The organism is Cryobacterium sp. TMB3-10 (assembly GCF_004402305.1).
In the GTDB taxonomy this organism is placed as follows: Bacteria; Actinomycetota; Actinomycetes; order Actinomycetales; family Microbacteriaceae; genus Cryobacterium; species Cryobacterium zongtaii.
In genome coordinates this window covers 1-57,083 of sequence record NZ_SOGH01000013.1, presented here as the reverse complement: position 1 = coordinate 57,083, position 57,083 = coordinate 1, and the positions used below count along the sequence as shown (strand labels likewise).

Annotated in this window: 53 protein-coding genes and 1 pseudogene (1 of these 54 running past the window's edge); 37 read left to right on the top strand and 17 right to left on the bottom strand. The window is 69.1% G+C overall.

Going from position 1 to position 57,083, the window contains the following annotated elements; genetic code table 11:
* The 4 genes in view from E3T22_RS05810 to narI are tightly spaced (each overlapping or abutting the next) and all read left to right on the top strand, a layout consistent with a single transcriptional unit that may run on beyond the window.
* On the top strand, positions 1–1,378 hold the end of the coding sequence (locus E3T22_RS05810; RefSeq protein WP_241983605.1) for a nitrate reductase subunit alpha. It extends 2,339 nt beyond the left edge of the window; only the last 1,378 of its 3,717 coding nucleotides appear in the window; its start codon lies off the left edge, out of view; it ends in the stop codon at positions 1,376–1,378.
* The gene (gene narH / locus E3T22_RS05805; protein ID WP_088457467.1) at positions 1,379–3,043 is read left to right on the top strand and encodes a nitrate reductase subunit beta; all 1,665 of its coding nucleotides are present in this window, start codon (positions 1,379–1,381) and stop codon (positions 3,041–3,043) included.
* Positions 3,040–3,732 (top strand): nitrate reductase molybdenum cofactor assembly chaperone, encoded by a 693-nt coding sequence (gene narJ / locus E3T22_RS05800; protein ID WP_240632283.1) that lies wholly within the window; start codon positions 3,040–3,042, stop codon positions 3,730–3,732. The genes narH and narJ overlap by 4 nt, the downstream gene beginning before the upstream one ends.
* Positions 3,729–4,538, top strand: a complete 810-nt coding sequence (gene narI, locus E3T22_RS05795; RefSeq protein ID WP_134480768.1) for a respiratory nitrate reductase subunit gamma — start codon at positions 3,729–3,731, stop codon at positions 4,536–4,538. Before narJ ends, narI begins: the two co-directional genes overlap by 4 nt.
* A 140-nt stretch (positions 4,539–4,678) precedes the next feature.
* Here the strand turns inward: narI and E3T22_RS05790 are convergent, their stop codons facing one another.
* Both E3T22_RS05790 and E3T22_RS05785 read right to left on the bottom strand, forming a co-directional pair.
* Positions 4,679–6,334: an HNH endonuclease signature motif containing protein gene (locus tag E3T22_RS05790; RefSeq protein ID WP_134493530.1), complete on the bottom strand. Its 1,656-nt coding sequence runs from the start codon at positions 6,332–6,334 to the stop codon at positions 4,679–4,681.
* Between the two features lie 165 nt (positions 6,335–6,499).
* Entirely contained in the window at positions 6,500–7,825 is a 1,326-nt protein-coding gene (locus tag E3T22_RS05785; protein ID WP_088457463.1) for an MFS transporter, read from the bottom strand.
* Positions 7,826–8,005: 180 nt separating this feature from the next.
* On the opposite strand from E3T22_RS05785, the gene moaA reads away from it, so the two are divergent.
* The gene (gene moaA / locus E3T22_RS05780; protein WP_088457462.1) at positions 8,006–9,118 is read left to right on the top strand and encodes a GTP 3',8-cyclase MoaA; all 1,113 of its coding nucleotides are present in this window, start codon (positions 8,006–8,008) and stop codon (positions 9,116–9,118) included.
* Between the two features lie 44 nt (positions 9,119–9,162).
* A complete protein-coding gene (locus tag E3T22_RS05775) occupies positions 9,163–9,870 on the top strand; it encodes a metalloregulator ArsR/SmtB family transcription factor (RefSeq protein WP_166788986.1) in 708 nt (235 codons plus the stop codon).
* Positions 9,871–9,926: 56 nt separating this feature from the next.
* On the opposite strand, the gene E3T22_RS05770 is transcribed toward E3T22_RS05775, so the two are convergent.
* Positions 9,927–10,265, bottom strand: a complete 339-nt coding sequence (locus E3T22_RS05770) for a non-heme iron oxygenase ferredoxin subunit (RefSeq protein WP_103459341.1) — start codon at positions 10,263–10,265, stop codon at positions 9,927–9,929.
* A gap of 125 nt (positions 10,266–10,390) precedes the next feature.
* Between E3T22_RS05770 and E3T22_RS05765 the strand changes: the two genes are divergently transcribed.
* The 6 genes from E3T22_RS05765 to E3T22_RS05740 all read left to right on the top strand — a co-directional run bounded on the left by E3T22_RS05765 (position 10,391) and on the right by E3T22_RS05740 (position 17,645).
* Positions 10,391–10,717, top strand: coding sequence for a DUF2249 domain-containing protein (locus E3T22_RS05765; RefSeq protein ID WP_240632282.1), 327 nt, complete (start codon positions 10,391–10,393; stop codon positions 10,715–10,717).
* A gap of 27 nt (positions 10,718–10,744) precedes the next feature.
* Positions 10,745–11,953, top strand: a complete 1,209-nt coding sequence (locus tag E3T22_RS05760; protein ID WP_194087748.1) for a hypothetical protein — start codon at positions 10,745–10,747, stop codon at positions 11,951–11,953.
* A complete protein-coding gene (locus tag E3T22_RS05755; protein WP_134480771.1) occupies positions 11,950–14,589 on the top strand; it encodes a multicopper oxidase domain-containing protein in 2,640 nt (879 codons plus the stop codon). Before E3T22_RS05760 ends, E3T22_RS05755 begins: the two co-directional genes overlap by 4 nt.
* Positions 14,586–15,350 carry a Crp/Fnr family transcriptional regulator gene (locus tag E3T22_RS05750; RefSeq protein ID WP_240632280.1) on the top strand — a complete coding sequence of 255 codons (765 nt, stop codon included), beginning with the start codon at positions 14,586–14,588 and terminating at the stop codon, positions 15,348–15,350. Before E3T22_RS05755 ends, E3T22_RS05750 begins: the two co-directional genes overlap by 4 nt.
* An 89-nt stretch (positions 15,351–15,439) precedes the next feature.
* Complete coding sequence (locus E3T22_RS05745; protein WP_103478522.1) at positions 15,440–15,679, top strand: heavy-metal-associated domain-containing protein; 240 nt, start codon at positions 15,440–15,442, stop codon at positions 15,677–15,679.
* A gap of 22 nt (positions 15,680–15,701) precedes the next feature.
* A complete protein-coding gene (locus E3T22_RS05740; RefSeq protein ID WP_134480772.1) occupies positions 15,702–17,645 on the top strand; it encodes a cation-translocating P-type ATPase in 1,944 nt (647 codons plus the stop codon).
* Here E3T22_RS05740 and E3T22_RS05735 read toward each other — a convergent pair.
* The 9 genes from E3T22_RS05735 to E3T22_RS05695 form a co-directional block, all read right to left on the bottom strand.
* A complete protein-coding gene (locus E3T22_RS05735) occupies positions 17,607–18,275 on the bottom strand; it encodes a lysoplasmalogenase (protein WP_134480773.1) in 669 nt (222 codons plus the stop codon). The genes E3T22_RS05740 and E3T22_RS05735 overlap by 39 nt on opposite strands.
* 74 nt (positions 18,276–18,349) lie before the next feature.
* Positions 18,350–19,228 carry an alpha/beta fold hydrolase gene (locus tag E3T22_RS05730; RefSeq protein ID WP_198415047.1) on the bottom strand — a complete coding sequence of 293 codons (879 nt, stop codon included), beginning with the start codon at positions 19,226–19,228 and terminating at the stop codon, positions 18,350–18,352.
* 37 nt (positions 19,229–19,265) lie between these two features.
* Entirely contained in the window at positions 19,266–19,742 is a 477-nt protein-coding gene (locus tag E3T22_RS05725; RefSeq protein WP_134480774.1) for a hypothetical protein, read from the bottom strand.
* Positions 19,743–19,823: 81 nt separating this feature from the next.
* Complete coding sequence (cofD, locus tag E3T22_RS05720) at positions 19,824–21,326, bottom strand: 2-phospho-L-lactate transferase (RefSeq protein ID WP_103478524.1); 1,503 nt, start codon at positions 21,324–21,326, stop codon at positions 19,824–19,826.
* Positions 21,323–22,342, bottom strand: a complete 1,020-nt coding sequence (locus tag E3T22_RS05715; protein ID WP_134480775.1) for an ABC transporter ATP-binding protein — start codon at positions 22,340–22,342, stop codon at positions 21,323–21,325. The genes cofD and E3T22_RS05715 overlap by 4 nt, the downstream gene beginning before the upstream one ends.
* 125 nt (positions 22,343–22,467) lie before the next feature.
* Positions 22,468–23,619 carry a putative F420-0 ABC transporter permease subunit gene (locus tag E3T22_RS05710; RefSeq protein ID WP_134480776.1) on the bottom strand — a complete coding sequence of 384 codons (1,152 nt, stop codon included), beginning with the start codon at positions 23,617–23,619 and terminating at the stop codon, positions 22,468–22,470.
* Between the two features lie 51 nt (positions 23,620–23,670).
* Positions 23,671–24,663, bottom strand: coding sequence for a putative F420-0 ABC transporter substrate-binding protein (locus E3T22_RS05705; RefSeq protein WP_103478527.1), 993 nt, complete (start codon positions 24,661–24,663; stop codon positions 23,671–23,673).
* A 372-nt stretch (positions 24,664–25,035) separates the two neighbouring features.
* Positions 25,036–26,427 carry an FAD-binding oxidoreductase gene (locus E3T22_RS05700; RefSeq protein WP_134480777.1) on the bottom strand — a complete coding sequence of 464 codons (1,392 nt, stop codon included), beginning with the start codon at positions 26,425–26,427 and terminating at the stop codon, positions 25,036–25,038.
* Between the two features lie 60 nt (positions 26,428–26,487).
* Positions 26,488–27,816 carry an aminotransferase class I/II-fold pyridoxal phosphate-dependent enzyme gene (locus E3T22_RS05695; protein ID WP_174776261.1) on the bottom strand — a complete coding sequence of 443 codons (1,329 nt, stop codon included), beginning with the start codon at positions 27,814–27,816 and terminating at the stop codon, positions 26,488–26,490.
* Between the two features lie 241 nt (positions 27,817–28,057).
* Between E3T22_RS05695 and E3T22_RS05690 the strand changes: the two genes are divergently transcribed.
* The 10 genes from E3T22_RS05690 (at position 28,058) to E3T22_RS05645 (ending at position 39,137) form a co-directional block, all read left to right on the top strand.
* The gene (locus E3T22_RS05690) at positions 28,058–28,936 is read left to right on the top strand and encodes a nitrilase-related carbon-nitrogen hydrolase (protein WP_103478530.1); all 879 of its coding nucleotides are present in this window, start codon (positions 28,058–28,060) and stop codon (positions 28,934–28,936) included.
* Positions 28,937–29,097: 161 nt separating this feature from the next.
* Positions 29,098–30,549, top strand: coding sequence for a dihydropyrimidinase (hydA, locus tag E3T22_RS05685; RefSeq protein WP_134480779.1), 1,452 nt, complete (start codon positions 29,098–29,100; stop codon positions 30,547–30,549).
* Positions 30,550–30,560: 11 nt separating this feature from the next.
* Positions 30,561–31,577, top strand: coding sequence for a TIGR03842 family LLM class F420-dependent oxidoreductase (locus tag E3T22_RS05680; protein ID WP_134480780.1), 1,017 nt, complete (start codon positions 30,561–30,563; stop codon positions 31,575–31,577).
* A complete protein-coding gene (locus E3T22_RS05675; RefSeq protein WP_134480781.1) occupies positions 31,574–32,518 on the top strand; it encodes an ABC transporter permease in 945 nt (314 codons plus the stop codon). Before E3T22_RS05680 ends, E3T22_RS05675 begins: the two co-directional genes overlap by 4 nt.
* Positions 32,515–33,342, top strand: a complete 828-nt coding sequence (locus E3T22_RS05670) for an ABC transporter ATP-binding protein (protein WP_134480782.1) — start codon at positions 32,515–32,517, stop codon at positions 33,340–33,342. Before E3T22_RS05675 ends, E3T22_RS05670 begins: the two co-directional genes overlap by 4 nt.
* Positions 33,339–34,163: an ABC transporter permease gene (locus E3T22_RS05665; protein WP_088457442.1), complete on the top strand. Its 825-nt coding sequence runs from the start codon at positions 33,339–33,341 to the stop codon at positions 34,161–34,163. The genes E3T22_RS05670 and E3T22_RS05665 overlap by 4 nt, the downstream gene beginning before the upstream one ends.
* Positions 34,164–34,223: 60 nt before the next feature.
* Positions 34,224–35,375 carry an ABC transporter substrate-binding protein gene (locus E3T22_RS05660; protein ID WP_134480783.1) on the top strand — a complete coding sequence of 384 codons (1,152 nt, stop codon included), beginning with the start codon at positions 34,224–34,226 and terminating at the stop codon, positions 35,373–35,375.
* A 101-nt stretch (positions 35,376–35,476) separates the two neighbouring features.
* Positions 35,477–36,808: an aspartate aminotransferase family protein gene (locus E3T22_RS05655; RefSeq protein WP_088458144.1), complete on the top strand. Its 1,332-nt coding sequence runs from the start codon at positions 35,477–35,479 to the stop codon at positions 36,806–36,808.
* A gap of 116 nt (positions 36,809–36,924) precedes the next feature.
* Entirely contained in the window at positions 36,925–38,424 is a 1,500-nt protein-coding gene (locus tag E3T22_RS05650) for a CoA-acylating methylmalonate-semialdehyde dehydrogenase (RefSeq protein WP_134480784.1), read from the top strand.
* 116 nt (positions 38,425–38,540) lie between these two features.
* Complete coding sequence (locus tag E3T22_RS05645; protein ID WP_103478537.1) at positions 38,541–39,137, top strand: putative glycolipid-binding domain-containing protein; 597 nt, start codon at positions 38,541–38,543, stop codon at positions 39,135–39,137.
* Between the two features lie 88 nt (positions 39,138–39,225).
* On the opposite strand, the gene E3T22_RS05640 is transcribed toward E3T22_RS05645, so the two are convergent.
* On the bottom strand, positions 39,226–39,504 hold the full coding sequence (locus E3T22_RS05640; RefSeq protein WP_088457438.1) for a GlsB/YeaQ/YmgE family stress response membrane protein: 279 nt from the start codon (positions 39,502–39,504) through the stop codon (positions 39,226–39,228).
* A gap of 145 nt (positions 39,505–39,649) precedes the next feature.
* Between E3T22_RS05640 and E3T22_RS05635 the strand changes: the two genes are divergently transcribed.
* From E3T22_RS05635 to E3T22_RS05595, 10 genes are all read left to right on the top strand, one after another.
* Positions 39,650–40,312: a response regulator transcription factor gene (locus tag E3T22_RS05635; protein ID WP_088457437.1), complete on the top strand. Its 663-nt coding sequence runs from the start codon at positions 39,650–39,652 to the stop codon at positions 40,310–40,312.
* A gap of 125 nt (positions 40,313–40,437) precedes the next feature.
* Complete coding sequence (locus tag E3T22_RS05630; protein ID WP_198414960.1) at positions 40,438–40,848, top strand: hypothetical protein; 411 nt, start codon at positions 40,438–40,440, stop codon at positions 40,846–40,848.
* 110 nt (positions 40,849–40,958) lie between these two features.
* Positions 40,959–42,575 (top strand): xylulokinase, encoded by a 1,617-nt coding sequence (locus E3T22_RS05625; RefSeq protein ID WP_103460942.1) that lies wholly within the window; start codon positions 40,959–40,961, stop codon positions 42,573–42,575.
* A 101-nt stretch (positions 42,576–42,676) separates the two neighbouring features.
* A complete protein-coding gene (locus E3T22_RS05620) occupies positions 42,677–43,138 on the top strand; it encodes a hypothetical protein (protein WP_103478540.1) in 462 nt (153 codons plus the stop codon).
* Positions 43,117–43,485, top strand: a complete 369-nt coding sequence (locus E3T22_RS19635) for a hypothetical protein (protein WP_370449236.1) — start codon at positions 43,117–43,119, stop codon at positions 43,483–43,485. Before E3T22_RS05620 ends, E3T22_RS19635 begins: the two co-directional genes overlap by 22 nt.
* Positions 43,482–43,733, top strand: a complete 252-nt coding sequence (locus tag E3T22_RS19630) for a hypothetical protein (protein WP_341476107.1) — start codon at positions 43,482–43,484, stop codon at positions 43,731–43,733. The genes E3T22_RS19635 and E3T22_RS19630 overlap by 4 nt, the downstream gene beginning before the upstream one ends.
* A 284-nt stretch (positions 43,734–44,017) precedes the next feature.
* A complete protein-coding gene (locus tag E3T22_RS05610) occupies positions 44,018–45,307 on the top strand; it encodes an ROK family transcriptional regulator (protein ID WP_088457434.1) in 1,290 nt (429 codons plus the stop codon).
* An 80-nt stretch (positions 45,308–45,387) separates the two neighbouring features.
* Positions 45,388–46,470, top strand: coding sequence for a sugar ABC transporter substrate-binding protein (locus E3T22_RS05605; RefSeq protein WP_103478541.1), 1,083 nt, complete (start codon positions 45,388–45,390; stop codon positions 46,468–46,470).
* 99 nt (positions 46,471–46,569) lie between these two features.
* Positions 46,570–47,454: an ATP-binding cassette domain-containing protein gene (locus E3T22_RS05600; protein ID WP_088457432.1), complete on the top strand. Its 885-nt coding sequence runs from the start codon at positions 46,570–46,572 to the stop codon at positions 47,452–47,454.
* The gene (locus E3T22_RS05595) at positions 47,451–48,755 is read left to right on the top strand and encodes a sugar ABC transporter permease (RefSeq protein WP_103478542.1); all 1,305 of its coding nucleotides are present in this window, start codon (positions 47,451–47,453) and stop codon (positions 48,753–48,755) included. Before E3T22_RS05600 ends, E3T22_RS05595 begins: the two co-directional genes overlap by 4 nt.
* 248 nt (positions 48,756–49,003) lie before the next feature.
* On the opposite strand, the gene cobA is transcribed toward E3T22_RS05595, so the two are convergent.
* The gene (cobA, locus tag E3T22_RS05590; protein ID WP_088457430.1) at positions 49,004–50,098 is read right to left on the bottom strand and encodes a uroporphyrinogen-III C-methyltransferase; all 1,095 of its coding nucleotides are present in this window, start codon (positions 50,096–50,098) and stop codon (positions 49,004–49,006) included.
* A 3-nt stretch (positions 50,099–50,101) separates the two neighbouring features.
* A complete protein-coding gene (gene nirB, locus E3T22_RS05585) occupies positions 50,102–52,774 on the bottom strand; it encodes a nitrite reductase large subunit NirB (protein WP_134480785.1) in 2,673 nt (890 codons plus the stop codon).
* A gap of 202 nt (positions 52,775–52,976) precedes the next feature.
* Here nirB and nirD point away from each other — a divergent pair, with 202 nt between their 5' ends.
* Positions 52,977–53,375: a nitrite reductase small subunit NirD gene (gene nirD, locus E3T22_RS05580; RefSeq protein WP_088457428.1), complete on the top strand. Its 399-nt coding sequence runs from the start codon at positions 52,977–52,979 to the stop codon at positions 53,373–53,375.
* On the top strand, positions 53,375–54,118 hold the full coding sequence (locus tag E3T22_RS05575) for a sirohydrochlorin chelatase (RefSeq protein WP_134480786.1): 744 nt from the start codon (positions 53,375–53,377) through the stop codon (positions 54,116–54,118). Before nirD ends, E3T22_RS05575 begins: the two co-directional genes overlap by 1 nt.
* Positions 54,119–54,145: 27 nt before the next feature.
* Here the strand turns inward: E3T22_RS05575 and E3T22_RS05570 are convergent, their stop codons facing one another.
* Together E3T22_RS05570 and E3T22_RS05565 are read right to left on the bottom strand one after the other, a co-directional pair.
* Entirely contained in the window at positions 54,146–54,700 is a 555-nt protein-coding gene (locus E3T22_RS05570) for a GNAT family N-acetyltransferase (RefSeq protein ID WP_134480787.1), read from the bottom strand.
* Between the two features lie 77 nt (positions 54,701–54,777).
* On the bottom strand, positions 54,778–55,704 hold the full coding sequence (locus E3T22_RS05565) for a LysR family transcriptional regulator (RefSeq protein ID WP_088457425.1): 927 nt from the start codon (positions 55,702–55,704) through the stop codon (positions 54,778–54,780).
* A gap of 132 nt (positions 55,705–55,836) precedes the next feature.
* Between E3T22_RS05565 and E3T22_RS19465 the strand changes: the two genes are divergently transcribed.
* The 3 genes and pseudogenes from E3T22_RS19465 to E3T22_RS18995 form a co-directional block, all read left to right on the top strand.
* Complete coding sequence (locus tag E3T22_RS19465) at positions 55,837–55,959, top strand: hypothetical protein (RefSeq protein ID WP_255453135.1); 123 nt, start codon at positions 55,837–55,839, stop codon at positions 55,957–55,959.
* Between the two features lie 72 nt (positions 55,960–56,031).
* Positions 56,032–56,577, top strand: a complete 546-nt coding sequence (gene pyrE, locus E3T22_RS05560; RefSeq protein WP_165787853.1) for an orotate phosphoribosyltransferase — start codon at positions 56,032–56,034, stop codon at positions 56,575–56,577.
* A pseudogene (locus E3T22_RS18995) lies at positions 56,577–57,083 on the top strand (hypothetical protein); the annotation flags it as partial. The gene pyrE and the pseudogene E3T22_RS18995, both read left to right, overlap by 1 nt.

The window sequence follows — 57,083 nt, the reverse complement described above, 5'->3', positions numbered from 1 at the left end:
CAGCGACGTGGTGTTGCCGCCGGCCACCTGGTACGAGAAGCACGACCTGTCCACCACCGACATGCACCCGTTCATCCACTCGTTCAACCCGGCTATCGACCCGCCGTTCCAGTCCAAGACCGACTTCGACATCTTCCACCTGCTGGCCCAGAAAGTGTCCGAGTTCTCCGAGACACACCTCGGTGTGCGCCGCGACCTCGTTGCCACGCCGCTGATGCACGACACCCCCGACGCCATGGCCACCCCGCACGGCATCGTGGTGGAGAACCCCGACCTGATTCCCGGCATCACCATGCCGCGGCTGGTCGTGGTGGAACGTGACTACCCGGCCTTCGCCGCGCAGCTCGGCTCCCTCGGCCCGCTCACCGCCAAGCTCGGCATGACCATCAAGGGCGTCAAATACGACCCCGACAAGGAAATCGAGTACCTCGGCACCAAGAACGGTCTCGTCGAGTCCGGACCGGCGGCCGGCCGGCCGAAGCTGGCCACCGACATCCACGCCTGCGAGATGGTGCTCGCCTTCTCCGGAACCACCAACGGGCGCCTCGGCACCCAGGGTTTCCGGCAGCTCGAGAAGCGCACCGGGCAGAAGCTCGCCCACCTGGCCAGCGACAACGAGGGGCGCCGGTTCACCTTCAAGGATGTGCAGGGCGCTCCGGTTCCCGTGCTCACCTCGCCGGAATGGTCGGGCAGCGAGCACGGCGGACGCCGCTACAGCGCCTTCACTATCAATGTCGAACACCTCAAACCGTGGCACACCCTCACCGGGCGGCAACATTTCTACCTCGATCATGACTGGATGATCGAGCTCGGCGAGCAGCTGCCGATCTACCGGCCGCCGTTGGACATGCACAGACTGTTCGACGACTCGGTCGTCGGCTCAACGAAGTCCACGGGCGCACCCGGCTCGAAGGGTCGCGCCGAGGTGGCCGTGCGCTACCTCACCCCGCACTCCAAGTGGTCGATCCACTCCGAGTACCAGGACAACCTGCTGATGCTCTCGCTCTCCCGGGGCGGACCGACCATCTGGATGTCGCCGCAGGACGCCGACAAGATCGGCGTGCGCGACAACGAGTGGATCGAGTCGTACAACCGCAACGGCGTTGTCGTGGCCCGGGCGATCGTCTCGCACCGGATGCCGGAGGGCACCGTGTACATGTACCACGCCAAAGACCGCACCATCAACGTGCCCGTCGCCGAGACCAGCGGACTGCGCGGTGGCACCAACAACTCGCTCACCCGCATCCTGCTCAAGCCCTCGCACCTGATCGGCGGCTACGCCCAACTTTCATTCGCTTTCAACTACCTCGGCCCGACCGGGAACCAACGCGACGAGGTCACCGTGATCCGTCGACGCAGCCAGGAGGTTGAGTACTAAATGCGCGTTATGGCTCAAATGTCGATGATCATGAATCTCGACAAATGCATCGGCTGTCACACCTGCTCGGTGACCTGCAAGCAGGTCTGGACCAACCGCACCGGCGTGGAGTACGCCTGGTTCAACAACGTGGAGACCAAACCCGGCGTGGGCTACCCGCGCCAGTACGAAGACCAGGAGAAGTGGAAGGGCGGCTGGGTGCGCACCAAGCGCGGCCGGCTGAAGCTCCGCGCCGGCGGTCGGCTGAGCAAGCTGCTGCACATCTTCGACAACCCCGACCTGCCCGTGATCGACGACTATTACGAGCCGTGGACCTACGACTACGACATGCTTACCACCGCGCCGGCCGGCACCCAGAGCCCGGTCGCGCGGCCGAAGTCGCTGCTGACCGGCAAGAACATGGACATCAAGTGGTCGGGCAACTGGGACGACAACCTCGGCGGCTCGCAGGAGACCGCCGCCGACGATCCCATCCTCGCCACCATGAGCGAGCACGTGAAGATGGAGTTCGAGAACACCTTCATGTTCTACCTGCCGCGTATCTGCGAGCACTGCCTCAACCCCGCCTGCGTCGCGGCGTGCCCCTCCGGCGCCATGTACAAGCGCGAGGAAGACGGCATCGTGCTTGTCGACGAGGACGGCTGCCGTGGGTGGCGCATGTGCGTCTCCGCCTGCCCCTACAAGAAGGTGTACTTCAATCACAAGACCGGTAAAGCCGAGAAGTGCACGCTCTGTTACCCGCTGATCGAACAGGGCAAGCCCACCATCTGCTCGGAGACCTGCGTGGGGCGGCTGCGCTACCTCGGCCTGATGCTCTACGACGCCGACGCTGTGCTCGCCGCCGCGTCGATCGAGAACGACCAGGATCTGCTGGATGCCCAGCGCGGGGTCTTCCTCGACCCGTTCGACCCCGAGGTCATCGCCGCGGCCAAGGCCGAGGGCATGGAAGACGACTGGATCCTCGCCGCGCAGAACAGCCCGATCTACAAGCTCATCGCCGAGTACAAGATCGCGCTGCCGCTGCACCCCGAGTACCGCACCATGCCCATGGTCTGGTACATCCCGCCGCTGTCCCCGGTGGTCGACGTGGTCTCCACCACACAAGCCGACAGTGAGGATGCCCGCACCCTGTTCGCCGCGATCGACCGGTTGCGCATCCCGGTGCAGTACCTGGCCGGCCTGTTCTCGGCCGGTGACGTGCGGCCCGTGGAGGCGTCGCTGAAGAAGCTCGCCGCCATGCGCTCCTACATGCGCGACATCAACCTGGGCCGGCCGGCGGACGAGCGCATCGCCCGCGCCGTCAACATGACCGGCGAGACCATGCAGGCCATGTACCGGCTGCTCGCCATCGCCAAGTACGAGGACCGTTACGTGATCCCCAAAGCTCACGTGGAGACCGCCCGCGAACTCGACGAGCTGGCCTGCTCGCTCGACACCGACGGGGGACCCGGCATGGGTGGACCGGGCCAGAACGCCGGACCGTTCGGCCAGGAGCCCGGCATGCCGCTGGCCGGCACCGTATCCAACTACAACGAGATGACCGGCAAGGGCGGCGAGAAGACCAAGCCCACCACCCCGGGCCGGGTCAACCTGCTCAACTGGACCGGCGGCACGGTGCCGCCGGGCATGTTCCCGCCCAAGCCGAGCCCGGAGGCCACCGCATGAGAATGCCCAAGCTCGCCCCCCGGCGGGTGGCCGCTCTCGCGCTCGACGATCAGGACCGGCGCATCGCGCACATGGCGGCGTCCCTGTTGCTGGACTACCCGGACGAGGAGCGCCGCGCCAAATTCGCGGTCGTCGCCGCGTCGCTGGGCGACCTGCCGGATGCGTTGCGCGCCGCGTTCGCCGCGTTCCTCGCCGCCGCCGACGAGCTGAGCCAGCAGCAGCTCGAGGTGCACTTCACGGCCACCTTCGACCTCAAGCGCAAGTGTTGCCCATACCTGAGCTACTACGCCGCCGGCGACACCCGCCGGCGCGGCATGGCGCTGGTGCGGTTCGTCGAGGCGTACCGGGCCGCCGGCTGGGAGGTCGACGCCGACGAGCTGCCCGATTACCTGCCGATGGTGCTCGAATTCTCCGCGCTCTCCGATTCGCCGATCGCCGGTCAGCTGCTTTCCTCGCACCGGGACGGTATCGAGGTGCTGCGTGCGGCGCTCGAGAAAGTCAACAGTCCCTACGCGCACCTCGTCGAAGCGGTCTGTCTGTCGCTGCCGCCCATCGACGATGAGACTCGCAAGCGTTACCTGGACCTGGTCAACGAGGGCCCGCCCACCGAGACCGTCGGCATGACCTACCTCGGCAATCTCAAACCGTTTTCCGCGCATGGCGCGTCCAGTGAGGAAGTACGCCGATGACCCCGCTCGATTACCTGTTGTGGGTGGCGTTCCCCTACATCGCCGCCGCCACCTTCGTGGTCGGCCACATCCTGCGCTACCGGTTCGACCAGTTCGGCTGGACCTCCCGCTCCAGCCAGACCTACGAGAACCGGCTGCTGCGCTGGGGTTCGCCGATGTTCCACTACGGCATGATCATGGTGATCGGTGGCCACGTGGTGGGCCTGTTCATCCCCAAGCCATGGCTGGAGTTCTTCGGCGTCACCGAGCACATCTACCACCTCGGGGCCACCTGGATGGGCAGCGTCGCGGCGGTGCTGACCATCGCCGGGCTGATCATCCTGATCATCCGCCGGCGCCTGGTCACCCGGGTGCACCTGGCCACCACGGTGATGGACAAGGTGATGTACATCTTCCTCGGCGGCACCATCGTGTTCGGCACCGTCGCCACCGTGCTGCACCAGGTGCTCGGTGCTGGCTACGACTACCGCGGCTCGATCTCGCCGTGGATCCGCAGCCTGTGGGGCCTGCAGCCCGACCCGTCGCTGATGAGCGACGTGCCGTTCTTCTTCCAACTGCACGTGCTCACCGCCACCGCGTTGTTCCTGCTCTGGCCGTTCACCAGACTGGTGCACGTGTTCTCCGCCCCGATCGGCTACATCTGGCGGCCCTACGTGATCTACCGCTCTCGCGACACGCACAAGGGCTCCGGCGCCCGCCCGGTGCAGCGCGGCTGGGAGAAGGCCGAGCTCCCGAACGTGCGGGTCTCTCCGCGCGCCGACGAGCCCGCCCGTCCCTCCCGCTCGCGCACCAACATCCGCCGCTAACACCCCTCGTCGTCGGCCGAGCTCCTCGAGGCCTGGCGAGGTGTGTGCGGGGCGGTTCCCGCCGCGTTGGTCGAGTGTGTCGAGACCTGGTGAGGTGAGTCGCGAACGCGCCCCGGGTCGGGGGATCTCAGCGAGCTCGATCAGCGGCTGGGGCTTAGGTGCGTCGTGGCTGGGTTGCGGCCGGGCATCTCGATGAGTGTTTGGCCGGGGTCGATGGTTGTGGGTGGGCGGAGCCAGTAGCGGCCGGTGTTTTCGAAGATCTGCCAGTGCTGGTTGTGGAGCAGCAGGTGGTGGGCGGGGCAGAGCAGGATGCCCTGGTTGATGTCGGTTCTGCCGTGGTCTCTGAGCCAGTGTTCGATGTGGTGGGCTTCGGTGAACGCCGGTGGGCGGTCGCAGCCGGGCCACCGGCAGCCGCCGTCGCGGGCGGCGAGGGCCCGGCGTTGGGCCCGGTTGAACAGGCGTTGTTCGTGGCCCAGGTCCAGGGGCCGGTTGAACTCGTCGACGGTGATCTCAACACTTCCCGAGTCGCAGATGAGGCGTTCGATGGTTTCGGGGGAGACCGGGGCGTTGTTGCCCTCGATGTAGCCGTGCCCGGTTTGGCCGGTAAGGGAGATCAGGATGTTGTCGGCGGCGGGTTCGCCGGCGTTGGCCGGTTCTGCCGGTTCTGCCGGTCCTGCCGGTTTCGCGGGCGCTGCGGGCCGGGCCGTCGGGGTGGCGGTGGTGAGGATCTGCACGGCGGGGCGGCGGCCGCCGAGCATCTCGTTGGGGTTGATGGTGGTGCCGGCTTTGAGGAGGTCGAGGAAGCCGTCGCAGGTGATTTGGCTGGTGTTGCGGGGGTCGTTCTTGACGCGTTTGGCCCAGGCGGCGCGTTCGGTGTCGACGAAGCGCACGCCGCCGCGGCGGGGGCTGGTGAGACTGTCGAAGGTGGCTTTGATGAACTCGGCCTGTTCCGCCGGGAAGAGCCCGTCGATGCGGACCTGGCCGGTGTTCAGGGTCCAGATGCGCAGGTAGCGGTCGTCCCAGGCTTTCTGTTCCCGTNCGTCCCAGGCTTTCTGTTCCCGTACCCTAATGCCGGCCTCGTCGAGGCTGTCGCGCGTCTGCCGGGCCCGTTTGAGGAGCTGGTCCACGTCCATCGCCGCGGCGTCGGCGAGCAGCCCGGCGAGGGCGTCGGCGAGGACCGGGCCGGTGACGACGGTATCGATGTCGCCCAGGCCGGTGCGCAGGGCGTGCGCGGCATCGATCGAGAGGGTGCCGCCGGTCACGGCGTGCGAGATCGGTGCGTGCCACGGTGCCGGGGCCGGCGGCGACAGCGGAACCGCAAAGTCCAAGGCGTCGGGGGAGTCCGGGTCCAGCGCGCCATCAAGCGCCCCGTCGAGCAACCGGCGGGCTGCCTCGTCCTCGGCGGCCAGGAACGCGGCCGCCTGCGCTTGGGCATCTTCGGCCTCGGCGAGCATCCGGCCCACCCCCACGAGCTTCCTCGACTCAACCTTGCTCGTGCCGGTCAGCTCCTGGATCAAGGCCTCGGGGTTGAGGAAACCCTGCTGCGCAGCCAGACCGGACTGGCCCAGCTCCCATCGGGAACGCTGGGCCAGGGTCTTCGCCAGCCACGCCTTGCGGGTGTCGAGCTCGCGCTGGGCCTGCGCGAGAGTGCGCTGACCGGCCAGGACAGCGGCATCCGACAACGCGTCGTAGTCAACGCTGCACGACCCTAACCGGGCCACATTCTCCGCGGCTTCCACCAGCGCATCACCGCGATGAGTGGCGAACGTAGCTGCGATACTCGACTGGTTTGTCATGCCCCGAATCTAGCCCGAATACGAAGCTTTGTGTGAGCAAATATCAAATTGTGGATAACCTCTTCGCCCGTCGGCCGTCGGGCCAGGCCCGCCACGAAACACCGCCCCCACCAGCCCCGCCGGGCATCCCGCCGGGGACATGGCGGGGGTGAGGGGGCGGAGGGGCTAGCCGGGGTAGGGGGCGTTGGGACGGGCGTAGAAGATCCAGGCCAGGACCGTGCAGAAGACGCAGAACACGGCGCAGCCGATGAAGAACGCTGTCGGGCTGATCGCCGTGAGCGCGATGCCCACGATGAACGGGCCGAACGCCGCGATCGCGGAGGTCCAGGCGATGGCGCCGCCGGCCTGGCGTTTGGGGAATATCATCGGCATCTGCTTGAAGGTGCCGCCGTTGGCCAGACCCGCGAAAAAGAAGATGATCAGCATCCCGGTGAGGAAGCCCCAGAACTCGCCGACACTCGACGGGGTGAGGAAGAACGCGGTCAGAACCGTGCCCACCACCATGCCGGCACCGCCGACGAAGGTGAAGACCGCGCCGCCGAACTTGTCGCAGAACGGGCCGCTGGCCGCTCGCACGGCGGCTCCCACGACAGGGCCGATGAACGCGAATGCCAACGGGTTGGGTGCATCCGGGAAGTCGCCGTAGACGTTGAGGATGATCAGGCCCATCTGGGCGGCCAGGCCGCTGTATGCGCCGAAGCTCATCAGGTAGATGGCGGTCATGATCCAGGTGTGCTTGATCTTGAAGATGTCCACCTGCTGCGCGAAGTTGGCCGTGATGGGCACCCGGCGCAGATACAGGATCGAGAGCACCATCGCGAGCAGAGCCCAGGGGATGAGCACCAGTCCACCATTGTGCAGCCAGACCAGTTCGCCGTTCGCGCTGGACTGCGGGGTGAGGGCCGCCGTGCCGAGCAGACCGAAACCGACAACCCAGGGCAGCAGAAGCTGGATGAGGCCGATACCGAAGTTACCCAGTCCCGCCTGTAGCCCGAGCGCGGTGCCGGCCAGGCGCTTGGGGAAGAAGTAGCTGGTGGAGGCCATCAGGCCGGAGAACGCGCCGCCGCCGATGCCGGCCGAGAACGACAGGCAGAGCAGCACCCAGAACGGGGTGGAGGTGTCGCGTACGGCGAGGGTCCAGCCGAGCATCGGCAGGATCAGTAGCCCGGACGACATCGCCACCAGGTTGCGGGTGCCCATGATCGGCGGCAGGAACATGAAGACCAGCCGCAGGATGCCGGCGGCCAAGCCGGGCAGGGCCACCAGCCAGTACAGCTGGCCGGGCGTCAGCGAGTAGCCGATGTCGTTCAGTCGCGGCGCGATCGCGCTCACCAGGTACCAGGAGGCGAACGCGAGCGTCAGGCTGAAGGTGGTGATCCAGAGCGTGCGCCAAGCGAGCTTGGAGTCCCACGTCTCTTCGTTTTCCGGGTCCCAGTTGGACAGGTCCGGTTCGAGGCGGCTGCTGACGGCGGTGGAAGCGGCGGCTGACATGAAAGCTCCTGGTTTCCGGTCGGATGAGAGCGCACCTGCTGGTGCGCTCAAGGTCAGCCTGACCGTCGCCGAAGGCCCCGACAACGAGCGAACACCGTGAAAAATGATCCGTGCCCGCCGCGGCCGCTGCGACCGGACACGATGCGGCGAACCCGAACCGTTCGGGGTTAGGGTCGGTGTATGTCCGGCGTACCGATTCCCGTGCGCGTCATCGAGCCGCTGGCCGGTGATGTGCCGCTCGGGCCTGCCCCGGCCCCGGATACCCAGCTCGTCGACACCCTCGGTCGCCCGCTGCACGACCTGCGCCTCTCGGTCACCGACCGGTGCAACTTCCGCTGCGTGTACTGCATGCCCAAGGAGATCTTCGGCAAGGACTTCGCCTTCATGCCCCGCGACGAGATGCTCTCGTTCGAGGAGATGACCCGGCTGGCGCGTATCTCGGTGGCGCACGGGGTGGAGAAGATCCGGCTCACCGGCGGCGAACCGCTGCTGCGCAAGGGCCTCGAAGAGCTCATCGCAATGCTCGCCGCCCTCCGCACCCCGGCGGGCCGGCCCGTGGACATCGCCCTCACCACCAACGGTTCCGCCCTGGCGATGAAGGCGCAGGCGCTCAAGGATGCCGGCCTCAAGCGCGTGACTGTCTCCCTCGACTCCCTCGACGACACCACCTTCCGCACGATGAACGACGTCAACTTCCCGGTCGCCCGCATCCTGGCCGGCCTCGACGCCGCCCACGCCGTCGGCCTGGGTCCCATCAAGATCAACATGGTCGTCAAGCGCGGCCAGAACGACCACGACATCGTCAACATGGCCCGGCATTTCAAGGGCACCCCCTACATCCTGCGATTCATCGAGTTCATGGACGTGGGCACGAGCAACGGCTGGGACATGGCCGCCGTGCTGCCGTCCAGTGAGGTGCGTGACCGCATCCACGCCGAACTGCCGTTGCAGGAAGTGGCGCCCAACTACACCGGCGAGACCAGCCGTCGTTGGCGGTACGTCGACGGCGAGGGCGAGATCGGCCTGATCTCCAGCGTCACCCAGTCGTTCTGCCACACCTGCTCCCGCGCTCGGGTCTCCACCGACGGCAAGCTGTTCACGTGCCTGTTCGCCAGCGGCGGCCATGACCTGCGCGCGCTGCTTCGCGATGGCAGCAGCGACGAGCAGCTCTCGGCCGCGATGGGTTCCATCTGGCGGCAGCGCACCGACCGGGCCTCCGCATTGCGCAGCGCCCAGACCGGAGCGGTGCGCTCCTCCGGCACGAAGATCGAGATGTCCTACATCGGCGGATGATCGCCGCCCGGTCCGGTTTAACCGCACGCTGCTACTCTAAAATCATGGTTTCGACCGATCAGAGTGACGCCAGGCACGCGGCCCTGGCCAGTGAGCCGCGCCGCCGGGTGCTGGGCCTGCTCACCGCTGCCGCCGAGCCGCTGGACGCCGTCACCGTCGCCGCGGGCATCGGCCTGCATGTCACCACCGCCCGGTTCCACCTGGAGCAGCTCGAGGCCGCGGGACTGGTCGAGCGCCAGGTGGCCAGGGCCGGCCAGCGTGGCCGCCCGCACGTGCTGTTCAGCCCGGTGGCGGCGCCGCTACCCGTCGAAGACGCCCAACTGCAGCTCACCCAGGCCCTCGCCTCGGTGATCGGCGAGGACGCCGACGGCGGTCGCGCCCGCTCGGTGCGCGCCGGCGAGCGCTGGTCGGCGCAGTACGCGGCCGGGGCGGATGCCGCCGATCCGGTCGACCTGGTGGGCACCCCGTCCGCCGCCTCGGCCGGAACCGACATGGTGCCTCCGTTGCTGCGGGTGCTCACCGAGATCGGCTTCGAGCCTCAGCTGCGCGCAGACGAGAACACCATCGCGCTGCCGGCCTGCCCGTTCCGGGCCGAGGCGCGCGCCAACCCCAATGTGGTCTGCTCGGTGCACCTGGGCCTGATCCAGGGCCTGGTGCGGGAGCGAGGGCACGACGCGTCCGCCATCCGCCTGCTCCCGTTCGTGCAGCCCGACCTCTGCCTCGTGGAGTTGCCTCCGGGTCTCGCGGACTGAGGGAAATGCCCCCAGTGCGGGCCGAAGTCGGTGCTTTTCTCACAGTTCGCGAACTGTCACCCCACGTAGGAGGACACGTCGACCTGCGCGGTTACGTCCACGTAGACGTCGCCGTCAACGATGGTGAGCGGGTAGACCGGCACCGGCTCTGAGGCCGGCAGGGTGCGGGCCCGCCCGGTGGACAGCTCGAACCGGCCGCCGTGCGCCCAGCACTCCAGGTCGTCGCCCTCGACGAAGCCGTCGGAGAGGGAGATGTCTGCGTGCGAGCACATGTCGCCGAGCGCGAAGCAGTTTCCGGCGCTGTCTTTCACCAGGGCGACCGCCACACCGTCGACCATCACCTTGATCGCCTCGCCGAGCTCGAGCTCGGATTCCGCGCACACCCTGGTTGCCATCTGTTTCTCGTTCCTGCCCATTCTTCTTGCGGCCTGGGCCGATGGGACGAACGTCCCGATTGAAAGGATAGACATCCTCTAAAGTGACTCACTAGGGTCATTCGACCCGGCGAAGGAGAATTTCTGTGACTGCCGAACCGATCAACCTCTCATCCAGCCGCCCCGGTGCCGTGGATGTCGAAGCCCCCGCCGGGCATGCCTGCGCCTGTGGACACGAGGACACCGAGAAGATCGTCCTCGACTCCCGCACCATCCCGCACGCCATCCGCCACGCCACGATCTTCGGAGCCCTCGGCGCCATCCAGCCCGGCTTCGCCCTCGACCTGATCGCCTCGCACAACCCGCTGCCGCTGCTCGGCCAGCTCGAGAGCAGCCGCCCCGGCGACTTCGTCGTCTCGTACCTCGAGAACGGCCCCGAAACCTGGACCATCCGCCTCACCCGCGCCAACTAGCCGGCACCTGCCCGCCTGCCGCCGCCGATGACCACGCTCAGCCCCCTCCGCCGCACCGGCAGCGCCCTGCGCGGCACCGGCCCGGCGGCACGGCCGAAGGTCACCGGCCGGTTGGTCTTCCTGCTCCTCGGCGGCATCGCCCTGCTCGCCGGCCTCGACGGCGCCCTGCTGCTGCTCGGCCTGGCGGCCCCGGTCGACAGCGCGCGGCTCGGTGCGGTGCACGGGCCGCTGATGGTGTTCGGCTTCGTCGGCACCGTCGTCGTGCTCGAGCGGGCCGTGGCCGTGCGCCGCGGCTGGGCGTACCTCGCCCCTGGCCTGCTCGGCGCCGGCGGCCTGGCCCTCATCTCGCCGCTGCCGGTGGTCGTGGGCCAGGTCGCCCTCGTCGCCGGTTGCGCCGTGCTGCTGGCCATCTACGCCGAGATCTGGCGCCGGCAGGGGTCGGTGTCCACCGCTGTGCAGGTGCTCGGCGCCGTCGCCGGGCTGATGGCCACGGTGTTGTGGCTGCGCGGTATCGGCATCCCGCAGCTCGCGCCGCTGCTCATCCTCTACCTCGTGCTCACCATCGCCGGCGAGCGCCTCGAGCTGTCCCGCATCTCGCCCACCGTGAACCGTCGAGCCGAACAGTGGATGCTCGGCATCAGCCTCTCCCTCAGCTTCGGCTCGGTCATCGCCCTGGTCTGGCCGATCGCCGGCTACCCCCTCCTGGGCGCCGGGATGCTGGCGCTGGTGGCCTGGCTGTTCCGCCACGACATCGCCACCCGCATGGTGCGCTCGGTCGGGCTGCCCCGCTACATGGCCTGGTGCCTCCTGGCCGGCTACGGCTGGCTCGTCGTGGTGGGCGGCATCTGGCTTCTGAAGGGCCCGGTCTACTCCGGTCCCGGCTACGACGCGATGATGCACGCCGTCTTCCTCGGTTTTGTGATGTCGATGATCATGGCCCACGCCCCCACCATCCTTCCTGCCGTGCTGCGCCGACCGCTGCCCTACCGACCGATCATGTACCTGCCGGCCGGGCTGCTGCACGCCTCGCTGCTGGCCCGGGTCCTGTTCGGTGACGCCTACGGTGTGCCGGCCCTGGTGCAGTGGGGCGGCGTCTTCAACATCGTCGCGGTGCTGCTGTTTGTACTGATCGCAGTGGTCTCGGTGCTGCGCGGCAGCACCGTGTTGCCCGCGCGAGCAGCAGCGCGCAGTACCGCCGTGCCGCCGGCACCCTCCCCGCGAGGCTCGCTCTTATGAAGGACAAGCTCTGGCACATCGTCTCGGGCATCCTGGTGCCGGCCTGGCTGGTCGCCGCGGTGGTCTTCACCTTTTTGCACCGCCTGGTGCCGTCATCGGGGTGGTTGCTCGTGCACCTGCTGCTGCTCGGCGCGGTGAGCACCGCCATCCTGATCTGGAGCCAGCACTTCGCCGACACCCTGTTGCGACGCAAGGCCCTCGGCCACCGGGTTTCGCTGGGGCTGCGGCTGAGCGTCCACACCGTGGGCGCGACCCTGGTGATGACGGGCATGGTCATCGACGGGTACCCGCTGGTGCTGGTCGGCGGCATCCTGGTGGGCCTGAACGCGATCATTCACGCCATCGTGATCGTCGGCCAGTCCCGCGGCGCGATGCCGGGCCGGTTCGCCCCGCTGGTGCGCTACTACGTAGCCAGTGCGCTGATGCTGGCCGCCGGCGTGGTCCTGGGCATCCTGATGGCCAGGCTCGACGGTGGCGGTGAGGACTACGAACGTCTCTTCATCGGGCACCTCGGCCTCAACCTACTGGGCTGGGTGGGCCTGACCGTGATCGGCACCATCGCCCTGCTTTGGCCCACGGTGCTGCACACCCGCGTGGAGGGCGCCACGCTCGCCGGCGGGCACACCCTGATGGTGCTCGTGGGCGCCCTCGGTCTGCTCGCCCTCGGTTGCCTGGCCGACCTGCGCCTGATCGTGGCCCTGGGCGTGCTGGTCTACCTGGCCGGGCTGGGCCGGGTGCTCTGGGAGGCCGTCGGCCACCTGCGCCGCGCGCCCGCGGTCACCTTCGCGGCGTGGAGCCTCGGCGCCGCGATGGTCTGGTTCGCGCTCTGCACCCTCGGTTTCGGCCTGCAGCTGGTACTCGCCCCGAGCTGGACCGCGACCGCCGCCGGCGTGGAAACCCTGGTGCCCTACTTTGCGGTCGGATTCGCCGCCCAGATCCTGCTCGGCGCCCTGAGTCACCTGGTGCCCGTGGTGCTCGGCGGCGGCCCGCCCGCCCTCAAGGCCACCGCGGCCGAACTCGACCGCGGCGGCCTGGTCAGGGTCGTCCTCGTCAACGGTGCCCTCGTCCTCTCGCTCCTGCCGGTTTCCAGCACCATTACCGTGCTGCTGTCGGTGCTGACCGTGGGCACCCTGGCCAGTTTCCTGGTGCTGTTCACCCTGGCCCTTCGCACCAACCGTCGGGTACGCGCCCTCCCGCTGGTGCGGATCGCGCCGGGCGAACGCACCGCGCCGACCGAGCGACCCCGCAGCACCGGACGGATGCTCGCGGCCGCGACCGTGCTGCTGCTCACGGTGACCGCGGGCATCGTGGCCGACCCGGCCTCAATCGGCCTGTCGACCATGGCCGCCCCGGCCGCCGGCACGGCCGCCGCCGCGACCGGGCACACCACCACGGTGGCGGTGAACATGGTGGACACCCGCTTCGTACCCGACCGCATCGAGGTGCCGGTCGGTGACGAACTGGTGATCGAACTCACCAATAGCGATGACATGGTGCACAACCTGGTGCTCGAGTCCGGGCTGGTCTCCTCGTCGCTCGACCCTGGCGCCACCGAGACCGTGGCAGTGGGCGTGATCGGCGCGAGTGTGGACGGCTGGTGCTCGATCGCCGGACACCGGCTGCTGGGCATGGAGATCAGCATCATCGCGGTGGGCGGCGGCAGCGCCACTGACGACATGACCGCGGATGACATGGCCGCGGCTGACTCCGGCCACGCCGGCCACGGCGCGGCCGCGACTGGGGCATCCGCCGCCGACGACCTCGACCCGATGGCTGAACCCGACGCCGATTTCCAGGCGAGGGACGCCGCACTGCCGCCCGCCGCATCCGCCACCGTGCACCGGCAGACCCTGACCGTGCGCAATGTGGAGACCGAGGTGGCCCCGGGGGTCACCCAGATGCTGTGGACCTTCAACGGCACCGCGCCCGGCCCCACTCTGCGCGGCACTGTGGGCGACGTGTTCGAGATCACCCTGGTGAACGAGGGCACGATGGGGCACTCCATCGACTTCCATGCCGGCGACGTCGCCCCGGATGAGGTGATGCGCACCATCCAACCCGGCGAGAGCCTGGTCTATACGTTCACCGCCACCCGGTCCGGCATCTGGCTGTACCACTGCTCCACCATGCCCATGTCGGTGCACATTGCCAACGGCATGTTCGGTGCCGTCATCATCGACCCGCCCGGGCTGGCCGAGGTGGATCGGGAGTACCTCGTCGTGCAGTCCGAGCTCTACCTCGGCACGCAGGGCGGCGAGGTCGACGACCTCAAGGTCGAGGCGCAGACCCCAGACCTGGTCGTCTTCAACGGCTACGCCAACCAGTATGCCGCCCGCCCTCTCGCGGCCCGGGTGGGTGAGACCGTTCGCGTCTGGGTGCTGGCTGCCGGACCCAACGTGGGCAGCGCCTTCCACGTCGTCGGCGGCCAGTTCGATACCGTCTATAAGGAGGGCGATTACACGCTCAAAGACGGCGGCAGCACCGGAACCGGCGGCTCCCAGGTGCTCGACCTCGCCGCGGCGCAGGGCGGGTTCGTGGAGCTCACCTTCGGCCAGGCCGGTCACTACCCGTTCGTGAGCCACGTCATGTCGGATGCCGAGAAGGGCGCCCGCGGCATCCTCGAGGTGCTCCCGTGAGTGAGGCCCGGCGGTCGGTGCCGCTGCGCTCGGTACCGCTGCGCAGTACCTGCGGTCGCCCGCACCCGTGCCCGCCCTCGATGCAACTGCGGATCCTCGAGCAGATCGGCCTCTTCCACGGCCTGTCCGGCACTGAGCTGGCCTCGATCGGCGCACGGATCCAGTCGCTGGGCTGGTCGGCCGGCGAGGCCGTGTTCACCGCGGGCGACCCCGCCGAGCACGTCTACCTGCTCGCGGCCGGCCAGGCGAAGGCCTTCCGCACCACCCCGACGGGCCAGCGCACCAGCCTCGACTTCTTCGGGCCCGGCGACGTGCTCGGCGGCCTCACCTGGGCGGGCCGCAGCGGATACACCGAGACGGCCGTCGCCCTGGTCACCACCTGCGCCCTCCGCATCGACGCGGGCGCCTTCCGCGAGGTGATGCTCGCGCATCCGTCGGTGGCTCTCGGCGTGCTCGACGTGGTCTCGGACCGTCTCGCCCGCGCCCGCTCCACCGAGCAGCAGCAGGCCTCCAACACCGTCACCGAACGGGTGGCGGCCGGCCTGCTCCGCCTGGCCGACACCTTCGGTGTGCCGGGTGACGAGCCCGGCGCGACCCTCATCCAGCTGCCCCTGACCCGGGCCGACCTGGCCGCCATGGCCGGCACCAGCGCCGAGTCGGTGTCCCGCACGATGAGCCGGCTCCGCCGCGACGGGCTGATCGACTCGGGTCGGCGTTGGACCGCTGTGCTCGACCGGACCGGTCTGCTCGCGGCAAAGTGACGGCCGTCATGGTCGCCGCCCGGCAGCCTCCGTAACGTCGTTAATGCCCCGGTCAACCGGGGTGCACGGCACACCGAAAGGCACCCATCATGACCACCCTCACCTCACCCAGCACCCACACCATCCTGCGGGCCGACGGCTTCTCCTGCCCCTCCTGCGTCGCCAAGATCGAGAAGCTGATCGGTCGACTGGCCGGCGTCACCGGCGTCGCGGTGTTCTTCTCCTCCGCCCGCATCGAAATCGACCACGACCCGGCCGTCGTGAGCACGGATGCCCTCATCGCCGCGGTCGGCAAGGCCGGCTACCCCGCCCGCCTGGCCGCGTTCTGACCGGCCAGGCTGGGGGAGTGACATGCGCACCGCGGCCGGGATCGGCCGCCGCCTGAACACCCGGTGGACGATTCCGGTGGTATCAGGGACGCTGATCGCGGCGGCCTGGCTGGCCGGCCGGGTGCCCGCGCTGAGCCTGGCCTCGGACGCGGCGATGGTGGCGGCCGCCGTTGTGGCCGGCGCCCCGATCGCCCGGGCGGCCCTGCGCGGCCTGTCCGGGCGGGTGGTCGGCATCGACCTGCTCGTCACCGTGGCCACGGTGGGCGCGATCGTGCTCGGCGAATACTGGGAGGCCGCAGCGGTGACCGTCCTGTTCGCCATCGGCCACGCCCTCGAGACGGCCACCCTGAACCGCACCCGGTCCGCCCTGACCGCCCTTGTGGCGCTGGCCCCCGACGTGGCCCTGGTGCTCCGCGATGGTGCGCAGACCGAGGTGCCGGCCGCCGACGTGCTCACCGGGGAGACCGTGCTGGTCAAGTCCGGCGCGCGGGTTCCGGTGGACGGCACCGTGCGGCACGGCACCGGCACCCTCGACGAAGCCTCGATCACGGGCGAATCCCTCCCGGTGGCCAAGGCTCCCGGCGACAGGGTCTTTGCCGGCACGATGTCCACCGGCGGGTTGTTGCAGGTCGAGGCCACCGAGGTCGGTGCGGCCACCACCCTGGCCCGCATCGTGCACAGGGTCGAGGAGGCGCAGGATGCCACCGCCCCGACCCAGGTCTTCATGGACAGGTTCTCCGCCTGGTACACCCCAGGCATCCTGGTGCTCGCCGTGGTCGTCGGGTTGCTTTCCGGCGACCTGTTCCTCGCGCTGACGCTGCTGGTCATCGGCTGCCCAGGCGCCCTGGTCATCTCGATTCCCGTCGCGATCGTCGCCGGCATCGGCCGCGCCGCCCGGTCCGGAATCCTGATCAAGGGCGGCGAGTTCCTCGAGAGCGCATCGAAGGTCACCGTCGTCGCCGTCGACAAGACCGGAACCCTCACCCGGGGTCGCCCGCGGCTGACCGACGTCGTGGTGCTGAACCCCGAGCTGACCCGCGCCGACGTGCTCGGCTGGGCCGCTCGGGCCGAGGCCGGCTCCGAGCATCCGCTGGCCGGAGCGATCGTGCTGGCCGGAGCGATCGTGCTGGCCGCAGCGGAGCACGCCCTGGAGACGGTCGGTGCGGCAGATCGCGGTGCCGGTGGAACCCTCCTGCCCGACACCATCACGTCGATCCCCGGCCAGGGCATCACCGCCACCGTGGCCGGGCGTTCCGTGCTGATCGGCAACCCGGCGCTGCTGGCCGCTCACGCCATCGACGACCCGGATGCGGCCGTCACGGTGGCCGCCGACCTCGCCGCCCGCGGGCGTACGCCGCTGATCGTCGTGATCGATGGCACCGTGGCCGGAGTCCTCGCGGTCGCCGACGAGGTGCGCCCCGACGCCGCCGGTATGGTGGCGGCCTTGCGCGCCGCCGGGGTGCACAGGGTCATCATGCTCACCGGCGACGGGCCGCTGGTGGCCGCGGCTGTCGGCGCCGCGGTCGGCATCGACGAGATCCGGGCATCGCTGTTGCCGGAGGACAAGCTCGACGTCGTGACGCGGCTGCAACAGGATGGCCACGTTGTGGCGATGGTGGGCGACGGCGTGAACGACGCCCCGGCGCTGGCCACCGCGGACATCGGCATCGCGATGGGCGCGGCCGGGTCGGCGGTGGCGGTCGAAACCGCCGACATCACCCTGATGGGTGACAACCTGCTGATGCTCCCCGCGGCCATCGACCTGGCCCGGCGCACCGTGCACACCATGCATCAGAACGTGGCCCTCGCCCTGGTCACGGTGGCGCTGCTGCTGGCCGGGGTGCTGTGGGGCGGCGTGACCATGGCCGTGGGGATGCTCGTGCACGAGGCATCCGTTCTCCTCGTGATCGTCAACGCGATGCGGCTGTTACGCCGTAGCCGCCCGAGCCCGCTCGTGCCGCAATAGCCCCCACACTATGAGCGTCTGGGCCGCGATATAGGTGACCATGATCAGGAAATCCGCCAGGGGGATGCCGGCATCCGGCAAAAACCTGTTGATCGCCAGGAGCGAGTCGGAGACGACGAACAGCGCCCCGCCCCAGGCGACCCAGCGGTTGCACCGAGACGCGAAGGCGGCCATCGCGGAGAGCACGATGCCGTACGCGATGACCGGAACCAGCAGCGAGCCGGTATGCGGGCCCAGGATCATCAGCAACACGACGAGCCAGACCGCGTAGGCGATGGCCCACCATTGCACCCGGCGTACCGCGATCCGGGAGACGAAAAGCACGAGGTAGGTGATGTGCGCCAGCAGGAAGAAGACCAGGCCGACGACGAACCACCACGGGATCGTGACGTCTCCCACCCACGAGAAGAACAGCGCGACCACCCCGAGCACAATCGCCGGCGAGCGACGCTGCGGCGCACCCCAGATGAGCCCGGTCGCCACGGCCGGCATCAGCAGCGGCTTCGTCCACTCCGCCAGGCCGTGCAGCGACAACAGGATGGCGCCCAGGTGTATCAGACCGACCACGATGATGGGCAGAAACGGAACGACGGGAGATGCCGATCGGACCGTGGCGCGGGATTTTTCCACTGTGCTCACTTCGATGTGGGGCGGATGTCTCACTCACTGTACCGAGGTGCGGCCGGAGCATGCAGGCTCACTGGTCAGCGCGTGATGTCATCGTTGCCCACGCCCGGTTCGGCCAGGGTGGCCGGCGAGCCGGCGTCGTCGGGCGGGTCCAGGAACGAGAGCACGTCCGGCAGGAACCGGGGATCCAGCATGGTGCCCAGATGCCCGCGCCCGGGGTACAGGGCCAGGGTGCCGCGGGGGATGCCCTCGGCAGTCTCGCGGAACAGCTCGGCCGAGTAGAAGGCATCCCGGCCCCCGCCGATCACCAGGGTCGGAGCGACGATATCGGCCAGCCTGGTGTGCAGGTCGAAGGCATCCTCGGCCCGGATCGTGGTGATCAGGTCGGCCGTGGTGTGGCCGAAGAATCGCGCACCGACCAACCAGCCGAGAGCAGCCAGCAGCCGCCTGGATTGAGTGCCGGCCCCGAGCATGCGCATCATTTCGGCACTGGCGGCCCTCGGTCGTCCGTCGAGCACGTTGTCGGCGGTCCGAAGCTGGGTGTCCCGGCCCTCGTCGCCCAACCGATACGCGGCCGACACGATCACGAGCCGTTTCACCACGGCGGGATGGTCGGCGGCCAGCTGCAGCGCCACACTGCCGCCGGTGGACTCGCCGATCACGTCGACGGGCTCGTCGAAGCGCCGCAGCATCGCGTTGGCGTAGTCGGCGGCGATATCGGCCATGGTGGCGCCGGGCTCGAGGCCAGGGCGGCGGTTCACCCACCACACCCGGCGGGACGCGGCGAAGGGCAGCAGCTGCCGGGTCTGGAAGCGCCGGTCGGAGCCCGTAGGCGGCTCGTGGTTGGGCGTGATCCCGGCCAGGAAGACCAGCGGAGGGCCGGCGCCGACGGCGAGGAACGGCATCCCGCCCGGCCAGGTGCCGTAGACGCGGGGCGGCGGGGGAGTTGGAGACATGAGGTTGGCCCTTCGCTCGCGGCGGTATGCGGTTGTCTCAGGTTCGGTTCTCGGTGCTCTGCGACGGGGGCGGATCGGTGTGGCGCGCCTTGGTGGTCTCCTGGCGCTCGTCTGCCGTGCCGACATCTGTCGCGGGATCGTCGTGGCGTCCGCCGTGGCGCGTGTCCACGGTCGGATCGATCTCGTCGGCATGCCGACTCTGCTTCTCGGAGTGGGCGCGCAGCTCCTGCGCTTGGGCTTGGCGCTGGTCGGCCTCCTGCCGCAGGCGGTCGGCGTCCACTTGCGCCTGCTGGGCATCCGCCTGAGCACGGGTGGCCTTGGCCTCGTTCTCGCGGGCGTCGAGGGCACGGGCCTCCGCGTCCCGGCGCATCTCCTCGGCCCGCTGCTGGTCGGCACGGCGTTTCTTCTCGCGCTGCTCCCGGCCACGCCGGGACGCGACGACCGCAATGACGCCGATGATCGCGAGCACGACGACGATACCCACGATGATCCAGATGACCGTGGCAGTGTCCATGACAGTTCCGCCTTCCGTACAATCGAACCGGCTTACCGGTGATAGTAGGCCGCTCGGCGGAGTTCCGCTTGGCCGGGCGGGTCAGGCGCGGGGCAGCACCTCGATCAGCCGCAGTCGTTCGAGCACGACCTCGGTGTCGTCGGTGACGGTGAAGGCAGGATCGCCGAGGTACGCGCGCATGTCGTCGCTGTGCCAGAAGGACTCGTGGCCGACCCGCCAGGCGGCCACGGAGTCATAACCCTCGCCCTCAGCGCGGGCGTGGTCGAGATCCACGGCACCGAGACGCACCACGCGCATCCCCGTGGTCTCGATGATCGCCGCCGGGCGGCCGGCCGAGTCGATCACGACCTGCCGGCTGCCGATCACGGGCAGCGGCTCGTCCTCGATGCCGTATTCGATGAGTGTGGACGTCGTCGACGTTTTCGAGCCGTCCAGGATCGCGGCGACAAGCTGGTCGCGTAGCGGGCCGGGAAAGGCGAACTCCGCGATCGGCAGGTCGTGGGTCGCCGGGTGAGCGGCGGCCGTCAGGTCGGCGGCGATCCGCAGGGCCTCGGCGGCGATCTGCGCCGTGGCGGCCACATCGCTCATCCAGAGCGGCACGGCGGTCGAACGGATGCCGGCGGCCTCGAGCGCGGGCACGGCGTCGGCATCCGTCTCGTCGACGAGCCAGGCGTCGAGCACGCCGTCGCGTTGGCGGGAGCCGTAGTGCAGGCCCACCGCGAGGGCGGAGGTCTCCACGCCGATGGTGGTCAGGCAGGTGTCGGCCATGCCGCGCACAGCGGCGCCGGAGATGATCGGTGAGATGCCCACGACCCGGGCGGTGGTGGCGCGCAGGGCTTCGCGGATGCCAGGGATGCTCAGGATCGTGCCGACCGAGACGACGGGGTTCGACGGCGGCAGGATCACCAGGTCGGCGCTGAGGATGGCGTCGATCACGCCGGGCGCCGCGACGGCGTCGGCCAGGCCCACCTGCACGAACTCGGTGACGGGTTGGCCGGCGCGGTAGCGCACCCACCATTCCTCGAAGTGAATAAGGTCGCCCGCGCGGTGCTCGTCGGCGTCGGCGGCCAGGCGCACGTGGGTCTCCACGAACTGGTCGCTCATCGGCAGCAGGCGCGCGCCGGGCTTCCAGCGGCGGCAGAGGAACTCGGTGGCGGCGCTGAGGGTGGCGCCGCCCCGGAGCAGGTCGGTGCGCACGATGTGGGTGGCCAGGTCGAGGTCGCCGAGGGTGAACCAGGACCAGCCGCGCCCGTAGGCGGCGATCTCGGCGGAGGTGCGCCGGGACTCGTCGGGCCGACCCCAGCCCTGCTCCTCGCTGATGCCGCCGCCGAGGGTGTACATCACGGTGTCGAGGTCGGGGCAGATGCGCAGCCCGTCCAGCCACATGTCATCGCCGGTGTTGACGATCACAGTGACCTCGCCGGCGGTGCCGTCCTGCGCCGACGTGCCGGAATGTGCACTTTCCGGGCCGCCGAAGGGGGCATTTGCGGCAATTCGCTCGTCGCCTGGTGCCAGCTGTTGCAGCAACCCGCGGGTGAAGCGGGCGCCGCCGACACCGCCGGCGAGGACTGTGACTCGGGTCATGGGGTTCCTTCTGCAGGCCTAGGGGTGCTGGTGCGAGTTGCCAGTTGCGGCCGGTTGACCGGCGCTGAGGGGGCGCGATGTGGCATTTCGTGGGGGAGTGGGGCGCGAGTTGCCAGTTGCGGCCGGTTGCGGGGCGCTGAGGGGCCCGAAGTGGCATCTCGCGCCGCGAGCGGGGCGGATGGCGGCGGCTGCTCGTCGGGCCCGGAGAACACGATCACCGGCCGTCCCGTGCGGGGGTGCGGCACGATGTCGCAGTCGACGCCGTAGACCGCCCGGATGGTGTCGGGTCGCAGTACCTCGGCGGGGGTGCCGAACGCCGCGAGTCGGCCGCCCTGCAGCAGCACGATGTGGTCGCAATAGGCGGCGGCGAGGTTGAGGTCGTGCAGGGCGAGCACCGAGGTGAGGCCCAGCCCGCGCACCTGGTGCAGCAGCGACAGCTGGGCGCTCACATCGAGGTGGTTGGTGGGTTCGTCGAGCAGCAGCAGGCTCGGCCGCTGGGCCAGGGCGCGGGCGATCTGCACCCGTTGCTGCTGGCCACCGCTGAGGGTGTGCCAGCGCCGGTCCACCAGGTCGGTGGCGCCCACCATCGTCAGCGCATCCGTGGCCACGGCGAGGTCGTCCTCGCCGCCGAAGCTGCCCAGCAGCCGGCTGCGGTGCGGGATGCGGCCGAGCAGCACCACCTCCCGCACGGACAGGTCCACGCTGGGCGCCACGTTTTGCTCGAGCAGGGCGATGCGCCGGGCGGCCTCCCGCCGCCGCAGCTGCCCCACGACGGCGCCGTCGAGGGCGACGGTGCCGGCATCCGCCCGGTCGATGCCCGCGATGATGCGCAACAGGCTGGACTTGCCCGCCCCGTTCGGTCCGAGAAGCCCCGTGACGGTGCCGGGCGGCAGGGTCGCCGAGACACCCTGCAGGATGCGCGTGCCCTCGATGCTCAGAGACACCCCGTCGAGCACGACCCCCGCGTCGCCCGGCGTGCGCGAGTTGCTCGAAAGTGCCGCTTCAGAGCTGCTCATGAGGGAGTTTGCGGCAACTCGCGAGCCGGACTCTCCCGAATTGCGGGAAAGTGCCCCTTCAGAGCCCTCGAAGGGGGTATCTGCGGCAACTCGCGGTGCGGCCGCGGCGGCCGCGTGCTCGCGACTCATGCCCAGGCCGCGCTTCGTTTGCGCTTGATCAGCAGGATGAACACGGGCACGCCGATGAACGCGGTGATGATGCCCACCGGCAGCTCGCGTGGGTCGAAGACCGTGCGGGCGAGGGTGTCGGCGAGCACCAGGAACAGTGCCCCCACCACCGCGACGAGCGGCAGCAGGCGCCGGTGGCCCGGCCCGCTGAGCCCGCGCACCAGGTGCGGCAGGATCAGCCCCACGAAGCCGATCGCCCCGCTGACGGCCACCATCGCTCCGGTGAGCAGGGCCACCGCCACGAGGAATCCCCAGCGGGTGGCGTTCACGTTAATGCCCAGTGACGCGGCGTTGGTGTCACCGAAGGTGAACGCATCCAGCCGGCTGGCGGCGAGCAGGATGCCGGTGCCCACCACGGCCAGCGCGACAGCGGAGATCAGTACGCTGCTCCACGAGCTGCCGGCCAGGGAGCCGAGCAGCCAGTTGAGGATCTCCCGGTAGGAGTCGCCCTTGGCCGCCCAGAAGATGATGAACGAGGTGCCTGCCGAGCCCAGCTGGGCGATCGCCAGCCCGGCCAGCACGGCCCGGCCGGGCGTGATGCTGCCGCCGACGCGGGCGATATTGAGGGTGGCGAACAGGGCGATCAGGGCCCCGGCGAACGCGGCCGCCGGCAGCGCGAAACCGATGCCGAGGATGACCACGCAGACCGCGCCGAGCGACGCCCCGGAGGACAGGCCGAGCAGGTAGGGATCGGCCAGCGGGTTGCGGGTAACGCTCTGCATCACCGCTCCGCTGAGCGCCAGGCCCGCGCCCACCATGGCCGCGGTGAGCACCCGCGGCATCCGCAGCTGCCAGACGATGGCGTCGGTCAGCGGTGGCACCGGGGTGTCGCCGGCGAGCCCGGGCAGGCCGAGGTGGCCGGCCACACTGCCCCAGACCTGCGCCAGGCTCACGTCGGCCGGGCCGATCGTCACGGCCACCGCGCTGCCGAGCACGAGCGCCACCAGCGCAGCGACCAGCCAGACCAGGTAACGGGCCGTGCCGCTGCGCCGGGCGCGAGCTGATGCCGCGGATCCGCCGGATGCGCCGGGCGAGCCGGACCCCCCGGGCGCGGCCGACCCGCTGGGCAAGTCGGTGCCGAGGCCCTGCCTGCTCGGGGTGACGGTCATCCGCGGTCCTTCGAATCGGGTTGGTGTGCGGTCTGGCTGCCTGCCGTCGGCCTACTTGGCCTCGAGCGCGGCGAGCTGGTCGATGATAGACCCGGCGGCCTCCACGTTGCGGATGCCCGCCTCGGTCGCCGCGAACGGCACCACGATGTAGCGGTCGTTCACCACGGCGTCGAGCCCGGCAGTCGCCGCGTTGGCCTTGAGGTTGGCGATCTTCGAGTCCGCGGTGTTCCAGGTGGCATCCACGAGCACGATCACGCTCGGGTTCGCCGCCACGACGGACTCCCAGCCGGCCGAGGTCCAGGTGTCCTGCACGTCGGCGAAGATGTTGGTCAGCCCCGCCGCATCCATGATCAGCTGCGGCGAACCGATGCCGGCGCCCACGTACGGGGTGTCGGTGCCGCTGGAGTACCAGAGTGCGGTGGTGTCACCGGTGGCGGGCTCAAGCGCGGCCAGTTCGGCCTCCTGCTCGGCAACCAGTTCGGCGGCGGCATCCGGCACGCCGAACAGGGCCCCGGCCTCGTCGATCTCGGCGAACACGGTCTCGAAGGTCAGCGGGTCCGGCATGGCGTCGCCCTTGCACGCGGCCGGCGAAACATAGCTGCCGATGCCCAGGTCGGTCAGCGCGGCACGCTCGCCGACGCCCTCGGCGGAGAAGTTCGACTCCCAACCGCCGTAGATGAAGTCGGGGGTGAGCGCCAGAACGGCCTCCTGGCCGGGCACGAAATCGCTGATCACGTTGAGATCGGCGCCGGCGTCGGCGAGGGATGCCGGCAGCGGGCCGTCGAGGAACGCCGAGCCCACGATGCGCTCGCCGAGTCCCAGGGCGAGCAGCAGCTCGGTGGTGTTCGACTTGATCGTGACGATGCGCTCCGGCGCGGCCTCGAGGGTGAGCGTGGTGCCGCAATTCTCAACCGACACCGGGAAGGCACCGGCGTCGCCGGCCGAGGCGCTGGGAGCCGGCGCGGCGGCCGTCGATCCGGAGGCGCAGCCGGCGAGTAGCAGCACGGCCGCGGTGGTGGCGATGGCGGGGTAGCGAGTCTTCATGGGACCAATCTGAGCGGCGGGAGCCGGGCATCCGTCGACAAGGTCGCGACGTAACGGACCGAACACGGTGTCGCGGGCGACACAGGCACCGGCCGGCGCCGCGGAACGCGTCGGAGCAGGCTCGAACGAGGTGGGGGTGAAACTGAAGGCAAAGCCCCGACCTGCCGCCCAAATCCGGGCCGGCGCAACCGGTCAGATCGAACCGGGGGTCACCATCAGCCTAAACCCCTGCTGTTCGGGGCGGATGCCGTGGTCGGAGCGCGAATGGGCCGGGCGGCCGACTGTTGCCCGTGCGGACATCTGCGCCCGGTGTGCCGGCAACACTTGTCCGGATCGGCAACAGATGTTCGGCGCCCGCCCCGCGGACCGGGCTCAGGGCACGATGTTGAGGTTGTGGGCCAGCACGTTCTCGGGGTCATAGCGACGTTTCGCCGCCCGCAGCCGGTCCAGGGTGGCCGGCGGGTACGCCAGGCCGAGCACGTCGGGATAAGCGCGCAGATTGAAGCTGCCGTAGGTGCCCGTCAATCTCGCGGCCACGACGCACCAGCCGTCCAGGATGCGCCGCTCGGCCTCGTCGGGGGCATCCGGCGGCAGGAACGCCGCCGACATCACCAGCACCTCCACATCACGGTGCGCGAATGCCGTGGCAGCTGCGGGCACCCGGTTCATCGCCCCGCGCAGGTAGCGCACCATCAGCACCGCCGAATCGGGCGCGGCGTTCGCGATGGTGAGCCGCTCGATGAGCTCGTCGTCGAAGTCCCTGGCGAAGCCGTTGCGGTCGACAATCCGGATCGACCCCGGCGGGGCCGATGGTTCGTCGAAGACCTCCACGAAGAGCGTGAGTTCCACGTCGTTGCCGGTCACCCCCGGCAGAGCGAGCAGGGGCCGGATGGCCGACATGGCCTCGCCCTGGTCGGCACCGCCGTAGCAGACCAGAATTTTTGTCTCCGCGGGCATCTCCGGTCCGAACTCGGGCGTCGCATACACCGTCGAATTGAGTTCTTCCGGAGACGCGCGCATGACGTCCCGCCAGCCGCGCAGAGTGTCGGCGAGATGCGTCGGCCGCACGTGGATGGTGCCGAAGACCACACCCCGCAGCGGGTGCGCCTGGAAGGTGAACCTCGTGACGACGCCGAAGTTGCCGCCGCCCCCGCGCAGTGCCCAGAACAGCTCCGGCTCACTGGATTCGCTGGCCGTCACGACGGCGCCACTGGGTAGCACCACCTCGACCTCACACAGGCTGTCGATCGCCAGGCCATGTTGTCGCACCAACCACCCGATGCCGCCGCCCAGGGTGAGACCGCCAACGCCCACCGTGTAGGTGTCGCCGCTGGAGACCGCCAGATCGTACTCGATCAGTTCCTGGGCCACACCGCCCCAGGTCGCACCGCTGCCCAGCCGTACCCGGTTTCCTTCGAGAACCTCAACGTCACGGATGCGGGAGAGGTCCAGCACCATTCCGCCATCGTTGGTGTTCAACGGGCTGTGCCCGCCGCTCCGTACCGACAGCACAAGGCCCTGGGCCCTGGCATAGGCGATCGCCGCCGCGACATCTGCCGCAGTGGTCGGTCGAACAGCCAGCGCGGGACTGCCGACCTTCCCGTAGGCCGTGGCCGCCATCAGGAATTCGTCCGAATCGGGCAGGAGAACAGTGCCCGCGAAGCCGTCGATCATCATTCCTCCACACCTGTCGAGCGCGGCGTCGATCATGCCCGAGTCGGATCCGCCGGACCGCACCGGTGAGTCTCCGGTTGCGCCTAGCATGCCCCCCGGTCCCGGCGTCCGCGACCCCGGCCGCGATTGCGCCAGATGAGCGCGGATGCGTCAGCGCCCGGCCGCAGCCACGATCGCCCGCGCCACCGGCACCATGTCGTCCACCAGCGCCCCTGCCGTCACCCGAATGAACGCCTCGGACCGGTCCACCGCGAGAAACGGGCTGCCGCCGGCCACCCGGATGCCGGACGCCGCCAGCCTCACGATGGCGTCGCGCTCGTCGGCAACCGGCACCCAGGCGTTGATGCCGTCGGCGCGGGCGAGGGGCAGGCCGAACCCGGTGAGGGTATCCGCCAGCGCCTTCTGCCTTGCGAAGTACACGTGCCGGGCCTCGAACACCAGCGCCATGCTGGCACTGTCGGTGAGCAGCTCGTGCAGGATGGTCTGCAGCATCCGGCTGGTCCAGCCCGGGCCGAGCATCCGCCGGGACACGATCCGGTCGACCAGGGCGGTCGGCCCGCCGAGGGCGGCGATACGCAGGTCCGGCCCGTGCGACTTGGAGTAGCTGCGCACGTGCAGCACGCGCTCGGGCAGCCAGCGGCCGAGCGACACGTCCGGGGAGGTGCTGATCGCGCCGGAGTGGTCGTCCTCGATCACCACGGTATGCGCGGCGCGTTTACTGGCGGCCAGCAGTCGGGCCAGCTCCTCGGCCCGGTCCGGCGACATCGACGCGCCGGTGGGGTTGTGCGCGCGCGGCTGCAGGATGACCGCGGCCGGCGACTGCGCCAGCGCCGCCTGGAAGGCGGCCGGGTCGATGCCCTCCGCATCCACCGCCACGGGCAGACGTTCGATGCCCATCTGCTCGAGCAGGTCGAAGAACGGTGGGAAGCCCGGGTCTTCGACGATGACCCTGTCGCCGAACCTGGCCACCTGCTCGAGGCTGCGGGAGATCGCGTCGAGGGCCCCGTCGACCACCGTGATCGACTCGCACCGGTACGGCCAGGACCCGGTCAGCACGGTGAGCAGTTCCGGGATCACCGGTGACGCCTGGTAGCTGGGCGTCATCGCCCGCTGGGACACCCTGGAGAGCGCGGGGCCGAGCGCGGGCAGCAGAAGCGGGTCCGGCGTGCCCCGGGACAGGTCGATGCGGGTGTCGCTCAGATGCCCGGCCAGCGACTGGGTGCGGGCCGGCAGCCAGTGTGGGGACTGTTCCCGCACGAAGGTGCCGCTGCGGCCGCGGGAGAAGATCAACCCCGCTGCGGAGAGCGCCTGCCAGGCGTGGCTGACCGTCGCGGGGCTCACCCCGAGTCCGCCGGCGAGGTCCCGCACCGTGGGCAGGCGCTCGCCGGGGGCGATCCGGCCGGTGCTGATCAGCCGGCCGAGGGCGGCGGCGATTCCGGCAGGCGTGGCCTGTTCGATCTCGTCCAGGTATAGCTGCACGGGGTCCTTCCTGGGCAAATGCTTGCCAGCAGCATCCTCTGACGACAGGATGATGATTTACGCATGCGTCATGTGAAGAAACAGAACAGAAATGTTTACGTCGAATAATAACAAAACCGGACACCGTAACGTGGCTCGATCTCGACAGGCTCTCTCACCGTTCAGCTCGCAGAACATCGCGTTGCCGTCCGACCCCCGCTGACGAGGTTCCACAGTGTGAGACCCAGTGGAGGCAGACAGTATGAGCGTTGACACACCCAGCCGTGGCACAGCAAACATCGTGCGAGCGGCGATCACCCAGACCACGTGGACGGGGGACATCGACTCGATGCTCGACAAGCACGAGAAGTTCGCCCGCGATGCGGCCGCAGACGGCGCGCAGGTGATCTGCTTCCAGGAGCTGTTCTACGGCCCGTACTTCGGCATTACCGAAGACGCCAAGTACTACGACTATGCCGAGGCGGCCGACGGCCCCATCGTGCAACGCTTCGCGGCCCTGGCCAAGGAGCTCAACCTGGTGATGGTGCTGCCCATCTACGAAGAAGAGCAGCCCGGCGTGTACTACAACACCGCTGTGGTGGTGGATGCCGATGGCACCATTCTCGGCAAATACCGCAAGCACCACATTCCCCACCTCGACAAGTTCTGGGAGAAGTTCTACTTCCGCCCCGGCAACCTCGGCTACCCGGTCTTCCACACCGCCGTCGGACCGATCGGCGTGTACATCTGTTACGACCGGCACTTCCCAGAGGGCTGGCGGGAGCTGGGCCTGAACGGCGCGCAGATCGTCTTCAACCCCAACGCCACCAAGCCCGGTCTGTCGAACCGGCTCTGGGAAATCGAACAGCCGGCCGCGGCCGCCGCGAACGGATACTTCGTGGCCGCGCCCAACCGGGTGGGCCGGGAGGACAACGAGTACGGCGAGGACGCCGTGACGTTCTACGGCACCAGCCAGTTCGTCGACCCGCAGGGCAACTACGTGGGCGAGCTGGGCAGCGGCGTCGACGAGGAGGTCGTGATTCGTGACCTGGACCTGGGCATGATCCGCCAGGTGCGCAACAACTGGCAGTTCTACCGGGACCGCCGCCCGGACTCGTACACCTCGATCCCCAAGCCGTAAGGGCAGCACCCGTCACCCGACCTCGAAACCCGGCCATCCGTCGGTCGAGCCTGTCGAGACCCCGCGACCGAGCCTACGTTCAGAGAACAGCTCACGGGGTTTCGACAAGCTCAACCAACGAGACGGGCGCGACCCGCAGACGAAGCAGCGAACAGGAGAACATCGTGAAGACCCTGATCAAGAACGGCACCGTGGTCAATTCCACGGGAACGGCCACAGCGGATGTGCTGATCGACGGCGAGAGAATCGCCGCGGTGCTCGCACCGGGCTCCACCCTGCTCGGCTTCGACATCGAGCGGAACGTCGACACCGTCATCGACGCGGCCGGCAAGTACGTCATCCCCGGCGGCATCGACGCGCACACCCACATGCAGATGCCGTTCGGCGGCACCGAGGCCAGCGACACCTTCGAGACCGGCACCCGCGCCGCGGCCTGGGGTGGCACCACGAGCATCGTCGACTTCGTGGTGCAGTACGCCGGCGAAAACGTGCTTGACCAGTACCACCTCTGGCAGGAAAAGGCCCGGGGCGAGTGCGCCATCGACTACGGCTTCCACCAGATCCTCTCCGACGTGCAGGACTCCTCCCTCGTCGCGATGGACGAACTCGTCAACGAGGGCGTCTCCAGCTTCAAGCTGTTCATGGCCTACAAGGGCGTGTTCCTCTCCGACGACGGCCAGATCGTCAAGGCCATGCAGAAGGCAGCGAGCAACGGCAGCATGATCATGATGCACGCCGAGAACGGCAGCGTCATCGACCTGCTCGTGCAGCAGGCCGTCGCCGCCGGCAACACCACGCCCTACTATCACGGCCTCACCCGGCCCTGGCAGGCCGAGGAGGAGGCCACCCACCGGGCGATCATGCTCGCCAACCTCACCGGGGCGCCGCTCTACGTGGTGCACGTGAGCGCCAAGCAGGCCGTGGAGCAGATCGCCGTCGCCCGGGACCGCGGCCAGAACGTGTTCGGCGAGACCTGCCCGCAGTACCTCTATCTCTCACTCGAGGACCAGCTCGGTGCCCACAGCGAGGAGTGGGGCGACTTCGAGGGCGCCAAATGGGTCTGTTCGACACCGCTTCGCTCCAAGGCAGAGGGCCACCAGCACCACATGTGGCAGAGCCTGCGCACCAACGACATCCAGATGGTCTCCACCGACCACTGCCCGTTCTGCATTAAGGGACAGAAAGACATGGGGCTCACCGACTTCTCCAAGATCCCCAACGGCATCGGGTCGGTCGAACACCGGATGGACCTGCTCTACCAGGGCGTCGTCGACAAGCAGATCTCCCTCGAACGCTGGGTGGAGGTCACCTCCACCACCCCGGCGCGGATGTTCGGTATGTACGGCACCAAGGGTGTCATCCAGCCCGGTGCCGACGGCGACGTGGTGGTCTACGACCCCAATGGCCACACCTCCATCGGGATGCCCGAAGCCGGCCTGGACAAGACCCACCACATGAACATGGACTACTCCGCCTACGAGGGCTTCGAGATCGACGGCCACGTCGACACCGTGCTCTCCCGCGGCAAGGTCGTCATCGACGACAACGCGTACCTCGGCGCCAAGGGTGATGGCAAGTACATCAAGCGCGGCCTCAGCCAGTACCTGATCTAGGCGGGAACCCCATGGACTTCGGCGCAGTACTCCAGACCAACCCGCCCTCGGCGCGCACCGTGCAGCTGGCCCAGTTGGCCGAGAACCACGGCTTCAGCCACGTGTGGACCTTCGACTCGCACCTGCTCTGGCAGGAACCCTATGTGATCTACAGCAAGATCTTGAGCGAGACCCGCAAGGTGATCGTGGGCCCGATGGTCACCAACCCGGCCACCAGGGACTGGACCGTCACGGCGTCCACCTACGCCACCCTCAACGAGATGTACGGCAACCGCACCATCTGCGGGATCGGGCGTGGCGACTCCGCGGTGCGGGTCACCAACGGCCGGCCCAGCACCCTGAAGACGCTGCGCGAATCGATTCACGTCATCCGTGAACTCGCCAACTCCCGGGCGGTCGAGTACAACGGTGCCACCCTCCAGTTCCCCTGGAGCAGGGGCTCCACCCTCGACGTGTGGGTGGCCGCCTACGGCCCGCTGGCGCTCAAGCTCACCGGCGAGGTCGGCGACGGGTTCATCCTGCAGATGGCCGACCTCGACGTGGCCGAATGGATGATCAAGACCGTGCGCACCGCCGCCGAGAACGTGGGTCGCGACCCTGACGCCATCAAGTTCTGCGTGGCCGCGCCGATGTACATCGGTGACGACATCCAGCACATGCGCGACCAGAACCGCTGGTTCGGCGGCATGGTCGGCAACCACGTGGCCGACATCGTGGAGAAGTACGGCCAGTCCGGGGCGGTGCCGCAGGCCCTGACCGACTACATCAAGGGCCGCGAGGGTTACGACTACAACGAGCACGGTCGCGCCGGCAACATCCACGCCGACTTCGTGCCCGACGAGATCGTCGACAGGTTCTGCCTGCTCGGGCCGGCCGAGGCTCACATCGAGAAGTTGAAGGCGCTCAAGGAACTCGGCGTCGACCAGTTCGCCGGCTACCTGCAGCACGACAATAAAGAGGAGACGTTGCGGGTCTACGGCGAAACCGTGATCCCCGCCCTCGCCAACCACATCACGGCCAAGGCATGACCCCGGCCGGCTCCGTGCGCACCGGACCCGCGAGGTCCAGCGCGGCGGCGCGGGGCCGGGCCTGGCTGGGGCAGGGGATGCCGCGGCGCATCCTGGTGGGCGCCCTCGGCCTGCTTGTGCTCGCCGTGCTCTGGGAGCTCTACACCTTCTTCGGCCCCGAAGACGGCGTGGTCATCAGCGGTCTCACCGTGCTGCCGCGGGCCAGCGAGATGGCGATGCCGCACCTGTGGGTGATGCTCGAGCGCATCCTGGAGCCCGTCACCGGCAGCGCCAGCGCGGTGCCGATGTGGCAGGCCGTTTTCGAAGCGTCCCTGTTCACCCTGGGCATCTCGGCCGTCGGCTGGATCGTCGGCGTCTCGGTGGGCCTGGCCCTGGCACTGCTGATGCAGCGCTTCGCGCTGGCCGAATCGGCCATCCTGCCCTGGGTCATCCTCAGCCAGACCGTGCCGCTGATCGCGCTGGCCCCGCTGGTGCGGCGGTGGGGCGCGCAGCTTGAGTTCGGCGCCTTCACCTGGGAGAACTGGATGTCAGTGGCGCTGATCGCGTCCTACCTCGCCTTCTTCCCGGTCTCGATCGGCGCGCTCAAGGGCCTCGGCTCCCCGGACACCAACCACGTTGACCTGATGCACTGCTACGCGGTGGGCTGGTGGAAGACGCTCTGGCGGCTGCGGTTGCCGGCGAGCGTGGGCTACCTGCTGCCTGCCCTCCGCCTCGCGGCGGCCAGCGCCGTGATCGGCAGCGTCGTCGCCGAGGTGTCGATCGGTCTGCGCGGCGGCATCGGCCGGCTCATCGTCGAATACGCCGGCGCCGCCGGCAGCGACCCTGGCAAGCCCTGGGCCCCCATCTTCGGGTCGATCCTGGTCGGCCTCGTCGCCGCCGGTTTTGTCGGCCTGATCTCACTGTTCCTACGTCGATTCCGCAGGGGAGAGGTGGCCGCATGACCACGGCAGCAGCACCGGTACAGCACGCCGTGGAGGTGACCGACGTCAGCCGGGTCTTCGCCGGCCGCAAGGGCGCATCCGTCACGGCCCTGGATGCGGTGAGCCTCACCGTCGCCCCCGGCGAATTCGTTTCGCTGATCGGGCCCAGCGGCTGCGGCAAGAGCACCCTGCTCCGGCTGATCGCCGACCTCGACACCCCCACCAGCGGGACGATCAAGGTGTTCGGCAAGACCGCCAGTCAGGCGCGCATCGATCAGGACTACGGCATCGCCTTCCAACAGGCCGGCCTGCTGCCCTGGCGCACGGTGACCGGCAACATCGAACTGCCGCTGGAGCTGCACGGCGCCGGCAAGGCCGCCCGCCGCGAGCGCGCCGCGGAGCTGATCGAACTTGTCGGCCTGAGCGACTTCGCCGGGCACTACCCCGACCAGCTCTCCGGCGGCATGCAGCAGCGGGTGGCCATCGCCCGCTCGCTGGCCGAAAGCCCGAGCCTGCTGTTGATGGACGAACCGTTCGGCGCGCTCGACGAGATGACCCGGGAGCGCATGCAGAACGAGCTCGTGCGCATCTGCGCCGAGACCAGCGCCGCCGTCGTCTTCGTCACCCACTCCATCCCCGAGGCGGTGTTCCTCTCCAACCGGGTGGTGGTGATGTCGCCGCGGCCCGGCCGCATCCGCGACGTGCTCGGCGTGAACCTCGGCCGCATGAGCGACCGCGGCGAGAATCTGCGCGAAGACGCGGACTTCTTCCACTCGGTCAGCCAGGTGCGCGAGCTGCTGCACGGCAGCGCCCCCACCGGGCCGCGCGGGGCCGAGACGCGATGAGCGCCGGCGCGAGCACGCGCGTGGCTGCGCAGGCCGGGCCGGGCCGGCCGGGCGCATCGGGCTCCGGCCTGGCCCGCACCGTGCTGCCACCGGTGCTGCTCGGCGTGGCCGCGATCCTGCTCTGGCAGGGCGTCGTCACCGTGCTGGCGATCAAGCCGTTCATCCTCCCCGGGCCCTTCGCGATCGGTGAGCAGTTCATCACCAACCTGCAGAACGTCGTCGGGGGCTCGGTCGTCACCGGGCGCAACGCCCTGATCGGGCTGGTGCTCGGCGCGATCGTGGGTGTGCTGCTGGCCATCCTCTCGGCCCTGGTGGGGATCTTCGACGAGATGGCCGCCCCCATCGTCGCCGCCGTCGCCGTGGTGCCGATCGTCGCGCTGGCGCCCGTGCTCTACACGATGTTCGGCGCCAACGCCGAGACCGCCCGGCAGCTCGTGGCCGCGCTGGCGGTCTTCGTGCCGGTCTACTTCAACACCCTCAAAGGGCTGCGGATGGTGCGCCCGGTGCACCGCGACCTGATGCGCTCCTACGCCGCCTCGAGCTGGCAGGCCACCAAGACCGTCACCCTGCCCACCGCGGTGCCGTTCGTGTTCACGGGCCTGCGCATTGCGTCCTCGCTCGCCGTGATCTCCGCCCTCATCGCCGAGTACTTCGGCGGCCCGGTCGGGGGCCTGGGCAAGTCGATCACCTCGGCCGCGTCCAGCAGTAACTACGGGCTGGCCTGGGCCTACGTGCTCGGCTCCATCATCCTCGGACTCCTCTTCTATTGCGCGGCTCTCGGCCTGGAAAAACTGGTCAGCCGCCGCGCCCCCACCGCTTGACCATCCCGCACCGCAGCATCCCGACACAGCACCCCCGCAGCAGTACCTCAGGAGGAACCCATGAAACACAGCACTCGATGGCTCACAACGGCCGGCGCCGTCGCGGCGGCCAGCGCCCTCGTTCTCACCGGATGCACCGCCTCCGGCGATACCGCACCGACCGAGGACTCCGCCGGCGGCGACCTCACCCCGGTCACCCTGCAGTTGCAGTGGGTGGCCCAGGCCCAGTTCGCCGGCTACTACGCGGCCGTCGACCAGGGCTACTACGAGGAGGAAGGCCTCGACGTGACCATCGAGGAGGGCGGCGCCGACATCGTTCCGCAGGACGTGCTCGCGTCCGACGACGTGGACTACGCCATCTCCTGGGTGCCCAAGGTGCTCGGCTCCATCGAGCAGGGTGCCAACATCACCGACGTCGCCCAGATCTTCGAGCGCAGCGCCACCACCCAGATCTCATTCACGGACAAGAACATCACCAGCCCGGCCGACCTGGCCGGCAAGAACGTGGGCAGCTGGGGCTACGGCAACGAGTGGGAACTCTTCGCCGGCATGCAGCAGGCCGGCGTCGAGGTCGGCGACATCAGCCTCGTGCAGCAGGCCTTCGACATGAACGCCTTCCTCGCCGGTGACATCGACGCGGCCCAGGCGATGACCTACAACGAATACGCCCAGGTGCTGGAAACCATCAACCCCGACACCGGCGAGCTCTACCAGCCAGAGGACCTCAACGTCATCGACTGGAACGAGGAGGGCACCGCGATGCTCCAGGACGCCATCTGGGCCAACACCGACAAGCTCGCCGACGACGAGGACTACGCCGACCAGACCGTGAAGTTCATCAAGGCCTCCATCAAGGGCTGGATCTACGCCGCCGAGAACCCCGAAGACGCCGCGACCATCGTGGCCGATGCCGGCTCGGCCCTGCCCGCCGGGCACCAGCTGTGGATGACCAACGAGGTCAGCAAGCTGATCTTCCCGTCCACGAACGGCGTCGGCCTGATCGACGAGGCCGCCTGGGCCAACACCGTCGACATCGCCATGAACACCAAGAACGAAACCGGTGGCACCATCATCACCACAGACCCGCCCGAAACCGCGTACTCCAACGAGTACGTGCAACAGGCCCTGGATGAGCTGACCGAGGAGGGAGTCGACGTCATGGGCGCCGACTGGGCTCCGATCGACGTCACCCTCAAGGAGGGCGGCGAGTAGAACAACCTCCGCACCGGGCGGCTGCCGAGCGCAGCCGCCCGGTGCACCACCGCTCCGGTACCCGCGGGGCACAGAGCAGAAGGAACAACATCGTGACCGACATCGACACCGGCACAACCACCGACACGAAGCCCGGGCTGAACGAGCGCACCACCGAACTCGACCGCGCCCACGTCTTCCACTCCTGGTCCGCCCAGGGGGCACTGAAGCCCCTCGTCATCGCCGGCGGCCTCGGCTGCCGGGTCTGGGACCACGACGGGCGCAGCTACCTCGACTTCTCCAGTCAGCTGGTCAATGTCAACATCGGCCACCAGCATCCGGCCGTGATCAAGGGCATCATCGAGCAGGCGCAGCTGCTCACCACCATCGCGCCGTCCACCGCCAACCTGGCCCGCGGCGAGGCCGCCAAACGCATCGTCGACCGGGCACCCGACGGCTTCAACAAGGTCTTCTTCACCAACGGCGGTGCGGATGCCAACGAGAACGCCATCAGGATGGCCCGGCTGCACACCGGCCGCGACACCGTGCTCTCCACCTACCGCTCGTACCACGGCAACACCGGCGCTGCCATCGTCGCCACCGGCGACTGGCGCCGCATCCCCAACGAGTTCGCCCGCGGACACGTGCACTTCTTCGGCCCGTACCTCTACCGCAGCGAGTTCTGGGCGACGACGCCCGAGCAGGAATGCGAGAGGGCCCTGCACCACCTGGAGCGGGTCATCCAGAGCGAGGGTGCCACCTCCATCGCGGCCGTGCTGCTCGAGTCCATCCCCGGCACCGCCGGGGTGTTGATGCCGCCGCCGGGCTACCTCGCCGGGGTGCGCGCACTCTGCGACCGGTACGGCATCATGCTGATCCTCGACGAGGTCATGGTGGGCTTCGGCCGCACCGGACGCTGGTTCGCGTTCGACGGCACCGGCGTGGTGCCCGACCTGATCACCTTCGCCAAGGGCGTCAACTCCGGTTACGTGCCCGTCGGCGGGGTGATCATCTCGGACGCCATCGCCGCGGACTTCGACGACACGGTGTTCCCCGGCGGGCTCACCTACAGCGGACATCCGCTGGCGATGGCCTCGATCGTCGCCGCGCTGGACGCCATGGCGGAGGAGGGCATCGTGGCCAACGCCGCCCGGATCGGCGCCGAGGCCATCGGCCCGGGGCTGGCGGCGCTCAAGGCCAAGCACCCGATCATCGGGGAGGTGCGTGGCGAGGGCGTCTTCTGGGCGATCGAGCTCGTGGCCGACCCGGAGAGCAGGGCGCCCGTGCCGCCGGCGGTGATGGCCCGCATCAAGACCGAGCTACTGGCCCGCAACCTGCTGCCCTTCATCATGGACAACCGTATCCACGTGGTGCCGCCCTGCGTCGTGACCGACTCCGAGGTGGCCGAGGCCCTGGCCATCTACGACGAGGTCCTCTCCCTGGACCTTCTCTAACAGCCCATCGCTGGTCGAGCTTGTCGAGACCCGCGACCAAATCTCACAACGTAGACACGGTCACCGGATCTCGACAAGCTCGATCAACGGACAACACCCCAACAGAATCGACTGACATGAACGACCTTCCCGTCCTCACCCACTGGATCGACGGCGCCCCAGGCGCCGGAAGCTCCACGCGCACCGCCCCCGTCTACAACCCCGCCACCGGCGCAGTGCAGCGCCTGGTCTCCCTGGCCTCCGCCGCCGATGTGGACACCGTTGTCGCGTCGGCCCAGGCCGCGTACCCCGCCTGGCGGGACGCCTCCATTGCCAAGCGCCAGGGCGTCATGTTCACCTTCCGCGAGCTCCTCAATGCGCGCAAGGGCGAGCTGGCCGACATCCTCACCAATGAGCACGGCAAGGTCACCTCCGACGCCCTCGGCGAGATCGCCCGCGGCCTCGAGGTCGTCGAGTTCGCGCTCGGCCTGCCGCACCTGTCCAAGGGCGAGTTCTCCGAGAACGTCTCCACCGGCGTCGACGTGTACACCTTGCGCCAGCCGCTCGGCGTGGTCGGCATCATCAGCCCGTTCAACTTCCCGGCCATGGTGCCGCTCTGGTTCTTCCCGATCGCCATTGCCGCGGGCAACACCGTTGTGCTCAAGCCCAGCGAGAAGGACCCGTCCGCCGCCAACTGGCTCGCCGCGCTGCTTACCGAGGCCGGCCTGCCTGACGGTGTCTTCAATGTCGTGCACGGCGACAAGGAGGCCGTCGACGCGCTCCTGGTCAACCCCGACGTGCAGGCCATCTCCTTCGTCGGTTCCACCCCCATCGCCAAGTACATCTACGAGACCGCCGCCCACCACGGTAAGCGGGTGCAGGCCCTCGGCGGCGCCAAGAACCACATGCTGGTGCTGCCGGATGCCGACCTCGACCTCGCCGCGGATGCCGCCGTCAACGCCGGCTTCGGCTCGGCGGGGGAGCGCTGCATGGCCATCAGCGTGATCGTGGCCGTCGAACCCGTCGCCGATGAGCTGATCTCCAAGATCGCCGACCGCGTCAAGGGACTGAAAGTGGGCGACGGCATGCGCGGCTGCGACATGGGCCCGCTGATCACCGAGGCGCACCGCGATAAGGTCGCCGGTTACATCGACATCGCCCTGGCCGATGGCGCGGAGGTCGTGATCGACGGTCGCGGCATCGAGGTCGATGGTGAGGCAGCCGGCTTCTGGCTCGGCCCGACCCTGTTCGACAAGGTCAGCCTGGACTCCGCCGTATACAAGGACGAGATCTTCGGTCCGGTGCTGAGCGTGCTGCGGGTGGCCAGTTACACCGACGGCGTGGCCGTCATCAACGCCAGCCGGTACGGCAACGGCACCGCCATCTTCACCAACGACGGTGGGGCGGCCAGGCGCTTCCAGCACGAGGTGCAGGTAGGCATGGTCGGCATCAACGTGCCGATCCCGGTACCGGTGGCGTACCACTCGTTCGGCGGCTGGAAGGACTCCCTGTTCGGTGACGCCAAGGCGTACGGCCCCGCCGGCATAACTTTCTACACCCGGGAGAAGGCCGTCACCGCCCGGTGGCTCGACCCCAGCCACGGCGGCATCAACCTGGGCTTTCCGCAGAACACCTAGCCCAGTACGTGAAGGCGGACTTCTTCCCGACACGCTGCGTTTTGGGTACACCTGGAACGGCGATTGGTGAAGAAGTCCGCCTTTACGTGCCGGCGTCACCCAGGCAACATGGGCGCATGAAGCAATCGGATGTGGCCTGGCGAGGGCAGGACGACCCTGACCGCATCGATCGGGCGTTGATCGAGATCGGGGAGAGCGGCCTGAAGGCCGAGGGAACCTCGGTCACGGTCGGCTATGCCACCGCCTGGTCGTTGGACGCCACCGATGCCTGGTGCACCTTGACGGTCGACATCAGTGCGCACGGCGCCGGTTGGATGCGTTCACTCGCGCTGACCCGGGATCAGAACGACCACTGGGCAGCCGTGACCCAGGTGCAGGGCGATGCCGGTCTTCCGCCCGCCGGCCTTGCGGAACCAGGCAGCATCGACGGTGCGCTCGACTGCGACATCGGCCTGTGCCCTGTGACGAACACCATGCCGATCCGGCGCCTGCGGCTGCTGAATGGGAACGTGCCGGAGACCGCGCTGGTGATGGCCTGGATCGAGATACCGTCCCTGCGGGTGATTCGGAGCGACCAGGTGTATGCCTCGTCGACGCCCGGCCGGGTCCGGTACCGCGGCGCCGGTGGTGACGATCAGGTCGAGTTGACCGTCGACTCCGACGGCATTGTGGTCGGTTACCCGGGCTTGGCGACCCGGCTCGCCAAGCGTTGATGCCATCATCCTCCGCCGGGCCTGTCAGGGTTGCGCTCCCTGCATGCGGCCCCGGTGACCTGCCAGGTGGCGGCCACCGGGAGACCGGCTAGTGCTGAACGCTGCGCCGATTGCTGACGCGGATGTAAACCAGGAGCACGATGATCGCGCCGATGATGGATCCGATGATGCCGGCCGGCTGGAAGAAGCCGTCCATGGGGTCGTGCTGGAAGATCAGGAAGCCGAGGAACCCGCCGACGAAGGAACCGATGATGCCCAGCACGATGGTCATCGGGATGCTAATGTTCTGCCGACCGGGCACGACGAGGCGGGCGACGGCGCCGGCGATGATGCCGACGACGATGAGGCTGATGATGAGACCAAGCATTGTGGTCTCCTTCCTGTTTGATGGGGCTGAGCCTTCGATGTGACCAGCGGTTGCTGGGCGATAAACAGCAAATCACCCAGAAGGAGGCGGCGGCACACCCCTAGGGGTGTAACTGCCGGGCCGGCAGAAGCTGTAGCGTCCTACTATGTCTTCGACCCAGCCCGTGACTGTCGCCCTGGTCGATGACTACGACATCGTGCTGAAGGGCCTGGCGCACATGTTCGATCACTATCGGGATCGTGTGCTTGTTGCGGAGATCGATGCGAATGCGGCTCTCTCCGACACAACCGACATCGTGCTGTACGACTCCTTCGCCCAGCCCGAGTCCGATCTGTCCGAGCTCACGGCCCTCGTGCGAAACCCGCGAGCCCGTCGCGTCGTCGTGTACACCTGGAATTTCCAGCCCTCGCTCATCGATGATGCGTTGGAGCGGGGCGTCAGCGGTTACCTGTCGAAGACGCTGCCCGCCCGCGACCTGGTCGCGGCCCTGGAGTCGGTGCACGCCGGTGAGATCGTGGTGAGCGATCCGCCGAAGCGAGCGGGCAGCGCTCCCGGACTGGACTGGCCCGGGCGTCGCGAAGGAATCACAGACCGTGAATCCGAGATCCTGGCGCTCATCACCCAGGGCAAGAGTAACGCCGAGGTGGCCGCGCTCACCTACCTCAGTCCCAACACCGTGAAGTCCTATATCCGCAGCGTCTACGGCAAGATCGGGGTCGCCAGCCGTACCCAGGCTGTGCTCTGGGGTGTCGGCCACGGGTTCGCCCCGGACCACCATCGAATCGACAGCTGGCTCGGCGGTCCCTGAGTCAGGCACACCGGATGCGCCGGTGCCCCATTCGCGCCCGCCGAGCAGGATCGAAGAAGCACACCTGCCGGGTTGCTTCTACAGTGGGTGCCAGAGACGCAACCTTGACCAGTGAGGAACAGATCGTGAGCGAAACCTTCAGCAAAGAGGAGAAGGCCGCCATGCGGGCGGCCGCGGCAGAGGCCAAGGCCGCAAAACTGGGCGCCGACCTCGAAGCCGCGTGCCTGGCGGCGATCGCCGAGATGTCCGGCACCGACCAGGAACTGGCCGAGACTTTGCACCGATTGGTGAAGGAGAACACCGACCTGGGTGCCAAGACCTGGTACGGCATGCCGGCGTATACGGACTCCGACGGCAAGGTGGTGGTCTTTTTCCAGAGCGCCGCCAAATTCAAGGTGCGCTATGCCACCATCGGCTTCCAGCCGGACGCCAACCTCGACGACGGAAACCTCTGGCCCACCTCATTCGCGGTGACCAAGCTCACCGCCGAGGACCAGAGGCGACTCGTCGAGCTGTTGGAGAAGGCCGTCGCCTGACGGACACCCGACCGCCTGCCCCACCCGCGTCAACCGGAGCTTCACGCCGAATACCTGGCGGCGATTCACAACGTTGCAAAAGGTGCCCGGCCATCCGCCATAATCGAGATATGACTAGCAACGATGCACTCGACGCCGCCCGGACCGCAATTCTCAGCGGACGGACGTCCCTGGGGATCGAGCTGGGGTCGACCCGCATCAAGGCCTGCCTGATCGGCGAGGACCCGGCTGACGTCCTCTCCGTCGGCAGCCACGAGTGGGAGAACCAGTTCGTCGATCGGGTCTGGACGTACTCGTTGGCAGACGTGTGGACGGGCATCCAGGCCGCTCACGCTGCCCTCGTCGCCGATGTCGAAAAGCAGTACGGGGTTCGCCTGGAAAGCTACAGTGCTGTCGGCGTTTCGGCGATGATGCACGGCTATCTAGCGTTCGACGCCGCCGGCGAGCAGCTGGTTCCGTTCCGCACCTGGCGCAACACCACCACAGGTCCCGCGGCGACCGAGCTGACCGAGCTGTTCGGAGTGAACATTCCGCTGCGCTGGTCGATCGCGCACCTGCACCAGGCGGTCGTCGACCACGAGCCGCACGTGGCGCAGCTCGACTTCATCACGACCCTCGCCGGCTACGTGCACTGGCAGCTCACCGGCCGCAAGGTCCTGGGCGTCGGCGATGCCTCGGGCATGTTCCCCATCGACGCCGCCACCGCGGACTACGACGCCGAGCTCCTCGCCCGATACGACGGTCTGGTCGCCGAGTCCGCTCCCGACCTCAACCTGGCCGCACTCCTGCCCACCGTGCTGGTGGCCGGCCAGCCGGCAGGCGAGCTCACGGCGGCGGGCGCGGCCCTTCTCGACCCGACCGGTGCCCTGCGTCCAGGCGCCGTGCTGTGCCCGCCCGAGGGCGACGCCGGCACGGGCATGGTCGCGACCTGTTCCGTCGCCCCGCGCACCGGTAACGTCAGCGCCGGCACCAGCATCTTCGCGATGGTTGTGCTCGAGCGCCCCCTCAAAAAGGTGCACCACGAACTCGACCTGGTCACCACCCCGGCCGGCGATCCCGTCGCGATGGTGCACTGCAACAACGGGGCAAGCGAGCTCGCCGCGTGGGCCGGGATGTTCGGCCGCTTCGCCGCGGCCAGCGGTAACCCCGTTGCCAGCGACGCGGTATTCGACGCCCTGTTCCGTGAGGCGCTCGACGGTGACGCGGATGCCGGCGGCCTGTTGGCCTACAACCACCTGGCCGGCGAGCCCATCGCCGGCCTCACCGAGGGGCGGCCGCTCTTCGTGCGCACCCCCGACAGCCGGCTCACCCTCGCCAACTTCATGCGCGCGCAGCTCTACGGAGTGTTCGGCACGCTCAGCCTCGGCATGCGCGTTCTCGCCGAGGAGGGCGTCGAACTCGACGCGATGTTCGCGCACGGTGGGCTCTTCCGCACCGCCGGTGTCGCCCAGCGATTCCTCGCCGGCGCCTTGGATGCCCCGGTCTCGGTCGCCGAGACGGCATCGGAGGGCGGCGCCTGGGGCATCGCGGTCCTGGCGTCCTACACGGCGGCCACAGCATCCGGCGTCGACCTCGACCTGGACGGGTACCTGCGTGAGCGAGTGTTCGTGGGGCAAGAATTCGAGACCGTCGCCCCCGACCCTGTCGACGTCGCCGGCTTCGCCGACTACCTGGACCGCTACCACGCGGGTCTTGCCGTCGAACGGGCTGCCGTCGACACGCTCTAAGCCGAGCTCCACCGCACACGTCCCAATTGCGATGCGGCTGCACGAATTGCCGCAGCCTGAATCGTCCCAGTGAGCTGTGGCATTGGGCATAGGCTCTGGCCATGCTTCGCATCCGAAAGACGCGGTGGAAGGTCGCCTACATTGCCGCCGGTCTGACCGTCTTGGCACTCAACAGCGCGGCCTTTCCGCACACCGTCACGAATCCGATTTTTGCGGTGGAGGGCATCCTGCTGTACCTGCTCCTCTATTTCGGTGGTGTGCGGTCCTTCCGTGGTGCAGACGAGCCGGTTGAGCCGCCACGCGCCTGGTGGCGGATGACCTCGCGACCACGGGCCGGCTTCGTGGTCGGATCGTTGCTGGTCCTGAGCGTCGCCAACTGGATGTTCTCGGTCGCCACGGGGGCGACCGACGTGGCACTCGCAGGCGTGCTCGGTGTGATCGCTGATGCGTTGCTGGCTTTCCTGTACTTCAGGTCCTCGGTCCGGCTGCACCGAGTGCTCCCTCGCATCGTGCCCCAGCGAACCGTCCAGGACCCGCCGCAGTGGAAACCCATCAGGCGTTGACCGGTGCGCCCGCGATGAGTCGGACGGCCATGGCCTCCGCCGACGGTGCCCTTCCGCTTCGGCCCCGCCGAGTGCTGGTTGCCGGGGTGTCCGGTACGGGCAAAACCACCCTCGCCGCGCGGATCGCCGTGATCACCGGGGGCGCACACACGGAGATCGACGCGCTGTTCCACGGCCCGAAGTGGGTGCCCCGGCCGGAATTCGCCGATGATGTGCGCGGTTTCATCGCCGCGGAGTCATGGACGACCGAATGGCAGTACAGCGCCGCCCGCGAGGTGCTTGCCGAACGTGCCGATCTGCTCGTGTGGCTCGATCTGCCGTTCTGCGCGTCACGCTTCCCCGGGTGATCCGCCGTACCATCCGCCGCCGGGTTCGCCGCGAGGAGTTGTGGAACGGCAACGTCGAGCCACCCATCCGCACGCTGCTCAGTGACCGTGAGCACATCGTGCGGTGGGCGATCTCGACCCGGCGGAAATACGACGAACGGGTGCCGGCGCTGGAACTTGCGCACCCCCACCTCGTCGTCGTGAGGCTGCGATCGCAGCGTGAGGTCGAGCGGTGGCTGGGCGGGGCTCTCGCTGACGCGGTGCGCTAGCGGGGCACCGCCGGTGCGGTGGGCCGGTTAGTCCGGCGGCTCAACGTGCTCGCCGAACGGCGGAAGGTTGATGTCTTCCTCGTTGACCTCCACGTCCCCGAAATCGTCCGGTCCGCCCGTGCCCGGCGCCACCTTCACCTTGTCCGCGACGTCCGGGTCGACAGCCGCCAGCGGTGACTCGTCCTGTTTGGCTTGCGTGTCCGTTTCACTCGCCGGACGTCCAGGAATACCGCCCGGCGCGAAAGCTTGCCCGTCCTGGTGGTCTCGGCAGTATCGTGTCTCCTGTGAGCAGCCGCCGCAATCCCGGGTCGCAGTCGTCCCTGCGTGAGGCCAACCGCGCCCGCATCCTCGACGCGATCACCCACCACGGCGCCCTCACCCAGGTGGAACTGGCCGCGGTCACCGGGCTGTCGCCGGCCACGGTGTCCAACATCGTCAAGGAGCAGGCCGCCGCCGGGGTGCTGGCGACCACGCCCACGTCCCGCAGCGGCCGTCGCGCGGTGCGAGTCACCCTCGCCAGGGAACTGGGCCTGGTGGTGGGCCTGCACGTGGCGAACCGGCAACTGCGGCTGGCGCTGGCCGACGCCGGCCACCAGGTGCTGGCCGAGCGGATGCTGCCGCTGGCCCGCGACCACCGCGCCGACAGCGAACTCGACAGGGTGATGCTGCTCATCCGGGACATGGCCGAGTCGGTGGGCGCCGGCCTCGACGAGGTGCTCGCGGTGGGGGTGGGTCTGGCCGCGCCTGTCGACCCGCGTACCGGCCTCATCGCCACCGCCGGCTTGCTGCGCGGCTGGGACGGGGTGCCCGTCGCCGAAGAACTCGAGTCGCGGCTGCACCGGCCGGTGTTCGTCGACAACGAGGCCAACCTCGGTGCACTCGCGGAGTACCGCATCGGCGCGGCCCAGGGCGTCCGGCAGGCGGCCTATCTGCGTCTGTCGCACGGCGTGGGCGCCGGCCTGATCGTGGATGGCCGGGTCTATCGCGGCGGTAGCGGCAAGGCCGGAGAGATCGGTCACGTCACCCTCGACGAGCAGGGCCTGGTCTGCCGATGCGGCAACCGCGGCTGCCTGGAGACCCTGGTGGGAGCCTCGGCGCTGGCCGCGAAGTTCCCCGGCAGCCACGGCGAGGTCAAGCTGCGCGACGTCGTGCTGCGCGCCGAGGCGGGCGAGGCCCTGGCGCGCCGGGTGATCGCCGATGCCGGCCGGCACCTGGGTATCGCGCTCGCGGGTCTGAGCAACCTCGTCGACCCGCACCGCATCGTGGTCGGCGGTGAGCTGGCCGAAGCCGGCGAGATGCTGCTCAGCCCCCTGCGGCACGCTCTGGAACGCTCCACCCTGGCCACTGCAGCCGGGGTGCCCGAGGTAGTCAAGGGCGAGCTGGGGGAGCGGGCCGAGTTGCTCGGCGCGGTGCTCTTCGCCATCGATCGCGCCCAGATCACGGCGGGCCGCACCGACGGCCCGATCCGCACCGTGGCGGCCGCCCCGGCCCCCGATATCCTGCCGGGGATCGGTGGCATCCTGCCCGGTCTGGCCCCGCAAATATCGCCCGAAAGGGGCGGTCTGGCCTCTTGAGTTCAAGCCTTGACGGCATTTGGCACCGGGGCCATGCTCGTTACACCGCCAACGAGGGTGGTCACAGTAGGAGGCACATCATGAGAAAACCCAGGAAGAGGTTCGCGCTCCTGTCGATCGCATTGATCGCTACCGCGGGTGCTCTGACCGCGTGCACCACCGGCGACGACGGCGGCAGCGACGACGGCGGCGGGTCCGGCGACGCCATCAAGATCGGCCTGCTCCTCCCCGAATCCCAGACGGCCCGGTACGAGAAATTCGACCGCCCGCTGTTCGAAGAACATCTGGCGACCCTGGGCGACTACGAAGTCGTCTATGCCAACGCCGACCAGGATGCCTCGAAGCAGCAACAGCAGGCTGAATCCGCCCTCACCGAGGGCATCGAGGTCATGGTTCTCGACCCCGTCGACGGTGCGGCGGCAGCCAGCATCGTCGCGAACGCCGCCGCGCAGGACGTTCCGGTGATCGCCTACGACAGGTTCATCGAGGGTGGCCAGATCGCTTACTACATCTCCTTCGACAACGAACAGGTCGGTGTTCTCCAGGGTGAGGCCCTCGTGGAGCGGCTCCAGGCCGACGGTACGACCACCGGCATCATCATGATCAACGGGTCGCCCACCGACGGCAACGCGACGCTGTTCAAGGAAGGCGCCCACTCGGTCATCGACGCGAGCGGCATCCCGATCCTGGCCGAGTTCGACACGCCGGACTGGAGTGCCGAGGAGGCTCAGACCTTCGCGGCCGGCCAGATCGGTCAGTTCAGTGACCAGATCTCGGGCGTCTACGCGGCCAACGACGGTACGGCAGGCGGCGCCATCGCGGCACTGCGGGCCGCCGGAGTCGACCCGATCCCCCCGGTCACCGGTCAGGACGCCGAGCTCACCGGCATCCAGCGCATCGTCGCCGGCGACCAATTCATGACGGTCTACAAGGCGATCAAACTGGAAGCGGAGTTGGCTGCCGAGGTGGCCGACCAGCTGGCCCGCGGCGAAACGCCGGAGGGAGACACCGAGATTGACGGCATCCCCGCGACCCTGCTCACCCCGGTCGTCGTCACCGTCGACAACATTGCCGACACCGTGATCGCCGACGATTTCTACACCGTCGACGAGATCTGCACCGCTGAATACGCGGACGCCTGCGCGGCCGCCGGCCTGCAGTAAGGCGGTGCCCCAGACGCCGACCGGGAGTCCTACCCACGATTCGACTCCCGGTCGGCCCACCGGCTCCAACAGCCAGCGGCTGCAAACAGAGGAATCACAATGACCGTGCTTTCCCCCGAACCCGTGCAGGGCGCACCCACCAGCGAACTCGTGCTCTCCATGCGCGGGATCGACAAGAACTTCGGCGCCGTGCAAGCCCTCACCGCCATCGACCTGGACATCTACTCCGGTGAGGTGGTCGCGCTGGTCGGCGACAACGGTGCCGGCAAGTCCACCCTGATCAAGATCCTCGCCGGCGTGCACCCCAAGGACGGCGGCACGATCACCGACGGAGACAAATCGGTCACGATCAACAACCCGGCTGAATCCGGCGCGTTGGGCATCGCCACCGTCTACCAGGACCTGGCCCTGTGCGACAACCTCGACGTGGTCGCCAACCTGTTCCTCGGCCACGAACTCGGCCGGGGCACCATCAACGAGGTCGAGATGGAGAAGCGCTCCTGGGAGCTGTTGCGGCAACTGTCGGCACGCATCCCCTCGGTGCGTATCCCGGTGGCGTCGTTGTCTGGCGGTCAGCGCCAGACCGTGGCCATCGCCCGTTCGCTGATCGGCGACCCGCGCATCGTGATCCTCGACGAGCCCACCGCGGCGTTGGGTGTGGCCCAGACCGCCGAGGTGCTCAACCTCATCGAGCGGCTGCGTGAACGCGGCCTGGCCGTGGTGCTGATCAGCCACAACATGGCGGATGTGCAGGCCGTCGCCGACCGCATCGTGGTGCTGCGTCTGGGCCGCAACAACGGTGAATTCAAGGTGGCCGATGTCACCTACGAAGACATCATCGCGGCCATCACCGGCGCCTCCGATAACGCCGTCACCCGGCGCGCCCAAGCCCGGGTCGGCTCTCCGGAGGCCGCGGATGACGCTGTTCCATCCCCTGACGTTGCACCCCCTGATGTTGCACCCCCAGAGGAGGCCCGGCCATGACGACCCCGACATCGCCCCCACAGTCCAGCCCGCCCGAACCGGCGGCGCCGCCCACCGAAACCGTGCGCCTCGCCGCGGTGGCCGCCGACCTGCAGGACGAGCGTCTCATCCAGCAGCACGGCATCGGCGGTGCGGTGCGCGCCTTCGGTCGGCGGGTACGTTCCGGTGACATCGGTTCGTTGCCCGTTGTGATCGGCCTGATCGTGATCTGGGTGGCGTTCTCCCTGCTCAACCCAAACTTCCTCTCCAGCACCAACCTGGTCAACCTCACCCTGCAGTGCGCGGCCGTCGGCACCATCTCCATCGGCATCGTGCTGGTGCTGCTGCTGGGCGAGATCGACCTGTCGGTCGGGTCGGTCAGCGGCCTGTCCGCGGCCATCCTCGCGGTCGGTTTTGTCAACCTGGGCTGGCCGCTGCCGGTCGCCCTGCTGGCCTCGTTGCTGTCCGGTGTGGTCATCGGCCTGCTGTACGGGTTCCTGTATACCCGGTTCGGGGTACCCAGCTTTGTGATCACCCTGGCCGGGTTGCTCGGCTTCCTCGGGCTGCAGCTGTGGGTGCTCGGCTCCACGGGGTCGATCAACATCCCGTTCGATTCCTGGATCGTGCAGTTCGCCCAGCAGTGGTTCCTGCCCGACTGGCTCTCCTACGTGCTGGTGATACTGACGGCACTGGCCTATGCGGCGCAACTGCTCGTCACCGCGAACCGGCGGGCGGCGGCGGGGCTCTCGGCCGTGCCGGCCACCTCGATCGTGGTGCGCAGCGTGTTCCTGCTGCTGGTGCTCGCCGTGCCCACCTGGTACCTCAACCAGACCCGCGGTGTCGGCGCGACATTCGTGCTGTTCCTGGTGCTCGTCGTGGTGATGAACTTCTTCCTCACCCGCACCCGCTGGGGCCGGTCGGTGTACGCGGTCGGCGGCAATGTGGAGGCTGCCCGGCGGTCCGGCATCAACGTCACCAAGGTCTACCTCACGGTTTTTGTGCTGTGCTCCACCTTCGCGGCCCTGGGCGGCATCCTCGCCGCGGGCCGGCTGGCGGCAGCCAACCAGGGCTCGGGCGGCGGCGACACCAACCTCAACGCCATCGCCGCCGCGGTGATCGGCGGCGCCAGCCTCTTCGGCGGCCGCGGCAGCGCGTTCTCAGCGCTGTTGGGCATCCTGGTGATCCAGTCGATCTCCAGCGGCCTGACCCTACTCAACCTGGACTCGTCGATCCGGTACATGATCACCGGCGCGGTGCTGCTGCTTGCGGTCATCGTCGACTCCCTGTCGCGCCGAACCCGGGCGTCGCACGGTAGAGCCTGACCGCCTCCCGCCCGGGGCCGGGCGGAGGCGGCAGAGGAAGGCGGCGGTTCTCGCCCCACCCCGGCAGCGCAGCCGGCGAGGCAGGATCGCCGCCTTCGCGGTGCCGGGATGCGGCACCATCGCCGGGAGCACCTCATTCAAGTGGCGGTGATCCCCTTCGCTGACTTGCCGCAAAGTTCCTCCTTCAGAGCAGGCACAGGGGGTTTTGCAGCAACTCGGCCGGTCAGTCGGGTCGGCGGGGCGGGAACCTAGGTCGCCAGGGTCGCGGCCTCGCGCAGGAGATCGGCGGCAGTGTCATCGCCGTGCGCGGCCAGGGCCACCACGTCGCCGATCACCACGACGGCGGGGGATCGCACCCCGGCGTGGGCCGCGAGCGCGGCGATGCTGTCCAGCCGGCCGAGGGTCGTGCGCTGGTCGTGGGCGAAACCGCGCTCCACGATCGCCACGGGCATGTCGGTGCGCATCCCGAGCCTGGTGAGGCCGGCAACCAGCTGCTGCAGGGTGCCGATTCCCATCAGGACCACGATGGTGCCGCCCAGGCCCACCAGGTGGGTCAGTTCGGTGTCGTTGATCGGCGCGTGCCCGGAGATCACCGTGAACATCCGGGTGATCTCGCGGTGGGTGACGGGGATGCCCGCGGCGGCCGGCACGGCGATGGCGCTGGTCACCCCAGAGATCACGGTCACCGGTACACCGGCGGCGCGGCAGGCGATGACTTCTTCGCCACCCCGACCGAAGACGAACGGGTCGCCGCCTTTCAGGCGCACCACGGTGAGGCCGGCCAGGGCGGATGCCACCATCATCCGCTCAGCATCGCGCTGGGGGATCGCGTGGTGACCGGGAGCCTTGCCCACGTCGATCTGCTCGGCGCCGGGCGCCCAGACGTCGAGCCTGTCGGTGGGGCCGAGCCGGTCGTAGTAGACGATGTCGGCCGCGTTCAGTGCCGCGAGCGCACCGACCGTGAGCAGGCTTTCCAGGCCGGGGCCGCCGCCGACGAGCGTGACCGACCCGATGGGCGCGGTCGACGCCGCGGTTTCCCGGCTCAGCCAGGTGCGGTGCCGCGCGCACGCCGCAGCGATCACGGCGTCGGTGGGCGGAGTGGTCTCCACGACGGCGACCAGGTCGACGGCGGCGATGAGCGCATTCCAGGCGCCGACCGACCGGGGAAACACCGGGGTGTGCACCCCGGGGGCCGGTCGGACGGCCGGCGACTGCGGGCCGGGTCCGGCCAGGTGGTACACGGTCGCGCCCGAGGCCAGGTACCGCGCGAGGACACGGCGTGCCGCGTGGGCCCCGCCGACGACGAGGACCCGTTTCCCCGAGAAGTCGAGGCCGGCGGACACGGGCTACTCCACGCCGGTCGCCGAGGAAACCGGGATGTCGATGTCGTCCCGGCGAACCGGGATGGTGAGGCCGGCCAGGTGGACGGGGCCGGCGGCGCTGGTGCCGTCGCGTTCTTCAGGGCGGGCCGGACGCGGCTGGCCGCGTTCGATCACCTGAAGGAGCGACGGGTCGGGGGTGTCGGAGTTCACGAACGGCCGGAACCGGCGCAGGCGCTCGGGATCGGCCAGCGTGGCGGCCCACTCGTCTTCGTACACGTCGATGTGGGCGGCCATGGCCGCTTCAAGGTCATCGGCGATGCCCAGGGAATCGCTGCAGACGACGTCGCGGACGTGGTCGAAACCACCCTCGATGTCTTCCTGCCAGCGGGCGGTGCGCTGCACGCGGTCGGCGGTGCGGATGTAGTACATCAGGTAGCGGTCGATGTACTTGATCAGGGTTTCCTCGTCGAGGTCCTTGGCGAGCAGCACGGCGTGAACGGGCTGGAAGCCGCCGTTACCGCCGACGTAGAGGTTCCAGCCCAGCTCGGTGGCGATGACGCCGATGTCCTTGGCGCGGGCCTCGGCGCACTCGCGGGCGCAGCCGGAGACACCGATCTTGAACTTGTGCGGCGAGCGCAGGCCGCGGTAGCGGTTCTCCAGCGTGATCGCCAGCGCCACGGAATCCTGCACTCCGAAGCGGCACCAGGCCGACCCCACACACGACTTTGCCGTGCGCAGGCTCTTGCCGTAGGCCTGGCCGGACTCGAAACCGGCATCCACCAGGGTGCGCCAGATGTCGGGCAGCTGGTCGAGCCGGGCGCCGAACAGGGCGATCCGCTGACCACCGGTGATCTTGGTGTACAGGTTGAATTCGGCGGCGACCTCGCCGATCGCGATGAGCTTCTCCGGGGTGATTTCGCCACCGGGAATGCGGGGGATAACCGAGTAGCTGCCGTCCTTCTGCATGTTGCCGAGGGCACGGTCGTTGGTGTCCTGCAGGCCGCCACGGCCGGCATCCAGGATGTACGCGGAGGACTGCGAGGCCAGGATCGAGGCGATGGTGGGCTTGCAGACATCGCAGCCGAGGCCGGTGCCGAAACGTTCCATGATCTGGTCGAACGAGGTGAGCTGCAGTACCCGCACCGACTCGAACAGTTCGCTGCGGCTGATCGAGATGTGCTCGCAGAGCGCCTTCGAGATTTCAAGGCCGGCGGCGGTCAGTTCGGTTTCGAGAACCTTCTTGAGCAGCGGCACGCACGAGCCGCACTGGGTGCCGGCCCGGGTGCAGGCCTTGAGTGCGCCGAGCTCGGTGACGGGGTCGCCGTGGTCGCCACGGATGGCCGCGCGCACGGTGCCGAACGACACGTCGTTGCAGGAGCACAGCTGGGCGTCGTCGGGCATGTCGGAGCTGGACGGCAGCTCGGCGCCGGAGGCGGACAGGTACGCGCCGGGTTCGGCGGGCAGTTCGCGGCCGAGCAGCGGGCGCAGCGACAGGTACGGGGAGGCGTCGCCGACGAAGATGCCGCCGAGCAGGGTCTTGGCGTCGCTGGACACGACGACCTTCTGGTACAGGCCACGCGCGGGGTCGGCGTAGACGACCTCGAGGGCCCGCTCGCCGGTGCCGAAGGCGTCACCAAAGCTGGCCACCTCCACACCGGAGAGCTTGAGCTTGGTGGCGTCGTCGATGCCGGGGAACAGGGCCTGGCCGCCGTTGAGCCTGTCGGCCACGACCTCGGCCATCGCGTTCGCGGGAGCGACGAGTCCGATGCAGCGGCCGTCGTAGCTGGCGACCTCGCCGATGGCCCAGATGCCGGGCACGGAGCTGGAGCAGTCGTCGCCGATCACGATGCCGCCGCGCGGGCCGATCTCCAGGCCCGCCGCGCGGGCGAGTTCGTCGCGGGCACGGATGCCGATGGACCAGACAATCAGGTCGGCGTTGATCTGCCGATCGTCGTCGAGGGTCAACCCGAGTACCTGGCCGGTCTCGGCGACGAGGATCTCGGTGGGGCGGTGGCCGAGTTCGAGGTGGATGCCCTGGCCGTGGATGAGACGGCCGAGGGCCATGCCGGCACCCTGGTCGAGCTGGGTGGGCATCAGCCAGGTGGCGCCATCCACGATCGTGGTGTTGGCGCCGAGGTGCTGCACACCGCCGGCGGCCTCGAGCCCCAGTAGGCCGCCGCCGATCACGGTGACGTTCGCGGGCCGGCCGAACTTCGCCTTCAGGCGTGCGGTCTCGCTGACGAGGAAGTCCACGTCTTCGATGGTGCGGTACACGACACCCTTGTCGCCACCGGGCACCGGCGGAACGAAGGCGCTCGAACCCGTCGCGAACACCAGGTCGTCGTAGGCCAGGGCGTCACCGTTGTCGAGGGTGACGGTCCGGGCCGCGGGGTCCACGGCGGTGACGCGGCTGCCGCCGCGGTAGCGCACGGTCTCGGACTGCCAGAACACCGGGTCGCCCAGGGTGAGGTCCTCCGGACCGTTCAGGCGGTGCGAGAGGGAGACCCTGTCGTAGGGCAGGTGGATTTCCTCGCCGATGACGGTGATGTCGACGGGCCGGGCGGAATCGCCGTCCGCGACAGTGCGGGCGACCATGGCCTCGGTGAACCGGTGCGCGGCGGGGCCGCCTCCGATCACGATGACGCGGCGCACGCCGTCCGATTCGCTGGTCGTCGGCAGGGGAGTGTTCAGTGTCATTACGGCATCTCTCGGGTAAATCAGGCCGCATAATCCCGACGGCGTCGTCCGCCGTCGCGCCGACCTCATGGCGTCCCTCAAGTAAGTCACATCCGCGCGCGCTAAAAGAGGGTACTTGGTCCCGAAGATCACGACCCCGGCTTGGGTAATCTGAGGGGGTGCCGAACGCATCCACTGGCCCGGCGCCGGAATCGAGGACATCATGCTGACCACTGAAAGCACCACCGCGCCGCGGAGCGCCGACGCCACCACCGGATGGGCGACAGTCTGCGAACTCTCCCAGCTCGAACCCCTGTGGGCAGAAGCGGCCATCGTCGACGGCGAGCAGCTCGCGTTGGTGCGGATGCCCGACGGAACCGTGTACGCCGTCTCGAACCGGGACCCCGCGACCGGCTCGTTCGTGATGTGCCGGGGAATCGTCGGCTCGCACGGGGACCGGGTGACGTTGGCCTCGCCGCTGCACAAGCAGGTCTATGACCTGGCCACCGGCGAGTGCTTCACCTCCGCCGACTTCACGCTGCCCACCTTCGAGACCAGGGTCGAATCCGGCTCGGTGCAGGTGCGGCTGGCCCCGGACGCCTCGGCCCGCGCCGCGGCGTGATGAGCGACGCACTCCAGCGCGACACAGCGCCGCTCCTGCTCCTCGCCTCGCACGGCTCCCGGGATCCCGCTGCCCAGCGCGCGGTGCTGGCCCTCGTCGACGCGGTGACTCGTGCGCTGACCACAATCAGCCCGGCCACCCCGGTTGCGGCCGGTTTCATCGATGTGCAGCAGCCGGATGTGCCACAGTGCCTCGCCGAGGCCGGCCCCGGCCGGTCCGCCGTCATCGTGCCGCTGCTGGTGTCCGCCGGGTACCACGTGAAGTTCGACCTCGCCAACGCCGTGGCCCAGGCCCAACCGCGTCAGGTCGGCGTGACCGCGGCGCTCGGACCCGACAGCCGGCTGACCGACATCCTCGCCGACCGGCTGGCCCAGAGTGGCCTGCGCGCGGAAGACCGCGTGATCCTCGCCGCCGCGGGATCGAGCGACGCGGACGCCGTGGCCGACTGCCGCACAGCGGGCGAGCAACTAGCCGCCCTGCTGGGCCGACCGGTCACCGTCGCCTTCATCGCCGCCGCGACGCCGAGTCTGGTGGATGCCGTGGCCGCCGCGCGCAGTGAGTCACCGGATGCCCGCGTGGTCGTCGCGAGCTATCTGCTGGCACCGGGCACCTTCGCCAGGTGGTCGCAGGACGCCGGCGCGGACGTGGTCAGCGCGACCCTCCTCGTCGAGGGCGAGGAGCCCCCGGCCGCACTCGTCGACGTGGTGGTGGACCGGTACCTGAGTGGCGTGCGCACGCTCTGACGCCGGGCGCGTCGGCAGCCAGAGGGCTTAGACCTCGAGGCCGTCGCGGATGATCGTCTGCCCGGTCGGCCATTTGCTGAACGGCGCCGCCACCGGGAGCACCATCGCGGGGCCGGTGAAGGTCTCCGGGCGCATCCGGGTGTCGATCATGCGGGTCACCTGTCCGGGCGACTGCCGCCAGCCGCCACCGGCGTAGTAGGCGACGAGCTCGGGAGCGCAGGTGAGGTAGCCGAACGGCAGCCCCTGGCCGGTCAGGGCCGTGGCGGCCTCGGCGAGCAGCCGACGGCCGAGGCCGGTGCCTTGGAAGTCGGGATCGACGCCGACCAGTCCCACATCGCCGACCAGCTGCGACCCGCCGGACTCGAGGCGCAGCATCCGCCGCACGAAGCCGAGGTGGGCGACCGGCCGGCCGTCGTGGTAACCGATCACGCGGGCCTCCGGGCGGGCGCCCATCCAGCTGCGGGTGCCGGTGAAGGTGGCGTGGTCCTCGGGGTAGTAGCGCGCGAACAGGGCCGCCAGGGCGGTGTGGTCGTCGGCCGAGAGATCGGCCTCCCAGCGCAGGGTCCATTCGATGTCAGCCATCCGGTCAGCCTAACCGCCGGCGCACGACCAGCCGCTGGAGGACCAGCCGCTGGAGGACCAGCCGCTGGAGTACCGGCTCAGCCGGCCGCCGCCGCGTGCTCGGCCTGCACCTGCGCCGCCCGGGCGCGCAGCGCCTCGACGACGGTACGCACGGCCAGGCGCTCGGCTCGGTCGGGCCGCATCAGCGCCACGATCTGCCGTTCGGCGTCGAGTCCCCGTAGTGGCTTGAGTACCATCCGGCCGGGCTGGTCGCCGCTGGAGGTGTATCGGGGGACGAGGGCGATGCCGAGCCCGGCCATGATGAACGATTCGATCAGCCGCATGTCCGCGAACCGTTGGGTGACCCGGGCGCGGCTGCCGGTCTGCAGTTCGATGTCGTGCAGGATGCGTCCGAACGGGTAGCCGAGGGGCACGCCGATCCAGGTCTCACCGACCACGTCGCTCGCGCCCAGCGACACCCGACCGGCCAGTCTGTGTCCGGTCGGCAGGCCGACGTCGAGGGGTTCGGTCATCAGGGGCACCGAGGTGAGGCCGCGCCCGCCCCAGGTGTGCTGCCCGCGCATGCTGTGGGCGAGCACGATGTCGTATTCGCTCGTGAGCGCGGGAAAGTCGCTGAGCTCCGGGTCCATGTCGGTGCAATGCACCGCCAGGCCGTCGTGGTCGGCCAGGTCCTGCAGTGCGCCCGGCAGCAGCATCTGTCCGGCGGTGGGGAACGTGACCAGGCTCACGTCGCCGGTGGCCCGGTTGCGGAAGGTGTCCCAGACGGCTGTGGCGCGCTCCAGCGCCACCGCGATATCCGTCGCGCTCGCGGCCAGCGCGCGGCCGGCGTCGGTGAGCACAAGCCCGCGCCCGCTGCGTTCGGTGAGGGGCAGGCCGGCCTCGCGCTCGAGGACCTTCAGCTGCTGCGAGACCGCAGACGGGGTGCGGTGGGTGGCCCGCGCAACGGCGGTCACGCTGCCGCGTTCGGCCAGCTCGCGGAGCAGTTCGAGGCGCTGAACATCCATGAAGCCAGACTACATAGTCCTTGCTAAACAATGTGATTGTGCTGAATGGTTGTTGGTGGTCAGATAAAGACGTCGGTTACCGGGCAGCAGCCCGCGTGGCCCGGCCATCCACTTCCCTCGAAAGGCACGACCGTGTTCGTTTTCATGCTCCTCATCTCCCTTGTTGCCGTAGGCGCCGTCGTCGGCACCGTCGTTGCCGTGAACAAGGATGGCTACGGTCGTGTTCCCGTGCGGAAGTTCGTTCGCAGCTTCTGATCACCCCGACCGGCGCACGCCCGTATCGTGCACCGGGCGCGCGGGCGCGTGTTGGCCTAAAGTAGCCCTGTGATGGATACCCGCAGAAAACTCATCGACTACATCTCGGCCGACGCCGTCTTCCACGGTGACTTCACCCTCACCAGTGGCAAGAAGGCCACGTACTACGTGGATCTCCGCAAGGTCAGCCTCGACCACAGGGTCGCCCCGCTGATCGGCCAGGTCATGATCGATCTCATCAAGGACATTCCGGATGTCGTGGCCGTCGGCGGCATGACCATGGGCGCCGACCCCGTCGCCACCGCGATCCTGCACCAGGGTGCCGCCCGCGGGCTGGCCTACGACGCCTTCGTCGTTCGCAAGGAACCCAAGGACCACGGCCGTGGCCGCCAGGTCGAGGGCCCAGACCTCGCCGGCAAGCGGGTCATCGTCCTCGAAGACACCTCCACCACCGGTGGCTCACCGCTCGCTGCCATCGAGGCGCTGCTCAAGGTGGGCGCCATCATCGCCGGCGTCGCCGTGGTCGTGGACCGCAGCACCGGGGCCCGCGAAATCATCGAAGAGGCCGGCTACCCGTACTACGCGGCCATCGGACTCGAGGACCTGGGACTGAGCTGATGCCCGAGCAGCAGGGCGGCAACGACGACAAGGACCTCGGCCTGGACTGGCTCGCGGCTCAGCTGAACGCCGACGACAGCGAGGCTGCCGCCGAGGCCGCCGCCGGCACCAAGGCGGATGCGGGGCCCGACTCTCCCCCGACCGTCGCCCTCCCCGTCACGCCCGTTGTCGTTCCGCCGGTTGCGCCGCCCGCCGCACCGCCAGCAGACCCGCCCGCCGCACCGCCGGGGCCCGCTGCGCAGGTTCCATCCCCGGATTCTGCGTCGGCCGACGGTGACACCGCGCCTGCCGCCACCACCCCGGCGCCGTCCGGCGGTTTCCGCTGGGGCCTCACCCCGACCATCGAGCCCGATCCGGCCGTTGACGCCGCGCGACGCACCCCGCCGGCTCAGGCCGCTCCCGCGACTCCGGTCATCCCCGCCGCGGCGCCGCCTGTTGCACCGGCGCCGCCCGCCGCCGCGGCACCGCCCGTTGGTCCCGCATCCGCGCCACGGGCCGCCGCACCG

What these genes read in the sequence shown, in the direction of transcription:
- cofD (WP_103478524.1), bottom strand. Translation starts at nt 21,326, where the DNA reads ATGACCCGAGTCACAGTCCTCGCCGGCGGTGTCGGCGGCGCCCGCTTC.
- E3T22_RS05715 (WP_134480775.1), bottom strand. Translation starts at nt 22,342, where the DNA reads ATGAGCAGCTCTGAAGCGGCACTTTCGAGCAACTCGCGCACGCCGGGC.
- nirD (WP_088457428.1), top strand. Translation starts at nt 52,977, where the DNA reads ATGCTGACCACTGAAAGCACCACCGCGCCGCGGAGCGCCGACGCCACC.
- E3T22_RS05785 (WP_088457463.1), bottom strand. Translation starts at nt 7,825, where the DNA reads ATGTCAGCCGCCGCTTCCACCGCCGTCAGCAGCCGCCTCGAACCGGAC.
- E3T22_RS05690 (WP_103478530.1), top strand. Translation starts at nt 28,058, where the DNA reads ATGAGCGTTGACACACCCAGCCGTGGCACAGCAAACATCGTGCGAGCG.
- E3T22_RS05620 (WP_103478540.1), top strand. Translation starts at nt 42,677, where the DNA reads ATGCTTCGCATCCGAAAGACGCGGTGGAAGGTCGCCTACATTGCCGCC.
- E3T22_RS05640 (WP_088457438.1), bottom strand. Translation starts at nt 39,504, where the DNA reads ATGCTTGGTCTCATCATCAGCCTCATCGTCGTCGGCATCATCGCCGGC.
- E3T22_RS05770 (WP_103459341.1), bottom strand. Translation starts at nt 10,265, where the DNA reads ATGGCAACCAGGGTGTGCGCGGAATCCGAGCTCGAGCTCGGCGAGGCG.
- E3T22_RS05665 (WP_088457442.1), top strand. Translation starts at nt 33,339, where the DNA reads ATGAGCGCCGGCGCGAGCACGCGCGTGGCTGCGCAGGCCGGGCCGGGC.
- moaA (WP_088457462.1), top strand. Translation starts at nt 8,006, where the DNA reads ATGTCCGGCGTACCGATTCCCGTGCGCGTCATCGAGCCGCTGGCCGGT.
- E3T22_RS05700 (WP_134480777.1), bottom strand. Translation starts at nt 26,427, where the DNA reads ATGCTAGGCGCAACCGGAGACTCACCGGTGCGGTCCGGCGGATCCGAC.
- E3T22_RS05660 (WP_134480783.1), top strand. Translation starts at nt 34,224, where the DNA reads ATGAAACACAGCACTCGATGGCTCACAACGGCCGGCGCCGTCGCGGCG.
- E3T22_RS05575 (WP_134480786.1), top strand. Translation starts at nt 53,375, where the DNA reads ATGAGCGACGCACTCCAGCGCGACACAGCGCCGCTCCTGCTCCTCGCC.
- E3T22_RS05565 (WP_088457425.1), bottom strand. Translation starts at nt 55,704, where the DNA reads ATGGATGTTCAGCGCCTCGAACTGCTCCGCGAGCTGGCCGAACGCGGC.
- pyrE (WP_165787853.1), top strand. Translation starts at nt 56,032, where the DNA reads ATGGATACCCGCAGAAAACTCATCGACTACATCTCGGCCGACGCCGTC.
- E3T22_RS05635 (WP_088457437.1), top strand. Translation starts at nt 39,650, where the DNA reads ATGTCTTCGACCCAGCCCGTGACTGTCGCCCTGGTCGATGACTACGAC.
- E3T22_RS05650 (WP_134480784.1), top strand. Translation starts at nt 36,925, where the DNA reads ATGAACGACCTTCCCGTCCTCACCCACTGGATCGACGGCGCCCCAGGC.
- E3T22_RS05775 (WP_166788986.1), top strand. Translation starts at nt 9,163, where the DNA reads ATGGTTTCGACCGATCAGAGTGACGCCAGGCACGCGGCCCTGGCCAGT.
- E3T22_RS05705 (WP_103478527.1), bottom strand. Translation starts at nt 24,663, where the DNA reads ATGAAGACTCGCTACCCCGCCATCGCCACCACCGCGGCCGTGCTGCTA.
- E3T22_RS05605 (WP_103478541.1), top strand. Translation starts at nt 45,388, where the DNA reads ATGAGAAAACCCAGGAAGAGGTTCGCGCTCCTGTCGATCGCATTGATC.
- E3T22_RS05745 (WP_103478522.1), top strand. Translation starts at nt 15,440, where the DNA reads ATGACCACCCTCACCTCACCCAGCACCCACACCATCCTGCGGGCCGAC.
- E3T22_RS05740 (WP_134480772.1), top strand. Translation starts at nt 15,702, where the DNA reads ATGCGCACCGCGGCCGGGATCGGCCGCCGCCTGAACACCCGGTGGACG.
- E3T22_RS05675 (WP_134480781.1), top strand. Translation starts at nt 31,574, where the DNA reads ATGACCCCGGCCGGCTCCGTGCGCACCGGACCCGCGAGGTCCAGCGCG.
- E3T22_RS05600 (WP_088457432.1), top strand. Translation starts at nt 46,570, where the DNA reads ATGACCGTGCTTTCCCCCGAACCCGTGCAGGGCGCACCCACCAGCGAA.
- E3T22_RS05755 (WP_134480771.1), top strand. Translation starts at nt 11,950, where the DNA reads ATGAAGGACAAGCTCTGGCACATCGTCTCGGGCATCCTGGTGCCGGCC.
- E3T22_RS05670 (WP_134480782.1), top strand. Translation starts at nt 32,515, where the DNA reads ATGACCACGGCAGCAGCACCGGTACAGCACGCCGTGGAGGTGACCGAC.
- E3T22_RS05730 (WP_198415047.1), bottom strand. Translation starts at nt 19,228, where the DNA reads ATGTCTCCAACTCCCCCGCCGCCCCGCGTCTACGGCACCTGGCCGGGC.
- E3T22_RS05710 (WP_134480776.1), bottom strand. Translation starts at nt 23,619, where the DNA reads ATGACCGTCACCCCGAGCAGGCAGGGCCTCGGCACCGACTTGCCCAGC.
- E3T22_RS05645 (WP_103478537.1), top strand. Translation starts at nt 38,541, where the DNA reads ATGAAGCAATCGGATGTGGCCTGGCGAGGGCAGGACGACCCTGACCGC.
- E3T22_RS05725 (WP_134480774.1), bottom strand. Translation starts at nt 19,742, where the DNA reads ATGGACACTGCCACGGTCATCTGGATCATCGTGGGTATCGTCGTCGTG.
- narH (WP_088457467.1), top strand. Translation starts at nt 1,379, where the DNA reads ATGCGCGTTATGGCTCAAATGTCGATGATCATGAATCTCGACAAATGC.
- E3T22_RS05625 (WP_103460942.1), top strand. Translation starts at nt 40,959, where the DNA reads ATGACTAGCAACGATGCACTCGACGCCGCCCGGACCGCAATTCTCAGC.
- E3T22_RS05760 (WP_194087748.1), top strand. Translation starts at nt 10,745, where the DNA reads ATGACCACGCTCAGCCCCCTCCGCCGCACCGGCAGCGCCCTGCGCGGC.
- E3T22_RS05680 (WP_134480780.1), top strand. Translation starts at nt 30,561, where the DNA reads ATGGACTTCGGCGCAGTACTCCAGACCAACCCGCCCTCGGCGCGCACC.
- narI (WP_134480768.1), top strand. Translation starts at nt 3,729, where the DNA reads ATGACCCCGCTCGATTACCTGTTGTGGGTGGCGTTCCCCTACATCGCC.
- E3T22_RS05595 (WP_103478542.1), top strand. Translation starts at nt 47,451, where the DNA reads ATGACGACCCCGACATCGCCCCCACAGTCCAGCCCGCCCGAACCGGCG.
- E3T22_RS05570 (WP_134480787.1), bottom strand. Translation starts at nt 54,700, where the DNA reads ATGGCTGACATCGAATGGACCCTGCGCTGGGAGGCCGATCTCTCGGCC.
- narJ (WP_240632283.1), top strand. Translation starts at nt 3,040, where the DNA reads ATGAGAATGCCCAAGCTCGCCCCCCGGCGGGTGGCCGCTCTCGCGCTC.
- nirB (WP_134480785.1), bottom strand. Translation starts at nt 52,774, where the DNA reads ATGACACTGAACACTCCCCTGCCGACGACCAGCGAATCGGACGGCGTG.